This window comes from Sphingomonas sp. Leaf242 (assembly GCF_001422045.1).
Classification (GTDB): Bacteria; Pseudomonadota; Alphaproteobacteria; order Sphingomonadales; family Sphingomonadaceae; genus Sphingomonas.
Window position 1 is genome coordinate 223316 of the sequence record NZ_LMLW01000001.1, and the last position, 57671, is coordinate 280986.

51 protein-coding genes (2 of these 51 running past the window's edge) are annotated in these 57671 nt (G+C 66.0%); 26 read left to right on the top strand and 25 right to left on the bottom strand.

All coding sequences use genetic code 11. The features are described from left to right. Both ASF09_RS01080 and ASF09_RS01085 read right to left on the bottom strand, forming a co-directional pair. Positions 1–313, bottom strand: partial view of a DUF2141 domain-containing protein gene (locus ASF09_RS01080; protein ID WP_060523975.1) — the 5' portion only. The gene continues 131 nt to the left of window position 1, outside the view; 313 of the gene's 444 nt are visible here — the first part of the coding sequence; its start codon is at positions 311–313; the stop codon falls past the left edge of the window. Between the two features lie 149 nt (positions 314–462). Next, positions 463–1827: a lipopolysaccharide biosynthesis protein gene (locus ASF09_RS01085; RefSeq protein WP_082443977.1), complete on the bottom strand. Its 1365-nt coding sequence runs from the start codon at positions 1825–1827 to the stop codon at positions 463–465. 140 nt (positions 1828–1967) lie between these two features. On the opposite strand from ASF09_RS01085, the gene asnB reads away from it, so the two are divergent. After that, positions 1968–3917: an asparagine synthase (glutamine-hydrolyzing) gene (gene asnB, locus ASF09_RS01090; protein WP_235529488.1), complete on the top strand. Its 1950-nt coding sequence runs from the start codon at positions 1968–1970 to the stop codon at positions 3915–3917. A gap of 180 nt (positions 3918–4097) precedes the next feature. Here the strand turns inward: asnB and ASF09_RS01095 are convergent, their stop codons facing one another. The 3 genes from ASF09_RS01095 to ASF09_RS01105 all read right to left on the bottom strand — a co-directional run bounded on the left by ASF09_RS01095 (position 4098) and on the right by ASF09_RS01105 (position 7235). Then, positions 4098–5222 carry a CDP-alcohol phosphatidyltransferase family protein gene (locus tag ASF09_RS01095; protein WP_060523976.1) on the bottom strand — a complete coding sequence of 375 codons (1125 nt, stop codon included), beginning with the start codon at positions 5220–5222 and terminating at the stop codon, positions 4098–4100. Between the two features lie 151 nt (positions 5223–5373). After that, positions 5374–6486: a hypothetical protein gene (locus tag ASF09_RS01100; protein ID WP_060523978.1), complete on the bottom strand. Its 1113-nt coding sequence runs from the start codon at positions 6484–6486 to the stop codon at positions 5374–5376. Then, positions 6483–7235 carry a phosphocholine cytidylyltransferase family protein gene (locus ASF09_RS01105; protein ID WP_060523980.1) on the bottom strand — a complete coding sequence of 251 codons (753 nt, stop codon included), beginning with the start codon at positions 7233–7235 and terminating at the stop codon, positions 6483–6485. Before ASF09_RS01105 ends, ASF09_RS01100 begins: the two co-directional genes overlap by 4 nt. A 106-nt stretch (positions 7236–7341) precedes the next feature. Here ASF09_RS01105 and ASF09_RS01110 point away from each other — a divergent pair, with 106 nt between their 5' ends. After that, positions 7342–8421, top strand: coding sequence for a mechanosensitive ion channel family protein (locus ASF09_RS01110; protein WP_060523982.1), 1080 nt, complete (start codon positions 7342–7344; stop codon positions 8419–8421). A gap of 153 nt (positions 8422–8574) precedes the next feature. Here the strand turns inward: ASF09_RS01110 and ASF09_RS01115 are convergent, their stop codons facing one another. Genes ASF09_RS01115 through otsB form a run of 3 tightly spaced genes read right to left on the bottom strand, consistent with a single transcriptional unit; the run spans position 8575 to position 12532 of the window. Then, positions 8575–9963: an alpha,alpha-trehalose-phosphate synthase (UDP-forming) gene (locus ASF09_RS01115; RefSeq protein ID WP_060523984.1), complete on the bottom strand. Its 1389-nt coding sequence runs from the start codon at positions 9961–9963 to the stop codon at positions 8575–8577. Then, a complete protein-coding gene (locus ASF09_RS01120; protein WP_056060739.1) occupies positions 9960–11756 on the bottom strand; it encodes a glycoside hydrolase family 15 protein in 1797 nt (598 codons plus the stop codon). The genes ASF09_RS01115 and ASF09_RS01120 overlap by 4 nt, the downstream gene beginning before the upstream one ends. Then, on the bottom strand, positions 11753–12532 hold the full coding sequence (gene otsB, locus ASF09_RS01125) for a trehalose-phosphatase (protein ID WP_060523986.1): 780 nt from the start codon (positions 12530–12532) through the stop codon (positions 11753–11755). The genes ASF09_RS01120 and otsB overlap by 4 nt, the downstream gene beginning before the upstream one ends. Positions 12533–13261: 729 nt before the next feature. Here otsB and ASF09_RS01130 point away from each other — a divergent pair. From ASF09_RS01130 to ASF09_RS01145, 4 genes are all read left to right on the top strand, one after another. Beyond that, positions 13262–14743 carry an efflux transporter outer membrane subunit gene (locus ASF09_RS01130; protein WP_060523987.1) on the top strand — a complete coding sequence of 494 codons (1482 nt, stop codon included), beginning with the start codon at positions 13262–13264 and terminating at the stop codon, positions 14741–14743. Beyond that, positions 14743–16125 carry an efflux RND transporter periplasmic adaptor subunit gene (locus tag ASF09_RS01135; RefSeq protein WP_060523989.1) on the top strand — a complete coding sequence of 461 codons (1383 nt, stop codon included), beginning with the start codon at positions 14743–14745 and terminating at the stop codon, positions 16123–16125. Before ASF09_RS01130 ends, ASF09_RS01135 begins: the two co-directional genes overlap by 1 nt. A 58-nt stretch (positions 16126–16183) precedes the next feature. Then, positions 16184–16840, top strand: coding sequence for an ABC transporter ATP-binding protein (locus tag ASF09_RS01140; RefSeq protein WP_082444038.1), 657 nt, complete (start codon positions 16184–16186; stop codon positions 16838–16840). 163 nt (positions 16841–17003) lie between these two features. Continuing rightward, positions 17004–18212: an ABC transporter permease gene (locus ASF09_RS01145; protein ID WP_060523991.1), complete on the top strand. Its 1209-nt coding sequence runs from the start codon at positions 17004–17006 to the stop codon at positions 18210–18212. On the opposite strand, the gene ASF09_RS01150 is transcribed toward ASF09_RS01145, so the two are convergent. The 6 genes from ASF09_RS01150 to ASF09_RS01175 all read right to left on the bottom strand — a co-directional run bounded on the left by ASF09_RS01150 (position 18187) and on the right by ASF09_RS01175 (position 26001). Further along, the gene (locus ASF09_RS01150) at positions 18187–18804 is read right to left on the bottom strand and encodes a nucleotidyltransferase family protein (RefSeq protein ID WP_060523993.1); all 618 of its coding nucleotides are present in this window, start codon (positions 18802–18804) and stop codon (positions 18187–18189) included. The two genes, ASF09_RS01145 and ASF09_RS01150, sit on opposite strands and share 26 nt — an antisense overlap. Next, entirely contained in the window at positions 18791–19714 is a 924-nt protein-coding gene (locus ASF09_RS01155; protein ID WP_060523995.1) for an XdhC family protein, read from the bottom strand. The genes ASF09_RS01150 and ASF09_RS01155 overlap by 14 nt, the downstream gene beginning before the upstream one ends. Before the next feature lie 101 nt (positions 19715–19815). Next, a complete protein-coding gene (locus ASF09_RS01160; RefSeq protein WP_060523997.1) occupies positions 19816–22020 on the bottom strand; it encodes a xanthine dehydrogenase family protein molybdopterin-binding subunit in 2205 nt (734 codons plus the stop codon). 206 nt (positions 22021–22226) lie between these two features. After that, positions 22227–24458, bottom strand: a complete 2232-nt coding sequence (locus ASF09_RS01165; protein WP_060523998.1) for a xanthine dehydrogenase family protein molybdopterin-binding subunit — start codon at positions 24456–24458, stop codon at positions 22227–22229. A gap of 2 nt (positions 24459–24460) precedes the next feature. Next, a complete protein-coding gene (locus ASF09_RS01170; protein WP_060524000.1) occupies positions 24461–25441 on the bottom strand; it encodes an FAD binding domain-containing protein in 981 nt (326 codons plus the stop codon). Then, positions 25438–26001 carry a 2Fe-2S iron-sulfur cluster-binding protein gene (locus ASF09_RS01175; protein ID WP_082441359.1) on the bottom strand — a complete coding sequence of 188 codons (564 nt, stop codon included), beginning with the start codon at positions 25999–26001 and terminating at the stop codon, positions 25438–25440. Before ASF09_RS01175 ends, ASF09_RS01170 begins: the two co-directional genes overlap by 4 nt. A 141-nt stretch (positions 26002–26142) precedes the next feature. Between ASF09_RS01175 and ASF09_RS01180 the strand changes: the two genes are divergently transcribed. Together ASF09_RS01180 and ASF09_RS01185 are read left to right on the top strand one after the other, a co-directional pair. Continuing rightward, complete coding sequence (locus ASF09_RS01180; RefSeq protein WP_060524002.1) at positions 26143–27159, top strand: glycerophosphodiester phosphodiesterase; 1017 nt, start codon at positions 26143–26145, stop codon at positions 27157–27159. Further along, positions 27160–27438: a hypothetical protein gene (locus ASF09_RS01185; RefSeq protein WP_056060708.1), complete on the top strand. Its 279-nt coding sequence runs from the start codon at positions 27160–27162 to the stop codon at positions 27436–27438. It begins immediately after the preceding gene. A gap of 257 nt (positions 27439–27695) precedes the next feature. Here the strand turns inward: ASF09_RS01185 and ASF09_RS01190 are convergent, their stop codons facing one another. Continuing rightward, the gene (locus ASF09_RS01190) at positions 27696–28361 is read right to left on the bottom strand and encodes a TIGR02117 family protein (RefSeq protein WP_060524004.1); all 666 of its coding nucleotides are present in this window, start codon (positions 28359–28361) and stop codon (positions 27696–27698) included. 22 nt (positions 28362–28383) lie between these two features. Between ASF09_RS01190 and phhA the strand changes: the two genes are divergently transcribed. Beyond that, entirely contained in the window at positions 28384–29262 is an 879-nt protein-coding gene (phhA, locus tag ASF09_RS01195) for a phenylalanine 4-monooxygenase (RefSeq protein ID WP_060524011.1), read from the top strand. Positions 29263–29493: 231 nt separating this feature from the next. Here the strand turns inward: phhA and ASF09_RS01200 are convergent, their stop codons facing one another. The 4 genes from ASF09_RS01200 to ASF09_RS01215 all read right to left on the bottom strand — a co-directional run bounded on the left by ASF09_RS01200 (position 29494) and on the right by ASF09_RS01215 (position 34053). Next, positions 29494–30429, bottom strand: coding sequence for a 50S ribosomal protein L11 methyltransferase (locus ASF09_RS01200; RefSeq protein ID WP_060524013.1), 936 nt, complete (start codon positions 30427–30429; stop codon positions 29494–29496). Next, positions 30419–31108 (bottom strand): SDR family NAD(P)-dependent oxidoreductase, encoded by a 690-nt coding sequence (locus ASF09_RS01205; protein WP_060524015.1) that lies wholly within the window; start codon positions 31106–31108, stop codon positions 30419–30421. Before ASF09_RS01205 ends, ASF09_RS01200 begins: the two co-directional genes overlap by 11 nt. Before the next feature lie 204 nt (positions 31109–31312). After that, positions 31313–32701 carry a methyl-accepting chemotaxis protein gene (locus tag ASF09_RS01210; RefSeq protein WP_060524017.1) on the bottom strand — a complete coding sequence of 463 codons (1389 nt, stop codon included), beginning with the start codon at positions 32699–32701 and terminating at the stop codon, positions 31313–31315. Between the two features lie 8 nt (positions 32702–32709). After that, positions 32710–34053 (bottom strand): methyl-accepting chemotaxis protein, encoded by a 1344-nt coding sequence (locus tag ASF09_RS01215; RefSeq protein WP_060524019.1) that lies wholly within the window; start codon positions 34051–34053, stop codon positions 32710–32712. Positions 34054–34329: 276 nt separating this feature from the next. Between ASF09_RS01215 and sdhC the strand changes: the two genes are divergently transcribed. Genes sdhC through ASF09_RS01235 form a run of 4 tightly spaced genes read left to right on the top strand, consistent with a single transcriptional unit; the run spans position 34330 to position 37200 of the window. After that, the gene (sdhC, locus tag ASF09_RS20825; protein ID WP_060524021.1) at positions 34330–34740 is read left to right on the top strand and encodes a succinate dehydrogenase, cytochrome b556 subunit; all 411 of its coding nucleotides are present in this window, start codon (positions 34330–34332) and stop codon (positions 34738–34740) included. Further along, on the top strand, positions 34740–35126 hold the full coding sequence (gene sdhD, locus ASF09_RS01225) for a succinate dehydrogenase, hydrophobic membrane anchor protein (RefSeq protein ID WP_060524023.1): 387 nt from the start codon (positions 34740–34742) through the stop codon (positions 35124–35126). The genes sdhC and sdhD overlap by 1 nt, the downstream gene beginning before the upstream one ends. Then, entirely contained in the window at positions 35126–36928 is a 1803-nt protein-coding gene (gene sdhA, locus ASF09_RS01230) for a succinate dehydrogenase flavoprotein subunit (protein WP_056047438.1), read from the top strand. The genes sdhD and sdhA overlap by 1 nt, the downstream gene beginning before the upstream one ends. Then, positions 36928–37200: a hypothetical protein gene (locus ASF09_RS01235; RefSeq protein WP_060524025.1), complete on the top strand. Its 273-nt coding sequence runs from the start codon at positions 36928–36930 to the stop codon at positions 37198–37200. Before sdhA ends, ASF09_RS01235 begins: the two co-directional genes overlap by 1 nt. A gap of 121 nt (positions 37201–37321) precedes the next feature. Here ASF09_RS01235 and ASF09_RS01240 read toward each other — a convergent pair whose 3' ends face one another. Together ASF09_RS01240 and ASF09_RS01245 are read right to left on the bottom strand one after the other, a co-directional pair. Continuing rightward, entirely contained in the window at positions 37322–37639 is a 318-nt protein-coding gene (locus ASF09_RS01240) for a type II toxin-antitoxin system PemK/MazF family toxin (protein WP_060524026.1), read from the bottom strand. 7 nt (positions 37640–37646) lie between these two features. Then, complete coding sequence (locus ASF09_RS01245) at positions 37647–37898, bottom strand: AbrB/MazE/SpoVT family DNA-binding domain-containing protein (RefSeq protein ID WP_060524028.1); 252 nt, start codon at positions 37896–37898, stop codon at positions 37647–37649. A gap of 128 nt (positions 37899–38026) precedes the next feature. On the opposite strand from ASF09_RS01245, the gene ASF09_RS01250 reads away from it, so the two are divergent. From ASF09_RS01250 to ASF09_RS01305, 12 genes are all read left to right on the top strand, one after another. Then, positions 38027–38608 (top strand): ClpP family protease, encoded by a 582-nt coding sequence (locus ASF09_RS01250; protein ID WP_060524030.1) that lies wholly within the window; start codon positions 38027–38029, stop codon positions 38606–38608. A gap of 133 nt (positions 38609–38741) precedes the next feature. After that, positions 38742–39536 carry a succinate dehydrogenase iron-sulfur subunit gene (locus tag ASF09_RS01255; protein WP_060524032.1) on the top strand — a complete coding sequence of 265 codons (795 nt, stop codon included), beginning with the start codon at positions 38742–38744 and terminating at the stop codon, positions 39534–39536. 147 nt (positions 39537–39683) lie between these two features. Then, complete coding sequence (locus tag ASF09_RS01260; protein ID WP_060524034.1) at positions 39684–40175, top strand: PaaI family thioesterase; 492 nt, start codon at positions 39684–39686, stop codon at positions 40173–40175. Between the two features lie 122 nt (positions 40176–40297). Further along, on the top strand, positions 40298–41389 hold the full coding sequence (gene zapE / locus ASF09_RS01265) for a cell division protein ZapE (RefSeq protein WP_060524036.1): 1092 nt from the start codon (positions 40298–40300) through the stop codon (positions 41387–41389). Between the two features lie 231 nt (positions 41390–41620). Continuing rightward, on the top strand, positions 41621–42583 hold the full coding sequence (gene mdh / locus ASF09_RS01270) for a malate dehydrogenase (protein ID WP_060524038.1): 963 nt from the start codon (positions 41621–41623) through the stop codon (positions 42581–42583). Between the two features lie 72 nt (positions 42584–42655). Further along, the gene (locus ASF09_RS01275) at positions 42656–42952 is read left to right on the top strand and encodes a GIY-YIG nuclease family protein (protein WP_060524040.1); all 297 of its coding nucleotides are present in this window, start codon (positions 42656–42658) and stop codon (positions 42950–42952) included. 56 nt (positions 42953–43008) lie between these two features. Beyond that, positions 43009–43893, top strand: a complete 885-nt coding sequence (sucD, locus tag ASF09_RS01280) for a succinate--CoA ligase subunit alpha (protein ID WP_056047458.1) — start codon at positions 43009–43011, stop codon at positions 43891–43893. Between the two features lie 159 nt (positions 43894–44052). After that, entirely contained in the window at positions 44053–46986 is a 2934-nt protein-coding gene (locus ASF09_RS01285) for a 2-oxoglutarate dehydrogenase E1 component (RefSeq protein ID WP_060524042.1), read from the top strand. Positions 46987–47112: 126 nt separating this feature from the next. Beyond that, the gene (odhB, locus tag ASF09_RS01290) at positions 47113–48363 is read left to right on the top strand and encodes a 2-oxoglutarate dehydrogenase complex dihydrolipoyllysine-residue succinyltransferase (RefSeq protein ID WP_060524044.1); all 1251 of its coding nucleotides are present in this window, start codon (positions 47113–47115) and stop codon (positions 48361–48363) included. 94 nt (positions 48364–48457) lie between these two features. Next, entirely contained in the window at positions 48458–48745 is a 288-nt protein-coding gene (locus tag ASF09_RS01295; RefSeq protein WP_259467544.1) for a GIY-YIG nuclease family protein, read from the top strand. A gap of 97 nt (positions 48746–48842) precedes the next feature. Then, positions 48843–50237, top strand: coding sequence for a dihydrolipoyl dehydrogenase (gene lpdA / locus ASF09_RS01300; protein ID WP_060524045.1), 1395 nt, complete (start codon positions 48843–48845; stop codon positions 50235–50237). Positions 50238–51064: 827 nt separating this feature from the next. Continuing rightward, on the top strand, positions 51065–52291 hold the full coding sequence (locus ASF09_RS01305; RefSeq protein WP_156359123.1) for a GGDEF domain-containing protein: 1227 nt from the start codon (positions 51065–51067) through the stop codon (positions 52289–52291). A gap of 51 nt (positions 52292–52342) precedes the next feature. Here ASF09_RS01305 and ASF09_RS19965 read toward each other — a convergent pair whose 3' ends face one another. Next, positions 52343–52933: a hypothetical protein gene (locus tag ASF09_RS19965; RefSeq protein ID WP_060524049.1), complete on the bottom strand. Its 591-nt coding sequence runs from the start codon at positions 52931–52933 to the stop codon at positions 52343–52345. A gap of 102 nt (positions 52934–53035) precedes the next feature. Further along, positions 53036–53410 carry an energy transducer TonB gene (locus ASF09_RS01315; protein ID WP_060524050.1) on the bottom strand — a complete coding sequence of 125 codons (375 nt, stop codon included), beginning with the start codon at positions 53408–53410 and terminating at the stop codon, positions 53036–53038. 125 nt (positions 53411–53535) lie between these two features. On the opposite strand from ASF09_RS01315, the gene uvrA reads away from it, so the two are divergent. Continuing rightward, complete coding sequence (uvrA, locus tag ASF09_RS01320) at positions 53536–56436, top strand: excinuclease ABC subunit UvrA (RefSeq protein ID WP_060524052.1); 2901 nt, start codon at positions 53536–53538, stop codon at positions 56434–56436. 230 nt (positions 56437–56666) lie between these two features. Here uvrA and ASF09_RS01325 read toward each other — a convergent pair whose 3' ends face one another. Beyond that, entirely contained in the window at positions 56667–57167 is a 501-nt protein-coding gene (locus ASF09_RS01325) for a hypothetical protein (RefSeq protein WP_060524054.1), read from the bottom strand. Positions 57168–57186: 19 nt separating this feature from the next. Beyond that, positions 57187–57671, bottom strand: the 3' portion of a protein-coding gene (locus ASF09_RS19970; protein ID WP_156359124.1) for a hypothetical protein. The gene runs 406 nt beyond the window's last position; 485 of the gene's 891 nt are visible here — the last part of the coding sequence; its start codon lies beyond the right edge, outside the window; the stop codon is at positions 57187–57189.

Genomic DNA, 57671 nt, shown 5'->3' on the forward strand with positions numbered 1-57671 from the left:
CGAACAGCGTCCGGTTGAAATCATGATCGCTGTTTTCGTCGTGATATTGCGCGATCGCGTAATAGCCGGGCTTCAGCCAGAAACAGGCGCGCGGGCTGGCGGCGGATACGCGCGCCCGGACGAGCTTGCCGCCCTTCGCCAGAAACCGTTTCTTGTCATCGGGATACACGGTGAAGGCGACCTCGCCGACGGCGTTGTGCATCGTCGTCGCTTCCAGGATCAGCTTGGCGTTGCCATTGCCCGGCGTACCTTGGCAGCTCTCGGCCGCCTGCGCCTGGATCGGCGCGAGCACCGCCGCCGCGCCCAGGATCATAAGGAATAAAGGGTTCATCGACAGACTAAGACCGGGTAAAAGTGGCGATAGAGCGGCGCGCAGATGACATTTACGCCGTGAACGCAGCCTTTATCGCCGTCTTTGTCGCAGCATGGGGTGCAACGGCATGCGCCGTCACGCCCGGCTGATTACGCCGCTTCCGCCTCGACGCGCGGCGTGCGGGTCATTCGCGCGGCGGCAAATCCGAGCAGGATCGCGACCGCCACCGAGCCGACGCCGACCGCCGCGGCGATTCCCGTCGAACCGTAGGTCGGCATCAGCGCGAACGCCGCCGCGAACAGCAGCAGCACGCCGACCGCGCGGATCGCGAAGACGGTGCCGGCACGGTGGAGCGCGGTCATCACCGTATCGAGGCTGACGGTGGCGAGGTCGAAACAGCCCGCCGCCGCCAGCCATAGCAGCACCGGATAGGCATGACCGAACGACTTGCCGCCGACGAGCTTGAGGATCGGCTCGCCGACCAGCGCGACGATAGCCAGGATCACCAATGCCGCAGCGGTGCTCGCCAGCATCGTCCGGATAAGAATACGGCGCAGGCGCGACGGCTCGGCAGTCCGCACCGCGCGGACGATCTCGGGGAAGGCGGCGCGCGACAGCATCTGCGACAGTTTCGCGAGCGCCTGCGCCAGCTGAGTCGCGAGCCGGAACGCACCCGCCGCGGCGGGGCCGATCGATGCGCCGACCAGCAGCAGCGGGATCTGCTTGCTCGACAGGCCCAGTGTCGCGCTCGCGTTGGTGCTGAGCGAGAAGCGGACGATGCCGGGATTGTCGTCGCGCACCTGCCGCCACGGGCCCCGGCCGCTCGCGAGCAGGCGCAGGTCGCCGCTTTTCGCGACCATGATCCAATAGGTCGCGGCGGTGACGATCTCGGCGAGCGCCCAGGCGAGCATGAACCCGCGGATCGTCGGTTCGAAGATCATCGCCGCGCCGGCGCCGACGAAACGCATGATCGGCGTCATGCTGTCCGCCACCGCCGACAGCGAGAATTTGTCACGCAGCCGCAGGATGCCGAGCGGGGTCGAGCGGATCGTGATCAGCTGCACCACCGCGAACATCAGCGTGTCGCGCATCAGGTCGGGCGGGATGCCGAACCCGTCGCTCCACGCGAACAGGATCGCGACGGTCAGTCCGGCGCCGACCAGCGCGCTGCACATGTCGAGGATCGCCGACAGGCGGAGCAGCCGTGCGAGCCGGGGCGTGTCGCCGTGCTGGATCGGCTCGACGCCGTATTGGACGATGATCTGCCAGGTCTGGAAGCCGACGAAGGTCGCCAGCGCCTGCGCGGCACCGGTGATCAACGCGAACCGGCCGAAATCGACGACGCCCAGCGTGCGCGTCGCAAAGCCGAGATAGAAGAGCGACAGGATGGCAAGAACGCTGCGGCTTGCGAGCAGCCAGCCGAGATTGCGCGCCGCCGCCCGGAATATCCCGGTCGTGCCGGCGCGCGCCGACGCATCCGCCGGGGCCGGAGAAGGAGCGGGGTCCTGAACCATCTGCGACCGGCCCCTAGAGTGCGGCGACGACTGCGGCAAGATGCGCGGGGGCGGAGTGCGCAGCCGCGGGCGGGGCGCGCAGCGGGGGCGGAGGTGACAAAGCGGCGGGCGGCTCCTAGACCGCGCGCGATCGGGCGGCGGTGCCGCCGTCATGCGAGGGATCGTTCGTCATCTGCGGAATTGCCGGCCTTTACGCGCGAGGTAGCGCTGCCGTCTCGCCCCGCCTCGTCACCGCGCCTCTGATAACCGCGCAGTGCGACGCGATCCTCCACCGCGGGCCGGACGACCAGGGCGTGATGACCGATGGCGATTTCGGCTTCGGCATGCGCCGGCTGAGCATCATCGACATCGAGGGCGGGCATCAGCCGTTCCATTCGCCCGACCACCGTTATGCACTCGTCTTCAACGGCGAGATCTACAATTTCCGCGAATTGCGCCGCGAGTTGCAAGCGCTCGGCCGCGTGTTCGAGAGCGCGGGCGATACCGAGGTGATTCTCGCCGGCTACGAGCGCTGGGGCGACGACGTCTGGGCGAGGCTCGACGGCATGTTCGCGGTCGCGGTGTGGGATACGCACGCCCGTCGGCTGACGCTGGCGCGCGATCCGATCGGGATCAAGCCGCTTTACTACACCGATCAGGCCGCGGGGTTCGCGTTCGGCTCCGAACTGAAGACGCTGACGCTGCTGCCGGGCATGGCGTTCGACGTCGACCGCCGCGCGCTCCACGATTATTTCAGCTTCGGCCACGTCCGCACCCAGCGCTCGATCTACGCGCAGGTCCGCACGCTGCCGCCGGGCCATGTGATGACCGTTGATGCGAGCGGCACGCCGACGATGCGCGCCTACTGGACGCCCGCCTATCATCCCGCCGAGCCGCGCTCCGAGGCGGAGTGGATCGAGCGTTTCCGCGACGAATGGCTCGACACGATCGGCAAGCAGATGGTCGCGGACGTCGATGTCGGCGCGTTCTTGTCCGGCGGTGTCGACTCGTCCGCGGTGGTCGCAGCGATGGCGCAGGTCTCGGATCGCCCCGTCCGCACCTTCACGATCGGCTTTCCCGACCCCCGCTTCGACGAATCGCCGCATGCCGAGGCGATCGCGCGGCATCTCGGCTGCCACCATGTCACGCGCACCTTGGAACTGGCGGACGCGCAGGCGATGCTGCCCGAGGTCCAGCATTGCTATGACGAGCCGTTCGCCGATCCCTCCGCGGTGCCGACCTGGTACGTCAGCCAGATCGCCGCGCAGGAGGTCAAAGTCGCGCTGTCGGGCGATGGCGGCGACGAGCTGTTCTTCGGGTACAAGCGCCACGCGACGGAAAGGCGGATCGGGGCGTTGCCGGCGCCGCTGCGTCGTTTGGCGCGAGCGCTCGATGCGGTGCCGACCTTGCCGTCGCGGCATGCGAATGCGGTGTTGCAGCGCTGGCGGAAAACCACCGCCAGCGCCGCGCTCCCGAACGGCATCGCGCGGTTCTTTGCCAAGACGCAGATCACCAACGAAGCCTTCCGCCGTGAGATATTCTCGGCGGAGTTTATCGCCGAGGAAGAGGGCGGGATCGCCGCGCTGGTCGCGGAATATTTCCCCAATCCCGACGCGATCTCGACCGACACGCTCGAGCAGTTCGGTCTCGCCGACCTCGCGCTCAACCTCCCCGGCGCGATGCTGACCAAGGTCGACCGCGCGAGCATGGCGCATTCGTTGGAGGTACGCGTCCCGATGCTGGGGCAGGGCATGGTCGACCTCGCACTGTCGATGCCTGCCGACATGAAGCTCAACGGCAAGATCGGCAAATACGTCATCCGCCAAGCCATCGCGCCGTGGTTGCCGGAAGGGATCCTCGATCGGCGGAAACAGGGTTTCCAGATGCCGCTGGCGGCGTGGTTCGCCGGCGATTTCGGTGCGTATGCGGAGCAGCTCTGGCGCGACAGCGGCGTCCGCGAGCAAGGCATCTGGCGCACCGGCGCGGTCGACAAGGTGTTCGCCGATCACCGCGCGGGCAAGCGGGATTACAGCCGCTTCCTGTACGCGCTGGCGATCTACTGCCTGTGGTGGATCGGACGACCCACCCCTCTTTCCGTTCGTGCTGAGTAGCGACCGAGTAGCTTCGTCAGAAGCGTATCGAGGGCGCGTATCGAAGCATGGGTTCCGCGCGCCAACCTGTCCTTCGATACGCCCTCTCGATACGCTGCAAGAGGAGCTACTCGATGGCTACTCAGGACGAACGGAAGGGAGTGACGTCGGCGCTAGCAGGTATGCGACCTCGCGAAGCCCTCAAGCCAGCCAACTCACCAGCGTCTCACCCTTGGCCTTGCGCAGCATCGCCCGCACCAGCCGCACCAGATGCACCACCAGCGAGATCGCGGTCCACGCGGCGACCCCGATGATCCCCCAGTCCGGCCGCGTCACCACCAGCCCCACAAACAAAATCACCATGTTGGGATTGCGCCGCGCGGTAATCAGCCGGAACCAGCTGTCGAACCGCTCCCACACATGGATGTGCATCCCGAACCGGACGATGAACGCCCCCTCGATCAGCCGCTGCGCGACATAGCCGAACAGCATCGTCCCGATCACCGCCCAGAACACGCCGTCCTCGAGCGGCCGCCCGTACGGCGCGCACCCCGCCGCCCAGGCCCACCACCAGAACGGCGGATGCACCAGGTCCACCCCGTGATCCCAGGCATTCCCCAGCTTCGACGAGGTGATCGTGCACCGCGCCAGCTTCCCGTCGACGGTGTCGAGCACCATGAAGACCAGACCCGTAGCCAGCCCGGTCCAGAACCAGCCATACCAGAACGCCACAGTCGCGACGATGCACAGCACCGAACCGAGCGCAGTCACCTGGTTCGGCGTTATCCCGGCGCGCGCGCAGACCCGCGTGATCGCCAGCGCCCATTCGGGCCACAGATACTTGGTCAGCAGGTCGGTGACGCCCTTGTACGCGCCGACATAGCTCGCGCGCTCGATCGCCGGCACCGCGGCGGGGGTCAGCAGTTCGGCGAACGGGCGTTCGCGCTTGCGCAACGCCTCGTTGAAGATGCCTTCCTCGGCCTCGGCGGCGATCACCGTCAGCCCGGGCACCAGCGGTGCCTCGCCGAGCATCGCCGCGGTCATCCGCGCGCGCTCGTCGGCATCCCGGACATGCGCGAGCACGGGCACGCCGGTGCGAGTCACGACGGTGCCGGGCCGCGTCTTCAGATACGCGATCCACATCGGGTCGAACGCATAGGCGAGGTTGGCGAGGATCACCGGCCCGGTGTCGCCGTCGCCATCGGTGGCCAGACCCTGCGCGACGCCGATCCGCCGGATCCGCTCGGCATTGGTCATGCCCCAGAGCAGCGTGTCGTTCGCCCGGACGGTCCGGAGCGCTGGCGTGGGGGCTGTCGAATCTACCATGCCGCACCCGTTACCCGATCTGATCGTGAAAGCGAGAGGGGCTCACGGTTGCCGATCGTATCTAGTTCCCCCGCGAAGGCGGGGGCCCAGGATCAAGCAGCGCTGCGGTTGGTACCCTGGACCCCCGCCTCCGCGGGGGAACAACTGCTTACTAGACCGACGTGGCTTCCAGTAGCCGAAGGACTTCTCCCGCCGCTTTCGCCGCGCCACCCTCGACCGCCCCCAGCGACCGCCCGGCAAACTCCGCCTGAACCGCCGCATACTCCACATGCCTCAGCGCCGAGCGGTCCACCGCCGCCACGACATCCGCCACGTCCTCAACCACCTCACCGCAAACCCACATTGCGTAATTCGGATCGCCCTCCCAGGCGGCCCCCCCCGCATTGAGAAACACGCAAGGCCGCGGCCGCATCAGGAACTCGATTACCTGGCTCGACGTATCGCCGAGATACACGTCCGCAACGCCAGTGTAGCTGCCATCGACCATCGCGAACCCATCGATGTCGCAGTGAACATGCGGCAAATCGCCTATCTCGCGCATCAAGTCCGCCACCTCGGGCGCGCGCTCGACCAGTCGCTGGTGCGGCGCGAAGATCAGATTGTAGCGCCCGTCCGCGACGATCCGCCGCACCACCTCCGCCCCCCAGCGCCACCACGACGAGCGATGCTGCTGCCAATGCGGCGTATACAGGACGACCGGCCGCGTATCCGCGAACGGCGGCGCGGCGTGCGTCCGGTGCGTGAAGTCGGCCTTCACATAGCCGGTCGCGACGAACCGCTCGGGCGCGAACCCGCGGTCGAGATACGTCTGCCGCTCCAGTTCGCTCGGCACCAGAGTCAACGCCGCCGCCCGCCGCCGCGGATCATCGCGCGCGCTCATCGAGCCAACCCCGTGCGACGTCTTCACGAACTTCGCGCGCATCGGAAACAGCCGCGGCAGCCACAGGCTCGTCTGCTCGGCACACACCACGACGCGTGCACTGCGTAGATACGGCAGCAGCCGCAGCAGCATCGGCATCTTCGCTGGCAGCACCGGATTGCGCCCGCTGCCGTCGTCAGTAACGACGCGAAATCCGGGCGCACGTCGGATGCGGACGGTCGGGAAGGCGGCGGTCCAGCGCGTCAGCAACGTCTCGTGCGCCGATGTGCTGACCCAGAGTTCGATCGGCACGTCCGACCTCGCGGCCAGCGCCTCGACGATCGGATACAGATGCGGGATCAGCAGCGTCTCGCCGAGAAACAGGAACGCGACCTTCCGTGTCATGAACCCGAAACGCCGCCCGCAGGCGCGTCATGATCGTGCTGCCACAGCGCGATGTCCTCCGGTCGGTCGATCTCCTGCCAGTGGACATTCCCTGCGATCCGCACCGCGCGGACGCCGACGGTCTCCGCGACCCGGCGGACGACGGCGTGATGATAAGCGTGGATGCCATCCTCCTCGCCGATCACCGCGCGCAACGCCTCGGCATACGCGCCGCCGCCGGTCGACACGATCAGCCCGAGCGATCGGTCCGTCGCCTGGTGCCCGACCAGATGCTTGCCCACCGCGACGACGGTTTCGCCATTCGCTTCGACCAGCATGTCGTCGAGCCCCGGCGTCACCAGCGGCTCGATGACCAGCTTCACGCCCGATCCCGGATCGACGCCCCGATCGGCCAATGCGGCGCGCAAAATCGCCGCGTCGAACAACGTGTCGCCATTCATTAGCGTGAACGGTCCTTCGAGATAGGCCCGCGACGCCCATACGCTGCCGATGCTGTTGGCGGCGGACCAGAACGGATTGAACACGAACTCGGTCGGCAGGTCGGACACGCGCGCCGCCAGATGCGCCGCGACCTGCTCGATCCGGTAGCCGCCGACGATCACCGCACCATCGAACCCGGCGTCCGCGACCGCGTCGAGCTGATGATCGAGGATCGCACGACCGCCGACCTGCACGAGGCATTTCGGCGTCGTCAGCGTCAACGGCAGCAGCCGCGATCCGTGACCGGCAGCAAGGATGATGGCCTTCATGGGCACGGACTTACGCACGAAGTGTGGCAGGAAAAAAGCTGCCCCGTATCGCAACACCATGCTGCACTGCAGCGGAACATCCGCGGCCACGCACCGTTGCGCCTACATGCGCATATTCAGATCGCTTCACATACCCCATGAATGGGTCTGGCTGGAGAGCGTCGCCGTCGTCGCGGCGGCCGTCCTCGTCGCGTTGATCGCGCATTGGCTGACGATGCGGATCGGCGGCCACGCCCAGCGCCGCTCGACCGCCAAGACCGATGGCCTCGTCCTCGCCCGCGTCCGCCGCCCGTTGCGTGCGGTGTTCGTCTCGGTCGCGGTCGCGTTCGTCGCGCGGATCCTGCCGATGGACAACGATGTCGAGGATTTGTGGAAGCAGTTGCTTGGCTTCCTCGTCCCGGCCTTGCTCGGCTGGCTCGCCGTCGCGGCGCTGCGCGCGTTCCAGGACGTCATCGAGATCCGCGCCGACATCTCGGTCGAGGACAATCTCCGCGCCAGGCGGAAACGCACCCGTGCGGCGATCCTCGGGCGGATTGGGACGTTCTTCATCGTCTTCATCAGCGTCTGCCTGATGCTGCTGAGCGTCCCCGGCATCCGCTCGATCGGCGTCACGCTGATGGCGTCGGCGGGCATCGCCGGCCTCGTCGTCGGTGCCGCCGCGCAGCCCGCGCTCAAGAACCTGATCGCCGGCGTGCAGATGGCGTTCACCGAGCCTATCCGGATCGACGACGTGCTGATCGTCGACGGCGAATGGGGGCGGGTCGAGCAGATCAACCTGACGTTCGTGGTCATCAAGATCTGGGACGAACGCCGCCTCGTCGTGCCCGTGTCGAAGTTTCTCGAGCAGAGCTTCCAGAACTGGACGCGCGAGACGAGCCAGCTGATGGGGTCGGTGTTCTGGTATCTCGATCCGTCCGCGGACGTGCCGCGCCTGCGCGAGAAGCTGGGCGAGATCGTCACGTCGAACCCGCGCTGGGACAAGAGGTTCTACAACCTCCAGGTGACCGACGTGAAGACGGACTGCATCGAGTTGCGCGGGCTGATGACCGCCAAGGACGCTGCGATCGCGTTCGATCTGCGCTGCGATGTGCGGGAAGCGTTGTTGAAGTATATCCGCGAGGAAATGCCCGAAGCGATCCCGCGCAACCGCCTGCTTATGGCGCCCGACCCGGTGGCGCGCCCCTAACTCCCCCCTCCCTGGAAGGGAGGGGCCGGGGGTGGGTCGGCTTCCGCATAGCCCAGGGCGTATTGACACAAACTGGCCAACCCACCCCCAACCCCTCCCTTCCAGGGAGGGGGGCAAGAAGTTACGCTCTCTACTATTCAAAGGGCCAAGAAGTCAGGCCTCAACGTGCTCCGGCACCGCCTCGAGCGCCGTAATAAACAACTCGCACCACCACATCACGTCCTCCTTGCGGACGTTGTCGATCAGCTTCTCCCAGCGTTCCTTCCGCTCGGCCAGCGGCATCTTCAGCGCCCGGTCGATCGCGTCGGACATTTCCTCGGGGCTGTACGGATTGACCAGCACCGCATCCTTCAGCTGCGTCGCAGCGCCCGCGAAGTGCGACAGCACCAGCACGCCCGGATCCTCGGGATCCTGCGCCGCGACATATTCCTTCGCGACCAGGTTCATCCCGTCGCGCAACGGCGTCACCAACCCAACGCGAGCGGCGCGGTAGATCCCCGCCAACACGTCGCGCGGGAACCCCTGGTTGACGTAGCGGATCGGCGTCCAGTCGATGTCCGAATATTCGCCGTTGATCCGCCCCGACATCGAATCGAGGTTCGCACGAATCTCCTGATACGTGTCGACCTTCTCGCGCGAAGGCGGCGCGATCTGGAGCATGTAGACCAGCCCACGCCGATCCGGATGCGACCCGAGAAAGCGCTCGTAGCCGGCAAACCGCTCGGCGAGGCCCTTCGAATAATCGAGCCGGTCGACCCCGACGATCAGGCTGCGACCGGTCGCGGACATGTACATCCGCTCCTTGGCATGCCGCGCCGCGTCGCTGTTCGCCGACTTCTCGAAGTCCGCGGTCTCGATCCCGATCGGGGTCGTGATCGCCTTGATCGTGCGGTCGCCGACCGTCACCCAGCCATCCTCGCCGACGATACCGTCGAGCTGGCTCGTCACGTAATGCAGGAAGCTGTCGAGCCAGTCCTGCGTCTGGAAGCCGATGACATCGTACGCGAACATCGATTCGACCAGCGCACGGTGGCTCGGCAGCGACAGCAGCATCGCCATCGGCGGCCACGGGATGTGGAGGAAGAACCCGATCTTGTTCTCGACGCCGAGCTTCCGAAGTTCCTGCCCAAGCGGGACGTGATGATAGTCGTGGACCCACACCAGATCCTCGGGCTCGATCAACGGCAGCACCGTCTCGGCAAAGCGCTTGTTGACGCGCGCGTAACCGCTCGAGAAATCGCGTTCGAACTCGGTCAGGTCGATCCGGTAATGGAACAGCGGCCACAAGGTGCGGTTCGCATAGCCATTATAATATTCGTCGAAATCCTGCTCTTCGAGGTCGATCGTCGCGGTGGTGACGCCCTTGCCCTGCTGGAAATTGATGTGCCCGGTGAAGGTCTCGGTGGTCGATCCCGACCAGCCGAACCATACACCGCCCTTTTCGCGGAGCGCGGCGAGCAAGGCGACCGCGAGGCCGCCTTGGTTGCCCGAGGGGGCGTCAACCGACTGGACGCGGTTCGAGATGACGACGAGGCGGCTCATCGGACGGCACTCCACGGCTTGCTGAGCAGGACCGCGCAATTGATCAGCCCCACCAGCGAATAGGTTTGCGGATAATTGCCCCACAGCTCGCCAGTATTCGGGTCGATATCTTCCGACAGCAGCCCGGCCGGCGTCCGCCGCGCAACCATCTCGCAGAACAGCGCGCGTGCGTCGGCAGTTCGACCGGTCGCGTGAAGCGCCTCGATCAGCCAGAAGGTGCAGACGTTGAACGCGGTGTGCGGCAGGCCGAAATCATCCTCGGTCGCGTAACGCAGCATGTGGCTCCCGCGCCGCAGACCCTCCTCGACCGCCTTGAGCGTCGACTGGAACCGCGGATCGTCGGGCGCGAAGAAGCGCAGGTCGAGCAGCTGGATCAGGCTCGCGTCGAGATCGTCGCCACCGAACGTCGCCGAGATACGCTGCGTATCCTCGCGCCATGCCGATTGCTCGATCGTGGTGCGAATGGTGTTGGCGCGCTCCTCCCAGAACGTCCGGCGATCCTCGAGCCCGAGAACCTCCGCCGCGTTCGCAAGCCGGTCGCACGCCGCCCAACACATCGCCGCCGAATAGGTGTGGACGTGCGCCTTGGTGCGCAGCTCCCACAGGCCAGCGTCGGGCTTGTCGTACGTCTCCCAAGCGCGGTCGCCGACCAGTTCGAGGCTCTTGAAATCCTCCTCGCTCGACATCCGGAACAGCCGCTTGTCGAAGAACGCCTGGACGTCGGACAGGATGATCTGGCCGTACGCATCATGCTGGATCTGCTCGTACGCCTGGTTGCCGACGCGGACCGGGCCCATGCCGCGATAGCCGGGCAGGTCGCTCTCGATCCGCTCGATCAGCGTCGCCTCGCCGCCGACGCCGTAGAGCGGCTGGACATGGCCGCCCTTAGACGCATCGACTATGTTGCGCAGATATTCGAGATACCCTTCGAGCACGTCAAGCGCACCCAGCCGGTTCAGCGCCTGCACGGTATAATAGGCGTCGCGGATCCAGCAGTAGCGATAGTCCCAGTTGCGCTCCGACCCCTCATGCTCGGGGATCGAGGTGGTGAGCGCGGCGACGATCGCGCCGGTCTCCTCGTGCTGGCACAGTTTCAGCGTGATCGCCGCGCGGATGACGACGTCCTGCCACTCGACCGGCGTCGCGAGGCCGCGCACCCAGTGGCGCCACTCGTCCTTGGTCCGCGACAGCATCGCTTCGGCCGCCTCGTGCAACACGCCCGCGAAGCTCTCGTCGGGACCGAGGAACAGGTGCATCTGGCGCTCGAGCCGGAACCAGTTCTCGCCGACGATATGCCCGACCGGCGCATCGGTGGTCAGCCGCAGCGTCTGGTCGTCCATCAGGAAACGGATGTGGTTCGAACCCTGCGTGTGCTCGGTCGGCTTCCCCCAGTTGGTCGCGACCCGCATCCGAACGCGAATGCGCGGCGAGCCGGCTACCGGTTTGACGATCCGCACGAAGCTGGTCGGGCGATAGGTGCGGCCTTCGCGCACGAAGCGCGGGCAGAAATCGATCACCTCGACTGCGTTGCCCGCCTCGTCCTCATGACGCGTGACCAGGATCGGCGTGTTGCGGATATAGGCCTGCGTGGTTTTCGCACCGCCCTCCAGTTCGATCGCCCAGAACCCGGTCTTGGGCGCATCGCCGCCGAGCAGCGCGCAGAACGCGGGGTCGCCGTCTACGCGAGGCACGCAGCCCCAGACGAACGTGCCGGTCTTGTCGATCAGCGCGGAGACCTGGCAATTGCCGATCGGCCAGAGGTTCATGTCGGCTTTTTGGGTAGGTGCGGTCATCGTGTTTCCAACGTGGGTGTTTCCAATATGGCAGCAATCCAGTCTCGAAGTGCGGCAACGTCGTTCAGGCGGTAGGTGGCGGCGGTAGGCCGTTGCTCGCCGATCAGCACGCCCGCCCCGCCAAGGTCGCGCGCGGCCTCGAACCCGTCCTCGTCGGTGACGTCGTCGCCGAAGAAATACGGCACGCTCCCCGCCATCGCCGGCGCCGCGATCAGGTTGCGGAGCGCTGCACCCTTGTCGCCGGGGGTGCGCAGCTCGACCATCATCTTGCCGCGCTGAAGCGTGAGGCCGTGGGTGACGGCGAGGTCTTCGGCAAGGCGGACCGCGGCGGGTTCGAAGTCCGGCGCCATCCGGTAATGCAGCCCCGCGCCGAGGCTCTTGGCTTCGTAGACGAGTCCGTTGGCGTCGGCGAAGTCGCGGAACGCATCCGCGGCGGCTTCGAGCGAGGCGGGGCGCTCAGCCGCGATATGGCCGTCGTCGGGCGTCCGCGTCTCGGCCCCGTGGCTGCCCGCGACCGCGAACAGATGCGCGTGGCGCCCGAGCATCGCGTCGAGCTGCGCGATCGAGCGCCCACTGATGATCGCGACGCGACCGGGGAAGCGCTCGGCGAGCGTATCGAGCGTATCGAGCAGGATCTGGTCGACGACGACCGCATCGGGCGTCGCGGCAAGATCGACGAGCGTCCCGTCGAAATCGAAGAACAGGCTCACGGCGTCGGGCACGGCAAGGGGCGGCGCGAGGACATCAGTCGCGGGCTGGCGTTCGGCTAGCATCATCCCTGAACCCATAGCGCTGCCGCAACGTTCCGCTGCACTGCAAAATTGGAACGGGTGCGGTTCGAATTTTGGGGCGGGGGAGGGGGCAAGCGCGACCACCCTTCCTGTTCTCCCGCGAACGCGGGAGCCCAGGACCCAGCAGCGCATCGCCCGTAACCCTGGCCCCCCGCCTCCGCGGGGGAACAAGAAAGGGAGAAGCAGGCATGAACGCTAAGACGTGGCACATTTTCACCACTCACATCGCCGCACCTACCACCACCCCGGCGAAGGCCGGGGCCCAATTGGAAAGGCAGTTGTAATAGTCCACAGTCATTTATTAGCCCGGTCCGCCCAATTGGGCCCCGGCCTTCGCCGGGGTGGTGTGGATACGAGACATCTCTTCGTCATGCCGGGCCCGTTCCGGCATCCACCGTTCCGCACCCTCAGGACCTAGAGAGAATGCGGCCCTGTGGACCCCGGAACAAGTCCGGGGTGACGGAGGCCAGCAAACCTTGTTTCCCCGCGAAGGCGGGGACCCAGACTGGGCTCCCGCCTTCGCGGGAGAACAAAGCAGCGGGGAGTGGTCCACGTCAAACAGCGGATCAAAGTCCCATTGGGATAGAGCCGAGCAAGTCCGCGGTGCCGGCGCTCGTTGAAGCCCCCCACGCCCCGCCAATCCAACCCACCTGCGACACCTCGCGACACAAAACCGCTGGACTAGCCCCAGCCGCTTGGTCATGCCTGCCGCCCATGTCCCGCGTCCGCGCCCTCCTCATCGCACCCGTCTCCGCGGCTGCCCTGCTAGCCGGCTGCACCGTCGGCCCGGACTACCACCCCAAGGCCGCCGCCGAGCTGGGCGTCCCCGACGCCTATTCGGTCACGCCCGAAACCAAGCCCGAAGATCTCACCCGCTGGTGGCAGAAGTTCGACGACCCCGTCCTCGGTCAGCTCGTCGAGCAGGCCGCCGCCGCCAATCTCGACATCGCACAGTCCGTCGCCCGCCTCCGCCAGGCGCGAGAAAGCCTGCTCCAGAACCGCGCGTCGCTGCTCCCGACGGTCAGCGGCTCGGCCGGGTACCAGCGCAACGAGAACGTCCGCGGTGGCGGCCGCTCGTTTACGCTACCCGACGGCACCGTCGTCGATACCGGCGGCGGCGGCGCCAACAGCTTTACGCTCGGCGCCAGCGCCAGCTACCAGGTCGGCGTGTTCGGCGAGATCCGCCGCACCGTCGAGGCCAGCCGCGCGGATTACGCCGCGTCCGGCTACGACTACGCCACCGTGCTGATCTCGGTCGAAAGCGAGGTCGCGCGCAACTACGTCCTCGCGCGGCTCTACCAGCAGCAACTCGCCAACGCCCGCGCTTCGCTCGCGATCCAGGACGACAATCTCGAGATCGCCGGCTTCCGCGTCCAGGCAGGGCTCGTCTCCAGCGTCGACGCCGAACAGGCGCGGGCCCAGCGCGCGCAGACCGCCGCGACGATCCCTAGCCTCGACCAGCAATATGCCGCCGCCGTGGCGCGGATCGGCGTGCTGACCGCGCAGGCGCCCGGCGCGCTCCGGACGATGATGGCGCCCGTGAAGGCGATCCCAACCGGCCCCGCCGCGGTCGGCGTCGGTATCCCCGCCGACACGCTGCGCCAGCGCCCCGACATTCGTTCCGCCGAGCGCGCACTGGCGGCGGCGACCGCACGGATCGGCGTGGCGAAGGCGCAGCTCTATCCCGCGCTCGCGATCACCGGCAACCTCAACACCAACGCGACCTCGATCGGCAGCATCGGCGATGCGATCACCGGCAGCCTGTTCGCCGGGCTGACCCAGGCGATCTTCAACGGCGGGCGGTTGCGAAGCCAGGTCCGCACCAGCGAAGCCGCCGCCGACGGTGCGTTCGCGCTCTACAAGTCGACCGTGCTGACGTCGCTCGAAGACGTCGAGAACGCGGTCGTCGCGCTTCAGGCCGCGCAGGAACGCGAACGCCAGTTCGCGATCGCGCTCGACGCATCGAACAATTCCGCGATCCTCAGCCGCAGCCAGTACCGCACCGGCCTCACCGATTTCACCACGCTCAACCAGCAGGAAACCGCGCTTCTGTCCGCCCGCAACGGCGCGACGCAGGCGCGCGCCGATGCCGCCACCGCGCTGATCGCGCTGTATGCGGCGCTCGGCGGCGGCTGGGATTCGACCGTCATTCCCGAAGCGCCACCGCGTGCGCAGAACACTTCAGAGGCACGCTGATGGCCGACGCATCGATCGACGATTTCCTCGGCGTGAAGCCGCAGGCCCCCTGGAGGCGCTATGTAAAGTGGGTCGCGATCGCGGTCGGCGTAGTCGTGCTGTGCTTGCTGCTCGCGAAGTGCTTCGGCGCGAAAGAACAGACGCAATATTCGAGCACACCGGCGCAGCGCGGCAATTTGACCGTCACGGTGTCCGCCACCGGCAAGCTCGCCCCGACCACGCAGGTCACGGTCGGCTCGCAGCTGTCGGGTCTCGTCACCAAGGTCGTCGTCGACGTCAACGACCGCGTCACCGCAGGCCAACCGCTCGCGCTGATCGATCCCGAACAGCTCGACGACCAGATCCGCCAGACCAGCGCGCAGCTCGCGGCGAACCAGGCGCAGGTCGCGCAGGCGCAGGCGACCGTCGCCGAATCGCGCGCGCAGCTGACCCGTCTCGAAGAGGTCTCGCGCCTGTCGGGTGGTCGCGTGCCGTCGAAGACCGAGCTCCAGACCGGCCGCGCCGATTACGCACGCGCCGTCGCCGCACAGAAGGTCGCCGAAGCCAACGTCGTCGCCAGCCGCGCGCTCCTCGCGCAGAACCAGACTCAGCGCGCGCGCGCGATCATCCGCTCGCCTGTGACGGGCGTCGTGCTCGCGCGCCAGATCGATCCCGGCCAGACCGTCGCCTCGTCGTTCAACACCCCGACGCTGTTCGTGATCGCCGAAGACCTCACCAAGATGAAGCTCGAGGTCGCGATCGACGAAGCCGACGTCGGCGAGGTCAAGGTCGGCCAGAAGGCCAGCTTCACGGTGGATGCGTTCCCCGGCCAGACCTTCCCCGCGACGATCACGCGCGTCGATCTCGGCTCGAACCTGACGGTCAGCTCGGCGACCTCGTCGACGACGACCACAGCGACGACCTCCACCGGCCAGGTCGTGTCCTACGCCGCCGACCTCACCGTCGCGAACCCGTCGCTGACGCTCCGCCCGGGCATGACCGCAACCGCGGACATCGTCACCTCGGACAAGCGCAACGTCATGCTCGTCCCCAACGCGGCGTTGCGCTTCAAGCCGAGCGCGGATGGCGCGAAGGATCAGGGCGGCGGCATCGCCGGCTCGCTGACCTTCCGGCCACGGCGCGGCGCCGGCGGCAACGCGCGGACCGCCAAGCTCGATCGCGGCTCGCAGCAGACGATCTACGTCAAGGGCGCCGACGGCACGCCGCAGCCGGTGCAGATCACGACGGGCGACACCAACGGGACGATGACCGAAGTGCTGTCGGGCAATCTCCAGCCCGGCGCGCAGATCATCATCGGCCAGCTCGCCACCGGCACCGACACGACGAAAACTCCCGCGCGCCGGTCGGGCGGCGCCAGCAAGGGTGCGGGCGGTGGCCAGTAACCCGCCCCCGCTGATCTCCTTGCGTGGCGTCACCAAGACGTACGGCACCGGCGCGACGATGTTCCAGGCGCTCAAGGGCGTCGACCTCGACATCGCGGCGGGTGATTTCGTCGCGGTGATGGGGCCGTCGGGGTCGGGCAAGTCGACGACGATGAACATCCTCGGCTGCCTCGACGTGCCGAGCGCGGGGACGTTCACGTTCCAGGGCCACCATGTTGAAACGCTCGACCGCGACCAGCGCGCGCTGCTCCGCCGCAACCACCTCGGCTTCGTCTTCCAGGGCTTCAACCTCCTCTCGCGCACCTCCGCGCTGGAGAATGTCGAACTCCCCTTGCTCTACCGCGGCGACGAAAAGCGCGCGCGACGGGATGCGGCGATGGCGAGCCTCGACACCGTTGGCCTCGCGGACTGGTGGGATCACACTCCGGCGGAACTGTCCGGCGGCCAGCAACAGCGCGTCGCGATCGCGCGTGCGCTGGTGACGAGCCCCGACGTGCTGCTCGCCGACGAACCTACCGGCAACCTAGACAGCGAACGCTCGATCGAGATCATGCAGCTGCTCACGCGGTTGAATGCGGAGAAGAACATCACGGTGTTGATGGTCACGCACGAACCCGACATGGCGGCATTCGCGAGGACGGTGGTCCACTTCAAGGACGGCCTGGTGGAACGTATCGAAAGCCAGCACCGCCAAGGCGAAAGCGTGGACTCGTGAGTGGCGTCCGCGAAGCATTCCCCTCCCGCTTGCGGGAGGGGCTAGGGGAGGGCGTGACGTACGTACTGGCGTCCGGTCTGTTTGATCAGCCCCTCCCCCGACCCCTCCCGCAGGCGGGAGGGGAGCAGCAAACCAGCGTCCTCGATACCGGGGCGACACGATAATGTTCGGAACAACCCTCGTCCTCGCGCTCCGCTCGATCCGCCGCCACATGCTACGGTCGTTCCTCACCATCCTCGGCATCGTCATCGGCGTCGGCGCAGTCGTCACGATGGTCACGCTCGGCAAGGCGACCACCGCCGCCGTCCAGCAGTCGATCTCGTCGCTCGGCACCAACATCCTTCAGATCCGTCCCGGCCAGGGCTTTGGCCGCGGTGGTGGCGGGCCGCCGCCGCCGCCGCTCAAGATGGACGACATCGACCCGATCGCGCGGCAGATCGCCGGAGTCACTGCGGTCGCCCCGACCGAACAGCGCAGCGCCACCGCGATCTACAACGGCGCCAACTGGAGCACCACGATCAACGGCACCACCGGCGCCTATTTCGAGGTCCAGCCCTGGCCGCTCGCCGGCGGTCGCCTCTTCACCGCGCAGGAGGAAGCCTCGGGCAAGGCGGTCTGCATCCTCGGCAATACCGTCATCCAGAACCTGTTCCGCGGCGCCGATCCGATCGGCCAGCGAATCCGCCTCAACGACATCTCGTGTGACGTGATCGGCACGCTCAGCACGCGCGGGCAGGCGGGCTTCGGCGGCGACCAGGACGATGTCGTGGTCATGCCGATCAAGACCGTCCAGCGCCGCTTCACCGGCAACCAGAACGTTGCGGCGATCCTCGTCGGTGTCGATCAGGGCTATGACACGCAACAGGTCCAGGCATCGTTGACCGACCTGCTGCGCGAGCGTCGCCACCTCGCTGCGGGGCAGGACAACAACTTCAACATCTTCGATACCAAGCAGATTTCGGACACGCTGACCGGCACGACGACCCTGCTCACCGGCATCGTCGCCGCGGTCGCCGGGATCAGCCTGGTGGTCGGCGGGATCGGCATCATGAACATCATGCTGGTGTCGGTTACCGAGCGCACGCGCGAGATCGGCATCCGCTTGGCCATCGGCGCGGTCGCGCGCGAGGTGCTGTTGCAGTTCCTCGTCGAGGCGATCGCGCTGTCGTGCCTCGGCGGCGTCATCGGACTGATCGTCGCGCAGGCCGCGATCGCGATCATCGCACCGCTGATCAAGGTTCAGTGGCTGTTCGTGCCCGAGATCAACATCTTCGCGTTTGCGATCTCCGCGGTGATCGGGGTCGTCTTCGGCTATTTCCCGGCACGACGCGCGGCGGCGATGAACCCTATCGACGCGTTAAGGCACGAGTGATCGCGGCCTTGGGATCGCGGACCAGCGCCTGCAGCCGGTCCAGATCCTCGGGCGTGTCGATATCGATCAGTTCGGCAGGCGCAGTCACGACATGCCGCCCCGCCTTCACCAGATCGCGCGCGCCCGCATCGCCGTCCAGCGTCAGCAGGAAATCGAACCGCTCGCGCCCGAACAGGGCAGGGGGGCTCGGCTTCTCGCCATCGCTCGACGCAACGACGGCATCGGCGCTGTCGGCGGCGTCCAGCATCCGGTAGATATGCGCCGCGGTGACACGCGGCATGTCGGCCAGCGCGATCAGCACCGCCTCAGCGCCCTCGTCCTTGGCGCACTGTACGCCGAGCTTCACCGACTGCGACATCCCCGACGACGGATCGTCGTTATGCACCACCTCGAAATGATGGCTGATGAAGTCGAGCTTGCAGCCGTCGGTGACGACCAGCCGGCGCTTGAAGGGGATGTTCTCGAACGCGGTGACGACGTGCATGCCCAGCGGCTTGTTGAGGAACGGCACCTCTAGCTTGTTGGGAATGCCGAACCGCCCCGAGCGCCCGGCCGCGAGGAGGATGAGGAAGACGTTTTCAGCGGCGATCATTGAACGCTCCTATCATCGCTGCCGCGACCGACAGCGCGATTTCCGAAGGTCCGATCGCGCCGATGTCGAGCCCGACCGGCGCATCGATCCGGTCGATGTTCTCGGGCGAAACGCCCTCCGAGGCAAGCCGCTCGCGCCGCGCCGCATGGCTCTTGCGGCTGCCGAGCGCGCCGACATACGCGGCATCGGACGCGAGCGCCGCGATCAGCGCAGGATCGTCGATCTTGATGTCGTGGCTCAGCGTCACGACCGCGGTCGAAGGGCCGGGGCGGAGCGCGGCGATCGCCTCGTCCGGCCAGCGATCGTCGAGCGTCACGCCCGGAAACCGCTCCTCGGTCAGGAAGCGCGCGCGCGGATCGATCACCACCGTCTCGATCCCGAGTTCGCGTGCCAGCCCCGCCAAGGCCTGCGCGATCTGGACCGCGCCGACGATCAGCAGCCGGCGGGGCGGATCGTAGCGGTTGACGAACACCTCGCCCGTCTCCAGCGGCCGCGCATCGCTGTGCCCGGTCGCGAGGTCGGTCGTCACGGTCAGCGCATCGCCCTGGTCGCGCGCATCGGCGATCCGGTCGAACAGCTCTGGATCGAACCCCTCGGCGGACACCGGCTGCACCATCACCGCGATCTCGCCGCCGCACGGCAGCCCGACTTCCCACGCCGCCGCATCCGCGACGCCGTAGTTGCGCACCTGGAACGGCGCCCCGGCGATCACCTCGGCGGCGGTGGCGAGGATATCACTCTCGACGCACCCGCCGGACACCGATCCCTCGAACCGGCCATCGGCATGGACGAGCATGTGGCTCCCCTTGGGCCGCGGCGCGGATCCCCAGGTCGAGACGACCGTGGCGATCGCCATCCTCTCGCCCTTCCAGGTCTTCGCAGCAGCGAGCACGCTATCGTTTTCGGCCATGTTGTCTCTCTTCTCGTTCTCCCGCGAAGGCGGGAGCCCAGGAGCCACGAACGCTCCGTTTGGTATCCTGACCCCCCCCCGCCTGCGCGGGGGAACAGCTCTTAAATGGAGGGTAGTCCTGCCAGCAATTTGTCGAGCGTCACCGGAAAGTCCCGAACCCTCACGCCCGTCGCATTGTAGATCGCATTCGCCACCGCAGCCCCCGCGCCGGAAATCCCGAGCTCCCCAACGCCCTTCGCCCCAACCGGGTTCGCGGAGTCGTCGATCTCCTCGATGAAATGCACCTCCAGTTGCGGAATGTCGGCGTTCACCGCGACATGATACTCGCCGAAATCCGGGTTCACGAACGCTCCGGTCCGCGTGTCGACGATGCCTTCCTCGCTCAGTGCATAGGCGATCCCCCACGCCATCCCGCCGGTGATCTGGCTCGTCGCGGTCTTGCGATTGAGCACACGCCCGACATCGAACACGCCCAGCATCCGCCGCACGCGCGTCTCGCCCGTCACCGCGTTCACCGCGACCTCGACGAAGTGCGCGCCGTGGCTCGCCTGGCTGGTGCGCTTGCTCTCCGCACCCGGCCCGGTCTTCCCCATCGCCACGATCGGTTCGCCGCGGACCAGATCGGCAAGCTTCACCGATCGCCCGCCAGCACTCACGCAGCCATCGTGCAGGCTCAGATCCTCCGGCGCCGCATTCATCCTGAGCGCCAGCTCGCCAAGGATATCCTCGCACGCCAGCACCACCGCCGAACACGCGCTGCCAGCGCCGAACGATCCGCCCGACCCCGCGCTCGGGGGGAAATCGGTATCGCCGAGCCGCACGTTCACCTCGGCGACCGGCAGCCCGAGCATCTCGCCCGCGGTCTGCGCGAGGATGGTGTACGTCCCAGTACCAATGTCGGTCATGTCGCACTCGACCGTCGCGCGGCCATCCGCCTCCAGCCGTACGCGCGCCTGCGCCTCGACGGTGAAGTTGCCGCGCAGGCTCGCCGCCATGCCGATCCCGACCAGCCACTCGCCCTCGCGCACCGACCCCGGCGCGGGCACCGTATCCGGCCAGCCGAACCGCTCGGCACCTTGCGTATAGCAATCGAGCATCCGCCGCGTGGAGAACAGCTTGCCGCTCACCGGATCGGTCTCGGGCTCGTTGCGCCGCCGCAGTTCGATCGGATCGATCCCGAGCTGCTTGGCCAGTTCGTCCATCGCGCACTCGACCCCGAACGTGCCCACAGCCTCGCCCGGCGCGCGCACCGCACCGCTCGCGGGCAGGTCGACGCGCACCAAGTCGGTCTTGAACCGCCGCGCATCGCCCCGGTACAGCGGCAGCGTCCCGAACGGCACCGGCTCCAAAAACTCGCCATCGTCGTTCTGCGCGACGACACTCTCATGCCCCATGCCGAGGATCACGCCGTTCGCGTCGGCGGCGATCCGGATCCGCTGCGTCGTGTGCGAGCGGTGGTGGACCATATACGCAGTCTGGCGGCGGGGCAGCGCGACCTTCACCGGCCGCCCGACGACCTCCGCCGCGATCGCCGCGAGGATCGCCTCGGGACCCACGCCGGTCTTGCCCCCGAACCCGCCGCCGACATACGGCGCGAGCACGCGCACCTTGTCCGCATCGATCTTCAGCGCCTTCGCGATCGTCTTGCGCGCGCCGCCGATCACCTGGTTGCTCGACCGCACGGTGAGCTTGTCGCCGTCCCACCAAGCGGTGGTCGCATGCGGCTCCAGCGCGGCGGGGAAATGCACGGGGGTCGTGTAGGTCCGGTCGAACGTCACCGCCGCGTCCGCCATCACCGCGTCGAGATCGCCATTGTCGATCGGCGGCAGGAAGCCGATTTTCGGCGCGGTGTCGACCGGCTGTGCCTCGACGTCGAACCGATCCTCGCCCGCCTCGGTGCGGACCACGACCAGCGCGGCGGCATCGCGCGCGATCGCCTGGTCCTCCGCGACGACGATCGCGACCGGCTGGCCAAGGTGAAGGATGACGTCGGTATCGAACAGCGGCATCGCGCGCGAATTGGACTCGCCAGCCGGCATGCGCGCGTCGTTATGGATGATAGCAATGACACCTGGCAAAGCTTCGGCGGCGCTCACGTCGATGCCAAGGATGCGCCCGCTGCCAACTGGCGTACCGACGATCGCGGCATAGGCAATGCCATCGGGCGTGCCCTCATACGCATAGTCCGCCACGCCGGTGACCTTAGCCGGCCCCTCGATCCGGTCGAGCCCGAGCCCGAGAACGCCCTGCTTAGCGCGGTCGAGACCACCCGGCCGAAACGCCGCATCCATCACGTGTTCGTTCATTCTGCGGTCCTCGGGTGGAGCGAAGGATATGGGTAGGAGAGGGGCGTTTGACGAGGGCGCTACGCATTCCCCCAGCACCACCCCGGCGAAGGCCGGGGCCCAGTTGGAAAGGTCTTGATAACCGAGGACGATCCTTCGTTATCTTCGTCCCCCAACTGGGCCCCGGCCTTCGCCGGGGTGGTACCTGTTTATGGTATCGTCAGCCCTCAAACAGCCGGCAACTGATCCAGCAGCTTGTCGAGCGTAATCGGGAACTCGCGCACCCTAATCCCCGTCGCATTATACACCGCGTTCGCCACCGCAGCACCAGCGCCCGAGATCCCCAGCTCGCCGATCCCCTTCGCGTGAATGGGATTCGCATGGATGTCGCGCTCGTCGACGAAGTGGACGTCCATCTGCGGCACGTCCGCATTGGCCGGCACGTGATATTCGCCGAGATCGTGGTTCACCAGCTTGCCGGTCCGCGTGTCGTGGATCAGGTCCTCGGTCAGCGCGGTGCCGATCCCGAAGGTCATCCCGCCCAGGCACTGCGACCGCGCGGTCTTCGCGTTGAGCACACGCCCCGCCGCGAACGACCCGAGCATCCGCCGCACCCGCGTCTCGCCGGTGATCACGTTGACCGCGACCTCAGCGAAATGCGCGCCGAACCCGGCCTGCGACGTCTCCTTCTCCTGCTTGCCCGGCTTGATATGCCCGGTAGCCTCGAGACCCTTGCCAACCAGCTCGCCGATCGGCGTCGAGCGGTTGTCGCCGATCGCCTTGCCGTCCTTCAGCGTCAGGCCGTCCTCGTCGACGTCCATCGCCTTGGCGAGCTTCCCGCGCAGCATCTCGCACGCGAGGTATACGGCAGTACCCGAAGACGCCGCACCCCACGAACCACCCGAACCCGCCGCCGGAGGATCGTTGGTATCGCCGAGCGACATCGTGATGTTCTCGACCGGGATTCCCAGGATCTCCGACGCGATCTGCGCCAGGATCGTGTAGCTGCCCGTGCCGATATCGGTCATCGCCGACGACACCGTCGCCGAGCCGTCCGGATGGATCTCGACCTTGGCGGACGATTCCATCATCATGTTGCCGCGCACCGCCGAGGCGACGCCCATGCCGATCAGCCACTCGCCCTCACGCCGCGTGCCGGCCTTCTGCCGCTTGTCCCACCCAAACTTCTTCGCACCCTCGTCGAGCGCACGCGACAGATTGCGCGACGAATAGGGCACGTCCTTCTCGGGGTCGATCTTCGGATCGTTGCGCTTGCGCAGCTCGATCGGATCCATCTGGAGCTTCTCGGCCAGCTCGTCCATCGCGCCCTCCAGCGCCAGCATCCCGACCGCCTCGCCCGGCGCACGCATCGAGCCCGACAGCACGAAGTTCACATCGACCACCTCATGCGTGATCAACCGGTTCTCACCACCGTACAGCAGATGCGTCCCGATACCCGCAGGCTCGAAATAATCCTCGGTCGGCTGGTTCGACGTCAGCGTCTCATGACCGATCGCCGACAGCTTGCCGTCCGCATCTGCCGCCAGCCGCACGCGCTGCTCGGTATTCGACCGCCGCACCGTCGCCTCGAACACCTGCGGCCGCGACATTACCGCCTTGACCGGACGGCCAAGCTGCTTCGCCGCAATCGCCGCCGCGACGCTCTCGGGCGCGATGCCGAGCTTCGATCCGAACCCGCCGCCGATATAGCGCGCGATGATCCGCACCTTCTTCTCGGACAAGCCCAGCGACTTCGCCAGCTGCTGCGCGTCCGAGGTCGGCATCTGGTAGGCGCCGTACAGCGACAGCGAGCCATCCTCTTCCCACACCGCGGTCGAGGCATGCGGCTCCATCGCCGCCGAGTTCTGGCTTGGCGTGACATAGGTCGAATCGATCGTCACAGCCGCCTCGGCCATCGCCTTGTCGACGTTGCCTTGCTTGAAGTGCGCGGGCGTCGCGTCGTCCGGCGGGGTCCGGGTCTCGTCGCGGTGCGCGGTGAAGTCGTACTGACCCTCGGCCTCGTCATACTCGATCGGCAGGCGTGCCGCCGCATCCCGCGCGACCTCGAAGCTCTCGGCGAGCACGATCGCGACGATCTGGCCGAAGAACGCGATGTCCTTCACGCCCTGCGTCGGTGCATCGGTCGCGCCGCCCTGCGCCGAGACGCGGATGAACTGGTCGAAGTCGGTGACGACGTCGATCACGCCGGGGATCGCCTTGACCGCGTCGACGTCGATCGAAACGACCTTGCCCGCCGAGATCTTCGTCCCGACCAGCACGCCGTACGCCATGTTCGCGAACTGATATTCCGCAGCATAGGTCGCCGTGCCCGTGACCTTCAGCGGACCGTCGATCCGGTCGAGCGGCTTGCCGATGACGCCCTGGACGCCCGTATCCAGAAGACTGTCCGGATGCGGCTTGTCCATCGTCAGGCTATTCGTAGTGCCAAGACCAAACATGCTTATGCTCCCGTGACGTTGCGCAGCGTCGCGATCAGCGTGCGACGGGCGAGGGGGATCTTGAAGTCATTCGAGCCATAGCCCTTGGCATCGGCCAGCAGCGCCGTCGCCGCAGCCTCGAACACGGCATCGGACGGCGCCTTGCCGACCAGAGCCGCCTCGACCGCCGGATTGCGCCACGGCATCGGGCCGAGCCCACCGAACGCGAGCGAGGCCGACGCGATCACGCCGTCCTGCACGTCGACGATCGCCGCTACCGAGACGAGCGCGAAGGCATACGATGCACGGTCACGAACCTTGCGGTATTCCTGCTTGCCCTTGACCGGCGCCGGCAACTCGATGTGCGTGATCAGCTCACCCGCTTCGAGCGCGTTCTCGATCTGCGGCGTATCGCCCGGTAAACGGTAGAAGTCGTGGATCGAGATCCGCCGACGATCGCCGTCCGCCTTCAGCGTCACGATCGTCGCGTCGAGCGCCCGCATCGCCACCGCCATGTCGCTCGGGTGCGTCGCGATGCAATGCTCGCTCGTCCCCAGCACGGCCAAGATGCGGTTGAAGCCGCCGATCGCCGAACAGCCGCTGCCCGGCTCGCGCTTGTTGCACGCCGCTGCGGTGTCGTAGAAGTAATAGCACCGCGTCCGTTGAAGCAAATTGCCCCCGGTCGACGCCTTGTTGCGCAACTGCCCCGAGGCACCCGCCAGCAACGCGCGGCTCAGTACCTCGTACTTGGCAACGACGCGGCGGTCGGCAGCGAGATCGCTGTTCGGCACCAATGCACCGATCGTCAGCCCGCCATCCTCGCGCTCTTCGATCTTCGCGAGATCGAGCCGCGAGATGTCGACCAGCTTGTCCGGCGTCTCGACCTGCAACTTCATCAGGTCGAGCAAATTGGTGCCGCCCGCGATGAACTTGGCGCCGCTCGTATCAATATCCTTGACCGCAGCCTCGGGCGTCGCGGCCTTCTCGTACGTGAAGGTCTTCATGCCACCAGCTCCCCACGCGCGTTGGCTTCCATCGCGGCGTCCTTCTCGTCCGCGGTCCGGCCTGCGGGCTCGGCACCACCGACTTCGCGGATCGCATCGACGATGTTCGGATACGCGGCGCAACGGCACAGATTGCCGCTCATCCGCTCGGAAATCTCGGCATCGTCGAACTTCGGATCGGTCAGGTCGCCCGACGCATGGCTGGCCCAGCCCTTCTTGACCTCATCGAGCATGCCGACCGCCGAACAGATCTGCCCCGGCGTGCAATAGCCGCACTGATACCCGTCATGCCGCACGAACGCGTCCTGCAACGCGTGGAGGTTGCCCGGCTGGCCAATGCCCTCGATCGTCGTGATCTCGTCGTCCTGATGCATCACCGCGAGCGTCAGGCAGGAATTGACCCGGCGCCCGTTGATCAGCACCGTGCACGCCCCGCACTGGCCATGGTCGCAACCCTTTTTCGAGCCCGTCAGCCCGAGATGCTCGCGGCACAGGTCGAGCACCGACGTGCGAATATCGGGCTCGGCGTCATATGATTGACCATTGATCGTGAAATGCATGGCGGTGCCCCTGGTTGAATGTGCCGGGAATGTACGGATTTCGAGGACTCAACGCCGATGCGACCAATCGTTTCCTATTGCGACAGGCTCTCATACATAGTTGCGCTGGCACTGGCGGCGGCGAGCGGGCAAGCTGTTGCGATGACGCCAGCTTCTCCCCGATTGTCGCCCCCGATCGTCATCGCGCACCGTGGTGCGAGCGGTCTCCGCCCCGAGCATACGCTGGCGGCGTATTCGCTCGCGATCGACCAGGGTGCAGACTTCATCGAGCCCGATCTGGTGCCGACCAAGGACGACGTCCTCGTCGCGCGGCACGAGAACAACATCGCCGAGACGACCAACGTCGCCGACCATCCCGAGTTCGCTGGCCGGAAAACCACCAAGACGATCGACGGCCAGACCATGACCGGCTGGTTCGTCGAGGACTTCACGCTCGCCGAACTGAAGACGCTGCGCGCGAAGGAACGCCTGCCCAAGCTGCGCCCCGCGAACACCGCCTATGACGGCCAATTCGCAATCCCGACGCTCGCCGAGATCATCGCGCTCGCCAAGCGCCGCACGACCGAGACGGGCCGGACGATCGGCATCTATCCCGAGACCAAGCATCCGACCTATTTCGCGAAGATCGGCCACCCGACCGACGCGAAACTGGTCGCCGAACTGCGCGAGGCCGGCTGGGATTCGGCCAAAGCGCCGGTCTTCATCCAGTCGTTCGAGGTCGCCAACCTCCAGCGCCTCCACAAGATGACGAAAGTCCGCCTGATCCAGCTCATGGACGGCGAGGGCGGTCCCGCCGATGGCGCCCAGCCGAGCTACAAGGCGATGATCACGCCCGAAGGCCTCAAGGCGGTCGCCGCCTACGCCTACGGCATCGGCCCGAACAAGAGCATGCTCTGGACCGACGCGACCCCCACCACGCTGGTCGCCGACGCGCACACCGCGGGGCTACGCGTCCACCCCTGGACCTACCGCGCCGAAAACTATTTCGAACCGACCCGCTTCCGCCGCGGCACCGACCCCGCAGCCCACGGCGACATCGCCGCGGAGATCGACGCCGGCCTTGCACAAGGTATCGACGGTTTCTTCACCGACTTTCCGCTATACGGAGCCCAAGCGCGCGACCGAGCCCAGGGAACCGCGCGTGCAGGAGTAAAGTAAATGCGTAAGGTTCTTCCCGTACTCGCGGTGCTGCCGTTCCTCGTAAGTGGCTGCATCAGCACCGCAACTTCGATCGTGAAGGCGCCGTTCCAGGTCGCCGGCAAAGCGGTCGACTGGACCACCACAAGTCAGGAAGAATCGGACCGCAACTACGGCAAGAAGATGCGCAAGCAGGAGGCCGAAGAGGGCAAGCAGCGCAAGGAACTCGCGAAGCGCTGCAAGCGCGATCCGCAGCGCTCGGAATGCGGCCAGTACCAAGGTTATCGCGCGGGAAACTGAGCGGCTTCCTAATACCACCAAACTAAGCCCCACCCCGGCGAAGGCCGGGGCCCAGTTGGGGGACGTCGCTAACGACGGACTGCGCGCTGTTACCGCTGCCTTCCAACTGGGCCCCGGCCTCCGCCGGGGTGGTGGCTAAAACCAGACCCTCTGCACCCTCCTTGTTCTCCCGCGAAGGCGGGAGCCCAGTCTGGACTCCCGCCTTCGCGGGAGAACAAGGAAGCGGGAGAACAAGCTGTGGCGTTCGCGACAGCCCCTCAAAACCACCCCATCACGCTAACCGGAAACGGCGTCCACCAACCAACCCGAACCCCAGCAAACCGCAGCGCATCCCCCGTCCACGCATTACACGTCCGCACCGCGCTATAACGCCCGTTAGCCTCATAAAACGCATCATACCCCGCATACCCCCGATACCGCGCACCCCCATCCCGAAAGCTAGCCCGGATATACGCCGCCAACCGCCGATACTGCGCCGGCGTGACCACGATCTCTCGAGCCCCATCGCCCGCGCGCGGCCTCGGCAGATGATCGACATGCATCAACGTCCGATCACTCCCGACCGCCGAAGCAACCACGGTCCGCAGCTTCACGTCCGCCCAGGTCGGCGTCTCCAGGTAAAACGTCTTCTCCCCCCACCCGAACGCCACATGATTGAACGCGCCATAACGAGGGTCACGCAGATCCTCCGCACGAGCCACCCCGCGCCAGTCCACCCCGGCGGCCACCTTCGGCACGATGATTCCGGTATGCACGCCGTTGCTCTCGACGAAGATATGAACGCCCTCGGCCGGCGCCCGCCAGTCGCGATTGCTCGGGATCGACCCGCCGACCAACCCCGCGACCGCATAGCTCGCAACCACCCCGAACACCGCCGCGATCGCTCGTAAAATCCACTTAACCCAGCGCGTTTCCGTCTTCATTCCGTCATGCTAGACCAGCCGCATGGCCAATGACACACACGTACTGAGCACCCCGCCCGAAGGCGCGCCCGACTGGACGATCCCGCAGAACTGGGCGGATTACACCGCGGAGGATCACGCGACCTGGGACACGCTGTTCGCGCGCCAGTCGAAGCTGCTTCCCGGCCGCGCCTCGAACGCCTGGCTGCGCGGGCTCGACGTGCTGAAGCTGTCGAAACCCGGCATCCCCGATTTCGAGGAACTGTCCGAACGCCTGACCAAGCTCACCGGCTGGTCGGTCGTCGCGGTCCCCGGCCTCGTCCCCGACGACGTGTTCTTCGATCACATGGCCAATCGTCGCTTCGTGGCGGGCAACTTCATCCGCCGCCCCGACCAGCTCGATTATCTGCAGGAACCCGACGTCTTCCACGACGTGTTCGGCCATGTGCCGATGCTCGCCGACCCGGTGTTCGCCGACTACCTCGCCGCCTACGGCCGCGGCGGCCAGCGTGCGCTGGGGCTCGACGCGCTGAAATACTTGGGACGGCTCTACTGGTACACGGTCGAGTTCGGCCTGATCGCCGAACCCGAAGGCCTGCGCATCTACGGCTCGGGCATCGTCTCCAGTTACGCGGAAACCCGGTTCGCGCTCGACGATCCGAGCCCCAACCGGATCGCGCTCGATCTCGCCCGGGTGATGCGCACCGAGTACCGGATCGACGATTTCCAGCAGAACTATTTCGTCATTCCGAGCTTCGAGGAGTTGCTGCGGTTGACGGTCGAGACCGACTTCGCGCCGCTGTACGAGGAGCTGAAGGCGCTCCCGGATATCCCGGTCGCGCGGATCGAGCTGGGGGACGTGGTGATTACCGAGGGCACGCAGGATTACGCGAACGCAAAGCTGGCCGCCGAGACCGCCTAAAAGCACCTCTCACAGAGGCCACCACCCCGGCGAAGGCCGGGGCCCAGTTGGGATAGCGGTGCGGTTCTATCGCAAGGGTTCACCCAACTGGGCCCCGGCCTCCGCCGGGGTGGCGGCGGCAGTGGGTGAGTGCAACGCTTCCCAACTTGTTCCCCCGCGAAGGCGGGGGCCCAGACTGGACCCCCGCCTTCGCGGGGGGAACAACCTTCTTGGGGGGAGGCCTACGCTACCTCAAATATCCAGCGCCCACCCATCACGCCCCTTGGGATCGAACGGCCCCTCCGCCACGAACCTCTCCGCCCCAGCGCGCAACCGAAGCACACTCCAATCCCCCCGCCGGTCGACCGCCTCGAGCGAACACCCGCAAGCCTCATACGCCGCCACGACCCCAGCCCGCTGCGTCTCCAGCAACCCGGCCAGCACGATCGTAGCCCCCACATCCGAAATAGACGCGATCTCTGGCGCCATAGACACCAGCGGCCCCGCCAGAATGTTCGCAATCACCAGATCATACGGCGCCCGAACCACGATCGCATCGTCAAGCGTACCATCCGCCACAACCAGATCGATCCCCCCGACCCCATTGAGCGCAGCATTCTCAGCCGTAACATCGATCGAGACCGGATCGATATCCGTCCCCATCACCTTGGCCTCAGGCCAAAGATGCGCGGCCGCAAACGCCAGCAACCCCGTCCCCGTCCCGATATCGATCACGTTCGCAAACGAGGCCTCCGCCAACCCGTCGAGCATCGCCAGACACCCGCTGGTCGTCTCGTGATGCCCCGTCCCGAACGCCCGGCTCGCCTCGATCAGGAACGCCCGCTGGTCCGCCGGCACCGCGCCCGCATGCGCGCCGGTATGCACAAAGAACCGCCCGACCGACAAAGGCTCGAGCCCCGCCTGGCTCATCGTCACCCAGTCCGCGTCGCCCAGCCGCTCGACCGCGATCTCGGCCCCCGCCGCACTCGGCACCAGCGCCCGCACCGCCGCGACCGTGTCGGCGGCCGGCTCATGCTCGAAATACGCGTCGAGCCTCCACGACTCGACGTCGTCCTCGATCTCCTCGGTGGTCATCAACACGCCGTCGATCGTCAGGTCGTCGCTCGCATCGATCGCCTCCGCCTCCGCCCGCGTGCAGGGGAGCGTGAGCTTCCAACTATCGGACATAGCTCGCCCCATTCACGTCGATCACCGACCCCGTCATCGAAGCCGGCGCTTCCAGCGCGAGAAACTTCGCCGCAGCCGCAATCTCTTCCGGTGCAGCAACCCGCCCGAGCGGAATATCCGCCAGCAACGCATCGCCGCCACGGCTCGACAGATAATCCTCCGCCATCCCGGTCATCGTGAACCCGGGGCACACCGCAAACGCGAGGATGCCCTCCCGAGCATACCCCCGGGCAATCGTTTTGGTCATCGCCACCATCCCCGCCTTCGACGCGGCGTAATGCCAGTGCGCCGGCGAATCCCCGCGATAGGCGGCCCGGCTCGCGATATTGACGATCCGACCACCGACACCCCGAGCCTGCCAGTGCAGCACCGCCAATCGGCACAGCTCGGCAGACGCGGTCAGGTTGATCCGCATCGTCCGCTCCCACTGCGCGGTCCAGTCGCCGTCGGCGAGCGGTGCCGCCTCGAACACCCCCGCATTGTTGATCAGCACATCGATCGCGCCGCCCGCCTGCTCGAGTGCAGCGTTCCACAACGCAGTCGGCCCTGCAGGATCGCTGAAGTCGGCTGGGATACCGCTAGCGGTCCCGTGTCCGATGACGGACGCGCCCGCATCGGTCAGCGCCGCATGAATAGCCGCGCCGATACCGCGACTGGAGCCGGTAAGAAGAATGGTCATCCCCGCGCTCTAGCGCCGCAGGCCGTATCCGTCACCAAGCCGAAGAAGGAATGGTTCACGCGGAGACGCGGAGGCGCGGAGAGGGGGCGGTCAGGCGAGACGCGTAACAACGAGAGTTTTGAAGAACCTCCGGCTCCGCCAGACCCTCCGCGTCTCTGCGTCTCCGCGTCTCCGCGTGAACCCACTACTCTCTTCCGGTGCCCCTCAAGCCACGCTAGCCGAAAACCCATCCGCCGCGCCGCGCAGCTCGCCCAGCTTGTCGTCGACCTCGCCGAACTGCCGCCCTAGTCCGTCGATCTCGGTAGCCACGCTCTCGGTATCCTCGCGGATCGCGGCGATCGTGGTCGACATCGAATCCGCCGCCAGCGCGGTTTCGTCGACCGCGGCGGTGATCGCGCACACGGTCTGCGCCTGCGCTTCCATCGCATAGCGGATGCGGCCGGCGGACTCCTGCACGTCGGCGACCGTCGACTTGATGATCGCATTGGTCTCGACGGTCGCGCGCGTCGCCGCCTGGATGGCAGCGATCTTCGCGGCGATGTCGTCGGTCGCGCGCGCGGTCTGGCTCGCAAGCGATTTCACCTCCTGCGCGACGACCGCAAAGCCGCGCCCCGCATCGCCCGCGCGCGCGGCCTCGATCGTCGCGTTCAGCGCCAGCAGATTGGTCTGCCCGGCAATGTTCCGGATCAACCCGAGGATCGAATCGATCGATTTGGCATGCTCGCTCAGCGCGTCCGAGGTCCCGACCGCGAGATCGGCCTGGACCGAGGCACGGTCGGCGATCCGCGCGGCGGACTCGACCTCGACGCGCGCGTCCTCGATCGCGCGGATCAGGCCGGCGGCGACCTGGGCTGCTTCGCGCATCGCGACCGCGGATTGCTCGGCGGCGGCGGCGACTTCGCTCGCCTTGCCCAGGACGCTGCGGGTCGACGACGATGCGCCTTCCGCCTGGATCCGGATGCGCGCGCCGAGGGCCGCGGTATCCTCGATCGACGCGGCGATCGACTCGCGAAAATCCGCCGCCCGTGCGCCGCGCTCGCCCCGTGCCTGTGCGGCATCGGTGGCACCGAGATGCGATGCCATCAAATCCGCCTCGATCAGCGCGAGGCGCTGGACGATATCGCCCAGCCTCTGCATCTGCGCGGTATCGGTGCCCATCCGGTCCGCCACCAGGCTCAGCGTCACGCTATGCGCGAACGCCAGCGACGACAGCAGAGCGGGCAGGGGAATGCCGGATTTGCGCGAATCGTCGGCATGGCCGATCGCGATCGCCTTCCAGGCCTCGTCATAGGGCGACTGGTATTTCAGCCGCGCGTACTCGGCACTGGCCGTGATACGGCGCGCCAGTCGCTCGGGCGTGAAATACGCCACGACGTGACTCACCGCCTCCAGCGACAGATAACGCTGCCAGAACGTCTCGGCGATCCGGCGATGGTCGTCTTCGTCCAGCAGCGCGGTCAAGGTCGCGCAGGTCGGCGCGATCAGCCCGTCCCAGTCGTAGTCGCGCACGCGGTCGCGCAGCGATCGACTGTCGCTGTCCCAGGCCGCGGGAAGTAGGGGGCGGGGCGACGCGCTGGCGGGTGTTGCAGTCATCGGGGTTCCTATGCAGCGACCTTGGCCACGAAATCGCCCGCGCTGTTCTTGAGATGGCCGAGCCGTCCGTCGAGCACGTCGAAGCCCCGACCGACGCTGTCGATCTCGCGCGCGACGGTTTCGGTGTCCTCGCGGATCGTGGCGATCGTGGTCGACATCGAATCCGCGGCCAGTGCTGTCTCGTCGACCGCGGCGGTAATTGCGGTCACGGTCTGTGCCTGCGCTTCCATCGCGTAGCGGATGCGGTCGGCGCTCTCCTGCACTTCGGCGACGGTCGACTTGATGCTGGCGTTGGTCTCGACCGTCCCCCGCGTCGCCGACTGGATCGCGGCGATCTTGGCGGCGATGTCGTCGGTCGCGCGCGCGGTCTGGTTGGCGAGGCTCTTTACCTCCTGCGCCACCACCGCGAACCCGCGCCCGGCATCGCCTGCGCGCGCCGCCTCGATCGTCGCGTTCAGCGCGAGCAGGTTGGTCTGCCCGGCGATATCGCGGATCAGGCCGAGGATCGATTCGATCGACTTGGCATGGTCGCTCAGCGCCTCGGACATGCCGACCGCCTGGCCCGCCTGCACCGAAGCCCGGTTGGCGATCTCCGCTGCGGCCTCGACTTCGGTCCGCGCATCCTCGATCGCGCGGATCAGGCCCGCCGCGGTCTGTGCGGCCTCGCGCATCGCCACCGCGGACTGTTCGGCGGCGGCGGCGACTTCGCTCGCCTTGCCCAGCACCGCGCGGGTCGAGGCCGAACTGCGCACCGTTTGTTCGCGCAACGTATGACCCTCGTGCGTCGCGGTCTCGACCATCGCCGCAATACCGTCGCGGAACTCGGTGGCCAGCTTGTCGCGCGCGTCCTGCGCCGAATGCGCGCGATACGCGGTATAGATCGCGACCGTGATCTCGCCTTCGAGCGCCGACAGCCGCATGAGCGTGTCGATATACACCGGCAACGTCTCGCTGCTGCGATCGACCTGGCGCATCAGCACGTCCAGCGCGGCGCGATCGCTCGCGCTGATCATCGACAACAGCGCCATCGGCGACACGTCGGCGGCGTAGGCCGCTGCGACCGACCGTTCGATCGACTCGACCCAGCCGCGACCCGCGGTGTCGAGGAAGCGGTTGCGCAGGAACGTGCACCCGATCGCGATCATTTCCTCGGTCTTGTGCGCCGCCCAGACCCGTTCATCGGAGAAACAGCGCTGCCACTGCTCCCAATACGCCTTGGAGACGATTGCGATCTCGGGTTCGATCGCGTCCCACACCGCGCGGCTCGCAGCAGTCAGCGAGCCGTCGAAGTCGAACGCCCGCAGCCGCGCCGGAAGGTCGATGGTGGCAGCGATCGCGCCGATCATCGGCATGTCTGTGGTCAAAGCGGTAGACTCCGGAAACGGGTTTTGCCCGTCGAGCGCTAAGGCCTATTGATTAAAAGCTGGTTAGGGATGGACAGTAACGGCGGCGACGGTTTCGCGTGCATGTTCCCGGGTGGCCAGGACGTGTCCAGCTATTGCCTTGGGTTATCGGAACCCGAGCGATGGGTTGCATCGCAGCACGCGGTGGCTAATAGGTCGCCCAATCTATATATTCTGGACCAAGCTGTTCTTGGTTCGTCATCTTCTGGTTCGAGGACTCCGCCCTTGGCATCGCGCAATCCGGCACGCCCGCTTTCTCCCCATCTGCAGGTCTATAAATGGGGCCCGCACATGCTGGTCTCGATCCTGCACCGCGTGACCGGCAGCGGGATGGCGACCGTCGGCAGCCTGCTGCTCGTCTGGTGGCTCGCGGCGATCGCCGCCGGCGATCAGGCCTATGCGACCTTCGTCGACGTGTTCACCACCGAGACGGGCCGGCTCAACATCCTCGGCTATGTCGTCGCGGTCGGGCTGACGCTGTCGCTGTTCCAGCACATGATGACCGGCATCCGCCACTTCGTGCTCGACACCGGCGCGGGCTACGAACTGAAGCGGAACAAGATGGGCGCGCTCGCGACGATGGTCGCCTCGGTCGCGCTGACGGTCGTGTTCTGGCTCTACATGGGGATCAAGTAATGGGTTCGGGTACGGCAATCGGTCGCGTCCGCGGCCTGGGCAGCGCGAAACACGGCGCGCATCACTGGTGGCAGCAGCGCCTGACGGCGGGCGCCAACCTGTTCCTCATGCTCTGGCTGATGATCTCGGTCGCGCGGATGCCCGGCTATGATTACGCGGCGGTCCACCTCTGGCTGCAGTCGGCCTGGGTCGCGGTGCCGATGGCGCTGCTGATCCTGTCTGTCTTCTATCACTTCCGTCTCGGTCTGCAGGTCGTGATCGAGGATTACATGCACGACGAAAGCCGTGTCGTGACGATGATCCTCCTCAACCTGTTCACCTTCACGCTGGGCGGCATCGCCCTGTTCGCGATCCTGAAGGTCGCCTTCTCCGGAGCCCCTGCGTAATGTCAGCTGCCTACAAGATCATCGATCATACCTATGATGCGGTCGTCGTCGGTGCCGGCGGCTCCGGCCTGCGCGCGACGATGGGCATCGCCGAGAGCGGCCTGAAGACCGCGTGCATCACCAAGGTCTTCCCGACCCGGTCGCATACCGTTGCAGCCCAAGGCGGCATCGCCGCCAGCCTTGGCAACAACTCGCCGGATCACTGGACCTGGCACATGTTCGATACCGTCAAGGGTTCCGACTGGCTCGGCGACCAGGACGCGATCGAGTATCTCTGCCGCGAGGCCCCGCAGGCGGTCTACGAGCTCGAACATGCCGGCATGCCGTTCAGCCGTAACGAGAACGGCACGATCTATCAGCGTCCGTTCGGCGGCCACATGCAGAACATGGGCGAGGGGCCGCCGGTCCAGCGCACCGCCGCCGCCGCCGACCGCACCGGCCACGCGATGCTCCACGCGCTGTATCAGCAGAGCCTGAAGTACAACACGGACTTCTTCGTCGAGTATTTCGCGCTCGACCTGATCATGGAGAACGGCGTCTGCCGCGGCGTTATCGCGCTGTGCATGGAAGACGGCTCGATCCACCGCTTCCGCAGCCACCAGACCGTGCTGGCGACGGGCGGCTACGGCCGCGTCTATTTCTCGGCGACCTCGGCGCACACCTGCACCGGCGACGGCAACGCAATGGTGCTCCGCGCCGGCCTGCCGCTGCAGGACATGGAGTTCGTCCAGTTCCACCCGACCGGCATCTACGGCGCGGGCGTGCTCATCACCGAGGGCGCACGCGGTGAGGGCGGTTACCTGACCAACTCCGAGGGCGAGCGCTTCATGGAGCGCTATGCCCCGTCGGCGAAGGACCTCGCCTCGCGCGACGTCGTCAGCCGCTCGATGGCGCTCGAAATGCGCGAAGGCCGCGGCGTCGGCAAGAACGGCGACCACATCTTCCTGCATCTCGATCATATCGATCCCAAGGTGCTCGCCGAGCGCCTGCCGGGCATCACCGAGACGGGCAAGGTCTTCGCCGGCGTCGATCTCACGCGCCAGCCGCTGCCCGTCACGCCGACCGTGCACTACAACATGGGCGGCATCCCGACCAACTTCCACGGCGAGGTCGTCAACCTCGTCGACGGCAACCCCGACGCGGTCGTCCCCGGCCTGTTCGCGGTCGGCGAGGCAGCGTGCGTCTCGGTCCACGGCGCCAACCGTCTGGGCTCGAACAGCCTGATCGATCTCGTGGTGTTCGGCCGCGCGACCGGCCTGCGGATCAAGGACACGCTGAAGCCCGGCACCGCGCACGCGCCGCTGCCCAAGGGGTCGGAAGATCTCGCGCTGACGCGTCTCGACCATTTCCGCAATGCGTCGGGCGGTTCGCCGACCGCGCAGATTCGTCTCGACATGCAGCAGACCATGCAGAAGCATTGCGCCGTGTTCCGCGACACCGAACTGCTGAACCAGGGCGTCGAGAAGATGGCCGGGATCTACAGCCGGATGACCGACGTCGCCGTGAAGGATCGCAGCATGATCTGGAACACCGATCTGGTCGAGACGATGGAGCTCGACAATTTGATCGGCCAGGCGGTCGTGACGATGAACTCGGCAGCCAACCGCACCGAGTCGCGCGGCGCACACATGCACGAGGATTTCCCCGAGCGCGACGACGCGAACTGGATGAAGCACACCATCACCACCTTCAACGGCTGGGGCGGCAAGGGCGGCGAGACCAAGATCGATTTCCGCCCGGTCCACGACTACACGCTCACCGACGACATCGACTACATCAAGCCCAAGAAGCGGGTATACTGATGACCTGGGCCATCATCGCGATCGGGTTCCTCGTGCCCGTCGCGGTGGGGCTCCTGACGCGCTTCCAACCGATGATCGCCGGCTTCCTATGGCCGGTGGTCGTCGCGATCCTGACCGCGATCTACGTCTTCGCCATCGAACCCCGCGGTGTCGGCGAAGAACCCCAGAAGATAGCGATAACCTTCTACGCGCTCTTCTCGCTAGTAGGCGGCGTCCCCGGCGGCCTGGTAGGCTGGATCCTCCAGCACAAGCGCCTGACGCGAGACGCGTAACACCGTCTGCCCCTCTTTGTTCTCCCGCGAAGGCGGGAGCCCAGTCTGGATCCCCGCCTTCGCGGGGAAACAAGCTTCAGGCGTCCCCTAGGACAAGACCGTCGTCCATATACAGCTCGCGCTAAACCGCGAACATCTCCCCAAGCACCTCCAACACGGCGCGCAAAGTCTGCGCATCGATCCGCCCCATCCGCTTGATCAACCGCCCCCGGTCGATCGTCCGCATCTGATCCGGCAGCACTAACCCGCTGGTCCCCTTGAACGTCACCGCGACCCTAAACGGCGCCGGATGGCTCCCCGTCGTCAACGGCGCGACGATCGCGGTCCGCAGGTGATCGTTCATCTCGTCCGGTGAAACGACTAGGCAAGGCCGCGTCTTCTGAATCTCGCCCCCGACCGTAGGATCGAGCGCCGCCAGCCAGATCTCACCCCGCTTCACGCGCCGCTCACCACGTCAGCGCCGCGTCGCCGGTAACGCCCGCGCCAAGCCACTCTTGTTCCTCACCGGTCATGGCAAGCCCCGCCGCAGCCTCCGCCCAACCGTCGCGCGCAACCCGCTCGGCCGGAGTCGCGATCAGCTTCCCATCCTCTACGCGCAGATCCATTGCCGCGCCGGTGGTCACGCCGATCGCCCCCAGGATCGACCGCGGTACGATCATCCCCGTCGAATTGCCCATTTTCCGTAACGACGTCCGCATCGTACATCCTCTTCGCCACACCGATACCACCGATGATGTGTACTAACAATGTTACCACGAAACCGCGAATGTGCTGATATGCCGCAACCCTTCCGGAACCCACTCCCCCCGAAAAAGTTTGCCGCGGCATGACCGACACATCCCCCGCCTCGAACGCCCGCAACTACCCGCTGCTGGCCGCCCCCCACATCCATCTTCACGGCCCCGTCGACGACGCGATGTACGACACTTTCAAGTCGCAACTCGTCGCGGCCCCCACCGAAGGCCCGCTGGTCGTCTCGATCACCACGCTCGGCGGCGACCCCGAAGTCGCGCGCGCGATGGGCGACAACATCCGCCTGCTCCGCGAATACACCGGCCGCGAGACGCTCTTCCTCGGCAAGGTCGCGGTCTATTCCGCCGGCGCGACCTTCATGTCCGCCTTCCCGGTCGACAGCCGTTTTCTCACCCGCAACAGCCGCATCATGATCCACGAGCGCCAGATGCAGAGCACGATCGAGCTCAACGGCCCGCTCAACACGCTCTCCTACACGCTCAAGGCCAAGCTCCACGAGATCGAGGACTCGATCAACATCCAGGAGGAAGGCTTCCGCGCGATCGTCGAGGGTTCGAAGGTATCGCTCGAGGAATTGAAGAAGAAAGCCCCCTCCAACTGGTACATCGAAGCCGAGGAAGCCCGCGACCTCGGGCTTGTCCTCGACATCATCTGACCCGGCGCGCGCAGGTAACGCGACAGCGGGTGTGACGCATGTTGCACCCGCGAAGCTAAGGATTTGCGGGGAGGGCCCCTGTCATGTATCGGCTCTGGCAATCTATAATCATACCACGGACGGACCGCTCGCAATGGCCGAATTCTCGCTCCCGAAAAACAGCGTCGTCAAGAAGGGCGTCAAGCACGCCTCGACCAGCCAGGGTTCGGGGGACAGCAAGCGTCTGAAATCGTTCAAGGTCTATCGCTACGATCCCGACAGCGGTGAGAACCCGCGTTACGACACGTTCGCGCTCGATCTCGACGATACTGGCCCGATGGTGCTCGACGCGCTGATCAAGATGAAGAGCGAGCAGGATTCCTCGCTGACCTTCCGCCGGTCTTGCCGCGAGGGCATCTGTGGCTCGTGCTCGATGAACATCAACGGCAAGAACGGCCTCGCCTGCACCACCGCGATCGAAGATTGCAAGGGCGAGGTCCAGATCACGCCGCTGCCGCACATGGACGTGATCAAGGACCTGGTCCCCGACTTCACGCATTTCTACGCGCAATATTCGTCGATCAAGCCGTGGCTGCAGACCGTCACCCCGCCGCCCTCGGGCAAGGAACGCCTCCAGTCGCCAGAAGACCGCTCGAAGCTCGACGGTCTGTACGAGTGCATCCTGTGCGCGTGCTGCTCGACCTCGTGCCCGAGCTACTGGTGGAACGCCGACAAGTTCCTGGGGCCGGCGATCCTGTTGCAGGCCTATCGCTGGCTCGCCGACAGCCGCGACGAGATGACCGGCGAGCGTCTCGACGAGCTCGAGGATCCGTTCCGCCTGTACCGCTGCCACACCATCATGAACTGCGCGAACGCGTGCCCCAAGGGCCTCAACCCCGCCAAGGCGATCGCCGAAATCAAGAAGATGGAAGCCGAACGGGTCGTCTGATCCGGTCGGTTGGGGAGGGACCCTACCTTCCCCCACCCCGTTCGTCCCGAGTAGCCATCGAGCTTGTCGAGATGGCGTATCGAAGGACATGTACCTCGATACGAGCCCTCGACTTCGCTCGGTCTCTACTCGGCACGAACGGAAATTATGACGGATAAGCCTTCTCCCCAACCCCATTTCGTCGAAGCCGAAGACCCCGCCAACCCAGGTTGGCGCAGCTGGTCGCTCTCCGACCCCACCCGCTTCAACACCCTGCTCGGCCCCATGCTCTACCGCGTCGACGGCCACACCGTCCGCGTCCGCATCACCCCCGAGCACCGCCACTCGAACCTCCAGAACAACGTCCACGGCGGCGCGCTCCTCGCGTTCATCGACGTCGCCTTGTTCGCAGCCGCAAGAGGCTTCGGCCTGATTACCACCGGCACCGCAGTCACGCTCGATCTCAACGCGCAGTTCATTGGCGGCGGTCGCATCGGCGAACCGATCGAGGCGCAGGTCGAAGTGCTCAAGGAAACCGGCCGCCTCTTGTTCCTCCGGGGCCTCGTGGTGCAAGGGGACGACGAAACCAAGATCGCCGCCTTCTCGGCCACGATCCGCAAGCCGTCCGGCAAGCCTCCACGGGCTGACACCGCCGCCTAACACCACCCCGGCGAAGGCCGGGGCCCAATTGGGAAACGATCAGTGTTGAAGCGCTCCGCTCCGTTATCGAAACCTTTCCAACTGGGCCCCGGCCTCCGCCGGGGTGGTGCAGGGATGGGTAAGTGACCGTCCTCAAAGCCTACGAAGCACTCGTAGCCTCGGGCGAACTCCGCCCCGACCCGGAACAAGCCGCCGCCGCCGCGCGCCTCAACACCCTCGCGACCGAACTCGCCACCCCCAAATCCACCGGCTTCTTCGCCCGCTTCTCCAAAAAAGCCGACCCGCGTGGCGTCTACCTCTGGGGCGGGGTCGGTCGCGGCAAGTCGATGCTGATGGACCTGTTCTTCGCCAACGCGCCCGTCGAGAAGAAGCGCCGCGTCCACTTCGGCGAGTTCATGCTCGAGGTCCACGCGCGCATCGCCGCCGAACGTCGCAAGGAAGTCGGCGACCCGATCGTCCCCGTCGCCACCGCGATCGCCGACGAGACGCGGCTGCTCGCGTTCGACGAGATGATGGTCACCAACAGCCCCGACGCGATGATCCTGTCGCGGCTGGTGACCTCGCTGCTCGATTCCGGCGTGACGATCGTCACTACGTCCAACCGCCCGCCCGCCGACCTCTACAAGAACGGCCTCAACCGCGAGCATTTCCTGCCCTTCATCGCGACCATCGAGCACCGCCTCGACGTGCTCCCGCTCAACGGCCCGGTCGACTATCGCCGCGACCGTCTCGGCAGCCAGGACACCTGGCTCGTCCCCAACGGCCCCGAGGCCACCGCGCAACTCTCCGCCGCGTTCTTCCGCCTCACCGACTTCTCGACCGACGACAGCGAGCACGTCCCCGCCGAAGACCTCGTGGTGCAGGGCCGCACGCTCCGGGTGCCGAAATCGCTCAAGGGCGTGGCGGTGTTCAGCTTCAAGAAGCTGTGCGGAGAAGCCCGCGGCGTGGCCGACTACCTCGCCATCGCGCGGAAGTTCCACACCGTCATCCTGGTCGGCATCCCCAAGCTCGGCCCAGAGAACCGCAACGAGGCGGCGCGCTTCGTCGCGCTGATCGACGCGCTGTACGAGCACAAGGTCAAGCTCCTCGCCGCCGCCGATGCGCAACCCGGCGACCTCTACGAAAGCGGTGACGGGCGCTTCGAGTTTGACCGCACGATCAGCCGCCTCGAAGAGATGCGCTCCGAGAATTATCTTGCCGAGGGCCACCTCTAGCCGACCCCTCCCGTCATCCTGACGAAAGTCAGGATCCAGAGCCACAGGCGACGTCGTTCATTACTCTGGATCCTGACTTTCGTCAGGATGACGAAGCAAGCATAGCTTATTGCACATGCGAACCAGTTGCAATAACAACCCGCTTTTGTCCTTTTAGCAGTTGCCGTAGCGGGATAATGCGCGTAACCGGCGTCACCAATCACCCCGCACATCAGACGGAGACGGATTGGAATGGCTCGCAAGAAGATCGCGCTGATCGGCGCCGGTAACATCGGCGGTACGCTCGCGCACCTCGCAGCACTCAAGGGCCTCGGCGATATCGTCCTGTTCGACGTCGCCGAGGGCATCCCCCAGGGCAAGGCGCTCGACCTGTCGCAGTGCGGCCCGGTCGAAGGCTTCGACTCGCAGATCACCGGCTCGAACGATTACGCCGACATCGCCGGCGCGGACGTCATCATCGTCACCGCCGGTGTCGCCCGCAAGCCCGGCATGAGCCGCGACGACCTGCTCGGCATCAACCTGAAGGTTATGAAGGCGGTCGGCGAGGGCATCAAGGCCAACGCCCCCGACGCATTCGTGATCTGCATCACCAACCCGCTCGACGCCATGGTTTGGGCGCTCCGTGAGTTCTCCGGGCTGCCGCACCACATGGTCGTCGGCATGGCCGGCGTGCTCGATTCGTCGCGCTTCAGCCACTTCCTCGCCGACGAGTTCAAGGTCTCGGTCAAGGACGTCACCAGCTTCGTGCTCGGCGGCCACGGCGACACGATGGTCCCGGTCATCAGCTACTCGACCGTGTCGGGCATCCCGGTGCCGGATCTCATCGCGATGGGCATGTCGAGCCAGGAAAAGATCGACGCGATCGTCAAGCGCACGCGCGGCGGCGGCGGCGAGATCGTCGCACTGCTGAAGACCGGCTCGGCGTACTACGCGCCGGCGACCAGCGGCATCGCGATGGCGGAGGCGTATCTATACGATCAGAAGCGCGTGCTGCCGGCGGCGGCGTATGTGTCGGGCGAGTACGGCCTGACCGATCTGTACGTCGGCGTGCCGGTGGTGATCGGTGCTGGCGGCGTCGAGAAGATCGTCGAGATCAAGCTTGACGACGAAGCCAAGCAGAACCTCACCGTGTCGGTCGATGCGGTGAAGGAACTGATCGTGGCCTGCAAGGGTATCGACGGTTCGCTGAACTGATTTGAAGACGTTAGCTAAACCAATCTGCTGTTCCCCGGCGAAGGCCGGGGCCCAGTTGGGAGAACTCCCGAGATGGATACCGCCTTCTGCGTCTACATCATGGCCAGCAGGCGGAACGGGACTATCTATCTCGGCGTCACCAGCAATCTTCCCAAACGCGTATGGGAGCATCGCAACGGTGTCGTCGCAGGGTTCACGAAGAAACATGGTTGTCATCTGCTCGTCTGGTACGAGGTTTATGACGATCTGGACGCCGCCCGGCAGCGCGAGCTGCGGATGAAGGAATGGAAACGGGACTGGAAGGTGAAAGAGATCGAAGGGATGAACCCGAACTGGGATGATCTGTTCGATACGCTGACGCCAAACTGATCCGCCTTCCCAACTGGGCCCCGGCCTCCGCCGGGGAACAAGAGAGAGAAAATTAGATGAGCATCCTCGTCGACAAGAACACCAAGGTCATCACGCAAGGCATGACCGGCGAAACCGGCAGCTTCCACACCAAGATGGCGCTGGAATACGGCACGCAGATGGTTGGCGGCGTTACGCCCGGCAAAGGCGGTACGACCCACCTCGACCTCCCCGTCTACAACACCGTCGCCGAAGCCAAGGCGATGACCGGCGCGACCGCGTCGGTCATCTACGTGCCGCCCCCCTTCGCCGCCGATTCGATTCTCGAGGCGATCGACGCCGAGATCGAGCTGATCGTCGCGATCACCGAGGGCATTCCCGTGCTCGACATGGTCAAGGTCAAGCGCGCGCTGTCGGGCTCCAAGTCGCGGCTGATCGGCCCGAACTGCCCCGGCGTGCTGACCCCCGGCGAGTGCAAGATCGGCATCATGCCCGGCTCGATCTTCAAGAAGGGTTCGGTCGGCGTTGTCAGCCGTTCAGGCACGCTCACCTATGAGGCGGTGTTCCAGACGTCGAACGCAGGCCTTGGTCAGACGACCGCGGTCGGCATCGGTGGCGATCCGGTCAATGGCACGAACTTCATCGACGTGCTCGAGCTGTTCCTCGCCGACGACGAGACCCAGTCGATCATCATGATCGGCGAAATCGGCGGCGACGCCGAGGAGCAGGCGGCACAGTTCCTCCGCGACGAAGCCAAGCGCGGTCGGTCGAAGCCGATGGCAGGCTTCATCGCGGGCCGTACGGCACCTCCGGGCCGCCGCATGGGCCATGCCGGCGCGATCGTGTCGGGCGGCAAGGGCGACGCGGAGAGCAAGATCGCGGCGATGGAAGCTGCCGGGATCAAGGTCTCGGAGAGCCCCAGCCTGCTCGGCGAGACGCTGCTGAGCGTGCTGAAGGGCTGATCTACTACCCCTCTCCCGTTCGGGGAGAGGGAAGGAGCCGCTTCTTAGCGGCGGAAGGGTGAGGGCACGTGACCGCCCGTGCCCTCACCCTCCCACCCGCAAGTGCGGGCGGGCCCCTCCTTCTCCCCCGCGGGGAGAGGGACACTGAGGACGAGAACGATGGGCTACGAAGGCCAGGATTTCAGCGATATCGCAGCCGGCGTCAGCCCGGCGTTCGTGGAGACGCTCTACGCCAAGTTCAACGCGGACCCGGCCTCGGTCGAATCCGGTTGGCGCGCGTTCTTCGAGGGTCTCGAAGGCTCCGCGCAGGGCCCGAGCTGGGAGAGCGCCCGCTGGCCGCTCACCACCACGGACGACCTGACCTCGGCGCTCGATCCCACCCAGATGGAGCCCGCGCCCAAGCCCGCAAAGGGGAAACCAGCCCCCGCCGCAGCGGCGCCCGCCCCCGTCTCGAAGGAAGAGATCGCCAAGGCCGCGGCAGACGCGATCCGCGCGCAGCTGCTCGTCCGCACCTACCGCGTCCGCGGCCATCTCGCCGCGAACCTCGATCCGCTCGGCCTCTCGAAGCGCGAGATGCCCGAGGATCTGAAGACCGAATATCATGGCTTCTCCGACGCCGACATCGACCGGAAGGTCTATCTCGGCGGCACGATGGGCTTCGAATGGGTCTCGATCCGCGAGCTCGTCGACACGTTGCGCAAGAACTATTGCGGCAATGTCGGCCTCGAATACATGCACATCTCCGACGTCGAGGAGCGCCGCTTCCTTCAGGAGCGCATGGAGGGCCAGGACAAGGCGATCGAATTCTCCATCGACGGCAAGAAGGCGATCCTCACCAAGGTGATCGAGGCCGAGCAGTGGGAGAAATTCCTCGGCAAGAAGTATGTCGGCACGAAGCGCTTCGGGCTCGACGGCGGTGAATCGATGATCCCCGCGCTTGAAAGCGTCATTAAGTATGGCGGCCAGATGGGCGTGCGCGAGCTCGTCATCGGCATGGCGCATCGCGGTCGCCTCAACGTGCTCGCCAACGTGATGGCCAAGCCGTTGCGCGTGATCTTCCACGAATTCGCCGGCGGCTCGGCCAATCCCGACGACATCGGTGGTTCGGGCGACGTGAAGTATCACCTCGGCACCAGCACCGATCGCGAGTTCGACGGCCACAAGGTTCACATGAGCCTGGTCGCCAACCCGTCGCATCTTGAGGCGGCCGACCCGGTCGTGCTCGGCAAGACGCGTGCGATCCAGACGCTCACCAACGACCTTAAGGATCACACCGCGGCGTTGCCGGTGCTGATCCACGGCGACGCGGCGTTCGCAGGGCAGGGGATCGTCTGGGAGTGCCTCGGCTTCTCCGGCATCCGCGGCTACAACACCGGCGGCTGCGTCCACTTCATCATCAACAACCAGGTCGGCTTCACGACGTCGCCGCAGTTCGCGCGCTCGTCGCCTTACCCGTCGGACGTCGCCAAGGGCGTCCAGGCGCCGGTCTTTCACGTCAATGGTGACGATCCCGAGGCGGTCACCTTCGCGACCAAGATGGCGATGGAATTCCGCCAGAAGTTCCACCGCGACATCGTCATCGACATGTGGTGCTACCGCCGCTTCGGCCACAACGAGGGCGACGAGCCGTCCTTCACGCAGCCGCTGATGTACGACATCATCCGCAAGCACCCTGGCGTTTCCACGGTCTATGGCAACCGCCTGATCAAGGAAGGCGTTATCGACCAGCCTTGGATCGACGAGAACGTGAAGCAGTTCACGCTCCGTCTCGAGGGCGAGTTCGAAGCCGGGTCGTCGTACAAGCCCAACAAGGCCGACTGGTTCGGCGGTCGCTGGACCGGCCTCAGCGCGCCCACCGACGGCGCGTCGGCACGGCGCAATGTCGAGACCGGCCTCAGCACGAAGCTGTTCGATTCGCTCGGCCGCACGCTCACGACCGTCCCTGACAGCGTGAAGATTCACAAGACGCTGGCGCGCGTCATCGATGCCAAGCGCGAGATGTTCAAGTCGGGCAAGGGCTTCGACTGGGCGACCGGCGAAGCGCTCGCGTTCGGTGGCTTGCTCTCGGAAGGGTACGGCGTCCGCCTGTCCGGCCAGGATTCGGGTCGCGGCACCTTCTCGCAGCGCCATGCGGTCTGGGTCGACCAGACCGACGAGCACAAGTACGTGCCGCTGCAGGAGATCGAGCACGGCAATTTCGAGGTGCTCGATAGCCCGCTGTCCGAATACGGCGTGCTCGGGTTCGAGTATGGTTACGCGCTCGCCGACCCGAAGACGCTGGTCCTCTGGGAGGCGCAGTTCGGCGATTTCGTCAACGGCGCGCAGATCATGATCGATCAGTTCATCACGTCCGGCGAATCGAAGTGGCTCCGCGCCAACGGCCTCGTGATGCTGCTCCCGCATGGCTATGAAGGGCAGGGGCCTGAGCACAGCTCGGCGCGTCCCGAGCGCTTCCTCCAGTCGTGCGCCGACGACAACATCCAGGTCGCGAACTGCACCAGCCCGGCGAACTATTTCCACCTGCTTCGCCGCCAGATGCATCGCAACTTCCGCAAGCCGCTGATCGTGATGACGCCCAAGTCGTTGCTCCGTCACAAGCTGGCGGTTTCGAACGCGGAGGATTTCCAGGGCGACAGCCACTTCCGCCGCCTGTTGTCGGATACCAATCCGGCCGCCGACGTCGACACGAAGCGTCTGGTCCTGTGCACCGGCAAGGTCGCGTACGACCTGATCGAGGCACGCGACGCGGCGGGCGACACCGACACGCAGATCGTCCGCGTCGAACAGCTCTATCCCTTCCCCGGCAACCCGATCGCCGAGCGCGTCGCACGGATGCCGAACCTGGAAGAGATCGTCTGGGCGCAGGAAGAGCCGAAAAACAACGGCTATTGGTTCTTCGTCGAGCCGCTGATCGAGGAGGCGCTGGCAACGGTCGACTCCCGCGTGAAGCGCGCGCGCTACGCCGGGCGCAACGCCTCGGCCTCGCCCGCGACCGGCCTGATGAAGCGTCACCAGGCCGAACAGGGCGCGCTCGTCGCCGACGCGCTCGGCCACTCCGTCCGCGACGAAATCCGCCGCACCCGCGCAAACTAAGTTTTTCTACCACCCCGGCGTAGGCCGGGGCCCAGTTGGGATGGTAGATGTAATTGAGCGAAACGCCGGCCACTCAGCGTTTCGTAACTGGACCCCGGCCTACGCCGGGGTGGAGGAAACGAGAAAATGGCAACCGAAGTCACCGTCCCCGTCCTGGGTGAATCGATCACCGAAGCCACCCTCGGCGAGTGGCTGAAGCAGCCCGGCGATCCCGTCGCGGTCGACGAGCCGATCGCCAGCCTCGAGACCGACAAGGTCTCGGTCGAGGTCCCGTCGCCGGTCGCCGGCGTCATGGGCCAGCACGCGGTCGCCGTCGGCGACACCGTGCAGGTCGGCGCGATGCTCGCCACGATCGACTCCGGTGACGGCGCCGCCGCTGCTCCGGCCAAGGCGCCCGAGCCAGCCGCGACCGCAACGCCCGCGGCTCCCGCCAAGGACGAGTCCGGCGCAGGCTACGGCGACCAGCCCGGCGCCGGCACCAGCGACTCGCCCGCCGCACTCTCCCCGTCGGTCCGCCGTGCGGTGCTCGAGCACGGCGTCGACCCCGGCACCGTCAAGGGCACCGGCCGCGACGGTCGCATCACCAAGGAAGACGTGACCGCCGCCGCGTCGAGCAAGCCCGCGCCTGCTCCCGCCGCAGCGCCCGCCCCGGCCGCAGCCCCTGCCGCCGCTTCGGGTCGCGGCGAGGAGCGCGTCCGCATGACGCGTCTCCGCCAGACGATCGCCAAGCGCCTCAAGGAAGCGCAGAACACGGCGGCCATGCTGACGACGTTCAACGACGTCGATATGACCGCGGTGATCGAGGCACGCGCCAAGTACAAGGACCTGTTCGAGAAGAAGCACGGCGTTCGCCTCGGCTTCATGGGCTTCTTCGTGAAGGCCGCGACGATGGCGCTGCGCGACATCCCGTCGGTCAACGCGTCGATCGACGGCGACGACATCGTCTATCACGATTACGCCGACATCTCGGTCGCGGTCTCGTCGCCGGGCGGCCTTGTCGTCCCCGTCATCCGCGACGCCGACCAGATGTCGGTCGCGACGATCGAGAAGACGATCGGCGACTTCGGCAAGCGCGCCAAGGAAGGCGCGCTCAAGATGGACGAGATGAAGGGCGGTACCTTCACGATCTCCAACGGCGGCGTGTTCGGCTCGCTGATGTCGACCCCGATCATCAACCCGCCGCAGTCCGCCGTGCTCGGCCTCCACCGCATCGAGGAGCGCCCGGTCGTCGTCAACGGCCAGATCGTCATCCGCCCGATGATGTACCTCGCGCTCAGCTACGACCACCGCCTGATCGACGGCCGCGAAGCCGTGACGTTCCTGGTGGCGCTGAAAAATGCTATCGAGGATCCGACCCGTATCCTGATCGACCTCTGACCTTCGCCGCCGTCTCGTTCTCCTGCGAACGCAGGAGCCCAGGGTCACGGACACCACCCTCCGTAACCCTGGATTTCTGCGTACGTAGGAAAACATGAGGGCCGGTTTCGTCTACCTGATGGCGAGCAGCCGCAACGGAACGCTCTACCTCGGCGTCACCAGCGACCTGCTCGCCAGAGCCTACCAACACCGCAACCGCCTGATCGACGGCTTCTCCAAGGAGCATGGTTGCATCCTCCTTGTGTGGTTCGAGGCGAGTGACGACATACAATCTGCACGGCAACGCGAGTTGCAGATGAAGAAATGGAAGCGGGCCTGGAAGATCGACTTGATCGAACAGACCAACCCGCACTGGAAGGATTTGTACGAGACGCTCTTCTGACTGCTGTTTTCCTGCGAACGCAGGAACCCAGGGTCAAGAACGTCGCCCTTAATAACCCTGGATTCCTGCGTTCGCAGGAAAACACGTGGAGCATAACATGGCTGACTACGACTATGACGTCCTCGTGATCGGTGCGGGCCCCGGCGGTTACGTCGCGGCGATCCGTGCAGCGCAGCTCGGTCTGCGCACCGCTTGCGCCGAGTCCCGCGAGACGCTCGGCGGCACCTGCCTCAACGTCGGCTGCATTCCGTCCAAGGCGCTGCTCCACGCCTCCGAGATTTACGAGGAGGCCAAGGGCGGCCACATGACCAAGTTCGGCATCGACTTCCAAGGCGTCACGCTGAACCTCGACCAGATGCACGCCGAGAAGGCCAAGGCTGTCAAGGAACTGACCGGCGGCGTCGAATTCCTGTTCAAGAAGAACAAGGTCACCTGGCTCAAGGGCAAGGCCGCGTTCCAAGACGCGCATACCGTCGAGATCGCCGGCCAGAAGGTCACCGCGAAGAACATCGTCATCGCCACCGGTTCGAGCGTCATGCCGCTCCCCGGCGTCGAGGTCGACCAGAAGACCGTCGTCGACAGCACCGGCGCGCTCGAGATTCCCAAGGTCCCCGAGCACATGGTCGTCATCGGCGGCGGCGTGATCGGCCTCGAACTGGGCAGCGTCTGGCGTCGTCTCGGCGCGAAGGTCACGGTCGTCGAGTTCGTCGACCAGATCCTCCCCGGCTTCGACGGCGAAGTCCGTCGCGAGACCGCCAAGCTTTTCAAGAAGCAGGGCATGGAACTCAAGCTCTCGACCAAGGTCACCGGCGTGACCGTCGCTGACGGCGTCGCGACCGTCACCGTCGAGCCCGCCGCGGGTGGCGCGTCCGAGACGCTGACCGCCGACGCGGTGCTCGTCTCGATCGGCCGGAAAGCGAATGTCGATGGCCTCAACCTCGAAGCCATCGGCCTCGAGCTCAACAAGCGCGGCCAGATCGAAACCGACCACTCGTTCCGCACCAAGGTCGACGGCGTCTGGGCGATCGGCGACTGCATCCCCGGCCTGATGCTCGCGCACAAGGCCGAGGACGAGGGCGTCGCGGTCGCGGAAAACATCGCCGGCCAGACCGGCATCGTCAACGAGGACGTCATCCCGAGCGTCGTCTACACGATGCCCGAGATCGCCGGCGTCGGCCTGACCGAGGAAGCGGCGAAGGAAAAGACCGAGATCAAGGTCGGCAAGTTCCCCTTCGCGGCCAACAGCCGCGCCAAGACCAACCGCGACACCGACGGCTTCGTGAAGATCATCGCCGACGCCAAGACCGACCGCGTCCTCGGCGTCTGGATCGTCTCGTCGCTGGCGGGAACGCTGATCGCAGAAGCCGCCATCGCGATGGAATTCGGCGCGACCAGCGAAGACATCGCCTACACGTGTCATGCGCATCCCACGCACGCCGAGGCGATCAAGGAAGCGGCGATGGCGGTGCAGGGCAAGCCCATTCACATCTAGCAATAGCTAGATGTGAATCGAAAGGGCTTGCCCTGCCGACGGCGCTCCAGCGCCGTCCGACGACAGGGGCTTTGCCCCTGTCCGGCCAAGCAGGGCTTCGCACCTGCGACTGAAGCAAGTTTGAGAGGGCGTCGGTGACAATCCACCGGCGCCCTCTCTGCGTTTACGGGGAGAGATGCGAACGGCTTGGGTCGAGTGGGTAAGGGTAACGAGTGGCGAGCGGGGATGTGGGGGAGCGATACAACTGCACACCCTCCTCAAAACCCGTCCAACCACCACCTATCGGTCATCCCGAACGCTGGGGACTCACGGTTACGGGGGACCCGGCGATACCGCGCGATCATTACCCATTCCGCGACCATGGGTCCCGGCGTCCGCCGGGATGACGGGGGAAGGGGTAACGCGCTATAAAGTGGCAGCGCGAACCACGGGAAGCTCACGATCCGCAACGTCTATGGCGGCATCACGTACTCCAAGCCGAAAGCGCTGCACGCTTCTCAAACCCGCCCAGTCCACACCCCCCCCCATCCGTCATCCCGGCGAACGCCGGGACCCACGGTTACGGAGGACCCGGCGATATCGCGCCATCATTACCCGCCCCGCGACCATGGGTCCCGGCGTTCGCCGGGATGACGGGGCAAGGGGAACGCAATTACCGAGCGCGATCAGAGTGGCGCGCCCAACGCGTGGCAAGGCTGGTCAAGCCAAGTCAAACCCACACCGCAAACCCAACAAAAAGCAAATTTCCGTCCCCACGCCCCAACCGGAACCAATCCTTAGCAAAGCCGACCTATCAGCCCGCGTAACGAACGAACAAGCAGGTCTCCGTGGCGCTCGATCTCTCTACTCTCTACGTCGTCGCAGGCCTTGGCATGCTGGTCGCCGGGTTCATCCATCTCATCCCCCTCGCGACCGGCCGGTTCGGGTCATGGGCAGGCTTATGGGGCGCCGGCCACCTGATCGCCGGTTGCGGCGCGCTGATGGCGGTGCTGAACGATCGGATCGGCCTCCCCTGGGCGCCTAGTATCGGCAACCCCGCGGTGGTGATGGGCTATGCGCTGATCGCCGGCGCGGCGGTGAAATTCGATCGCCCGGACGCGCGCCTGAGGTCGCTGCTGGCGATCGCCGCCGTGCTGGGCCTGCCCTTGTGGTTCAGCCACGACCCGGCGCATTTTCACATCCGCGTCGCCTATCTCAGCGTCATCCGCGCCGGGTTCGACCTCGTCGTGGTCGTCGTCGCCGTCCGTTTCGCGCGGCGTGACTCGCTCCAGACCGGCTGGATCGTCGCCGCGCTGTTCGCGGTCACCGTACCGATGTTCCTCGGCCGCGCCTGGCTGGCCTATAGCGACCGGATCGGCACGCAGCTGACCGGGCGTCACGACGATCTCGGCGCCTGGCTCGCGGCAGGCCAGATCGCCTTCATCATCTTCCGCGCCTTCTCGCTGCTGATCCTCCAGGCCGAGCGCGGCCAGAACCTGCTGCTCGATCAGATGGAGCGCGACTGGCTCACCGGCGCGTTCAATCGCGCCGGCCTCGATCGCATCGTGCGGACGTTCGCCGGCTGCCATGCGCCGCGTATGCTGACGGTGATGATGCTCGATCTCGATCGCTTCAAGACGCTCAACGACACGTTCGGCCACGCCGCCGGCGACGCCGCGCTTCGCACCTTCGCGGAGATCGCCCACGAGGCTCTCGGCCGACAAGGCCACCTCGTCCGTTGGGGCGGCGACGAATTCGTCTGCGTGCTGCCCGACGTCTCGACAACGCAGGCCCGCGCGATCGGCACCAGCATCGCGACACGGTTCGCGCAGACCATGGCGCCGCGCATGGCGACGCATGGCACGCTCGGGGTCAGCTTCGGCATCGTCGAAGGCGAGCCCCAGATACCGATCGTCGACCTCATCGCCGACGCAGACCGCGCGATGTACCGCGCGAAAAGCGACCGCCGCCAACCCGCCGTCTGCATCCCTCCCGTATATATCCCGGACATCTACATCCCGGACATCTACATCCCGGACGTCTACCTCCCCGACGTCTACACCAAGGCCGCCTGAGCCGCCCCGACAGAACCGCAACGCCACGCGCGGCGTCGCGGTCCCGCACGGTCAAGCGGCCGGCGGGTCCTTCTTCCCGGTCGGCTTGCCGAACCCGACGAACAACCGCTCCAGCCCTACCGTCACCGAGTCCAGCACCTTGGCGAACTCGGGCGGCAACGCGGTCTTCTCGCTCCGCGGCGGCTCCGGCGTATCCCCGGCGAACGGACCATTGCCCTGCGGCTTGGCCGTCTCTGCCGCCACGTCCGGCTCCACGTTCGACGCACCAGGCTCAGCCTCTTGCGAGGGTGCGGCAGGCGAGGGCGGGGCAGGGGGCGTCGGCGGGGTCGGCGGCGTCGGTCGAGCATTCGCCTTCGCGTCGTGCTTCGAGATCGCCGTCGCCGCGGCCATCAGCCCGGCCGCGATCATCTGCCGCCCGACCGGCGTCCCCATCTGCCGTGCGATCGTCGCGGCGATCCCGGCGAACGGCGCCCCGCCCGCATGCTTGCCGCCATCCTGCTTTTCACCGTCGTGCTTGCCGTCGTCATGCTTGTGGCGCTTGTGCCCGCCGCCGTCCGGCTCACCCGCGTGATGCCCGCCCGCGCGCATGTCGATCTCAACTTCGCGCTCGCGCCGCTTACGCTCGTCCTTCTTCTTGCCCATGTCGTCCTCTGTGCCGTTCGCAATGTGTACGACAAAGATAATACACCGATTTAAGATCGCAACCCTGATGGCGCCGGTCGCCTGATTGCGACCCGAGCGCGCTTACTTGCCGGACCACGTCCCCGGCAGTCGCCACATCACCTTGCGCGAAGCATGGCTGATCATCGGCTGGCCGTCGAAGCCGAGCGCCGGGCTGTAGCGCCCCCGTGCGACGATCGCGTGGCACGCCGCCTTGTCGAGTTCGACCTCGCCGCTCGACACCACGGTTCGGCAATCGGCGACATGGCCATCCAGACCGATCGTCCACAGGATCGTCGTCGTGCCCTGCGCGCCCTTGCTGACGATCGACATCGGGTAGTCGCTGGTCGAGATCCAGTCTCCCGGAGAGTGTTTCGGCTCGGCAGCTTGGGCGATCCGCGATCGCTCGGTCGGATCGAGCCCCCACAGCTTGACCGTTGAATCGTTGCACTTGGCCAACGCCTCGATCGCTCGTCGCGCAATCCGTCGCGCAATCGATCATCGCCGATGAACTGGCACCCGGCCTCATGCATTCCTATCTCTCCCACTAGTCTCCCGATCAGAACAGAAGTAGAACCAGCCTCATGCTGACCAAGATTTCCATACGCGGCGCGCGCGAGCACAACCTCAAGGACGTCGACATCGACATCCCCCGCGACACGCTCACGGTGATCACCGGCCTCTCGGGCTCGGGTAAGTCGAGCCTCGCCTTCGACACGATCTACGCCGAGGGCCAGCGCCGCTATGTCGAGAGCCTCAGCGCCTATGCCCGCCAGTTCCTCGAGCTGATGCAGAAGCCCGACGTCGACCACATCGAGGGCCTCTCGCCGGCGATCTCGATCGAGCAGAAGACCACGTCGCGCAACCCGCGCTCGACCGTCGCCACCGTCACCGAAATCTACGATTACATGCGCCTGCTCTGGGCGCGCGTCGGCATCCCGTACTCGCCCGCCACCGGCGAGCCCATTGCCGCGCAGACCGTGTCGCAGATGGTCGACCGCGTCATGGCGCTCCCCGAGGGCACGCGCCTGTACCTGCTCGCTCCCGTCGTCCGCGGCCGCAAGGGCGAGTATCGCAAGGAACTCGCCGAGTGGCAGAAGGCCGGCTTCGCGCGCGTCCGTATCGACGGCACGATCCACGACATCGACGAAGCCCCCGCGCTCGACAAGAAGTACAAGCACGACATCGAAGTCGTCGTCGACCGCCTGGTGGTAGGCGGCGAGATCGCCACGCGCCTCGCGGAGTCGTTCGAAACTGCGCTGAAACTCGCCGACGGTCTCGCCTATGTCGACCCCGCCGACCCGGTAGAGCCGCACACGCCGAAATCGGAAATTCTCGGCAACAACGCCCCCGACGGCCGCATCGTTTTCTCCGAAAAGTTCGCCTGCCCGGTCAGCGGCTTCACCATTTCCGAGATCGAGCCACGGCTGTTTTCTTTCAACGCCCCGCAAGGCGCATGCCCGGCCTGCGACGGCCTCGGCGAGAAGCTGCTGTTCGACGAAGACCTCGTCGTCCCCAACCACATGCTCAGCATCAAGAAGGGCGCGGTCGTCCCCTGGGCGAAATCCAACCCGCCGTCGCCCTATTACATGCAGGTCCTCGGCAGCCTCGCACGCGAGTTCAAGTTCGACATCGAGACCCCCTGGTCCGACCTCCCGCCGGAGGTCCAGAGCACCATCCTGCACGGTTCGAAGGGCAAGCCCGTCACGCTCACCTTCATCGACGGCAAGAAGAAATACGACGTCAGCAAGCCGTTCGAGGGCGTCATCGGCAACCTCAACCGCCGCATGCTCCAGACCGATTCAGCCTGGATGCGCGAGGAACTGAGCAAGTACCAGTCCGCCGCCCCCTGCGAAGTCTGCGGCGGCGCGCGCCTGAAGCCGGAGGCGCTCGCGGTCAAGATCGCGATGAAGGACATCTCCTACGCCACGCATCTCTCGGTGGTCGACGCCCTCCAGTTCTTCACCGACATGCCGCAGCATCTCGGCGACCAGCAGAACGCGATCGCCGAACGCATCCTCAAGGAGATCGTCGAGCGCTTGGGCTTCCTCAACAACGTCGGCCTCGACTACCTCAACCTCGACCGCACCAGCGGCACGCTCAGCGGCGGCGAAAGCCAGCGCATCCGCCTCGCGTCGCAGATCGGCAGCGGCCTGTCCGGCGTGCTCTACGTCCTCGACGAGCCCTCGATCGGCCTGCACCAGCGCGACAACGACATGCTCCTCAAGACGCTGCGCCGTCTGCGCGATCTCGGCAACACCGTGCTCGTCGTCGAGCATGACGAGGACGCGATCCGCACCGCCGACTACATCATCGACATGGGCCCCGGCGCCGGCGTCCGCGGCGGCCAGGTCGTCGCGCAGGGCACGCTGAAGCAGATCCTCAAGTCGAAGGGCAGCATCACCGCCGACTATCTCAACGGCACGCGCGAGGTGCCGGTCCCAACCACGCGACGGAAAGGCAACGGCAAGAAGCTCACCGTCCACAACGCGGTCGCCAACAACCTGCGCGGCGTCACCGCCAGCCTGCCGCTCGGCACCTTCACCTGCATCACCGGCGTCTCCGGCTCGGGCAAGTCGAGCTTCACGATCGACACGCTCTACGCCGCCGCCGCGCGCGAACTGAACGGCGCGCGCATCGTGCAAGGGAAACACGACAAGATCACCGGCCTCCAGTATCTCGACAAGGTCATCGACATCGACCAGTCGCCGATCGGCCGCACCCCGCGCAGCAACCCCGCCACCTACACGGGCAGCTTCACGCAGATCCGCGACTGGTTCGCCGGCCTGCCGGAATCGCAGGCGCGCGGCTACAAGCCCGGCCGCTTCAGCTTCAACGTCAAGGGCGGCCGCTGCGAGGCGTGCCAGGGCGACGGCGTGCTCAAGATCGAGATGCACTTCCTCCCCGACGTCTACGTCACCTGCGACGTCTGCCACGGCGCGCGCTACAATCGCGAGACGCTCGAGGTGAAGTTCAAGGGCCATTCGATCGCCGACGTGCTCGACATGACGGTCGAGGACGCCGCCGAGTTCTTCAAGGCGGTCCCCCCGATCCGCGACAAGATGGCGATGCTGGTCGAGGTCGGCCTCGGCTACGTCAAGGTCGGCCAGCAGGCGACGACGCTCTCGGGCGGCGAAGCGCAACGCGTCAAGCTCGCCAAGGAACTCTCGCGCCGCGCCACCGGCAACACGCTCTACATCCTCGACGAACCCACCACCGGGCTCCACTTCGAAGACGTGCGCAAACTGCTCGAAGTCCTCCACGCGCTGGTCGAGCAAGGCAACACGGTCGTCGTGATCGAACACAATCTCGACGTCATCAAGACCGCCGACTGGGTCCTCGACCTGGGCCCCGAAGGCGGCGTCAAGGGCGGCGAGATCGTCGCGGAGGGTACGCCGGAGAAGGTCGCGAAGGCCAAGGGCAGCTTTACGGGGAAGTATCTGGCGCCGTTGCTGGAGAAGAGGGTGGCGAGCGCGGCTGGTTAGCACTGCCATACGGATGGATGGGACTGTCCGCAGTCATGGTAGGGATCTCGGTGTTCAGCGAAACTGCGTGACGACCAATCTCATTCACCGGTTGCGATCCCTCCGTGTTAAGTCGTCGCTCGCCTTCGCAATACCGATCGCCACTGAGTAGGGACGCTCGGCGAGTGCGGCGGGATCACGTTGGCGGAGCGACCGAAGCGGTACCGATTTCATTTCGGTATCATCAGTCTTTATAGCGGCTGCGAGTTGTCCGCGTTGGCGCGATCTTGGTGCTTGATCGAGCGCTGCCAATTCGAGGTCATATAGCCCGACACGCCATTTACTCGCTGCGTAGTAGCCGTATATCCACGTTCGGTCAGGATCTTCGTCGTCACCACGTGCAGCGCGACCCCGCAAATCGGGTAGAGCAGCATTCCAGCCAGCGCGATCAGTATGGCTATGAATGCGGGATTTCGCTCCTCGCCAGTTTTAGTCGTCAAAGGGCGGACGCCCGAGCCGTCAGGTTTCCTGGGCAAGAGTCCCATGGCACCGATAGCCATGACTGCGACACCTAGCGGTGGGAACGCGCTCATCGCCGTTTCAACGACAATCTCGGGGGCATACATCTTGATTTCCTTGCAGAGGGAAATAAAGACAATTGCTCCGTAAATGGCCATCGCTGCGCCGCCAGCGAACAGGCCGAAAAATGGTATGCGGTACCACGGCTTCCACTGGGGAATGTCTTCATTCATCGGATGCAGCGTCCGGTCGTCATAGAAAACCAGGAGTCCAGGTGACTCGCGATGCTTGATTGGCTATCCAATCGGACCATTCCCCTGCCTCTCTCGATAAATCCCGAACCACTTGTGATGACTCGATCCGACGCCAGGTTGCTTCACTCTCTGCAACTGCGGCCTTCAGGCGAGCCAAGCCTTCATCGCATAACTGCCCGAGTTTTCGCGTCAGGCCTAGGCGATTGTCAATCCAGTCGAGCGCTAGCGATACCCCGACTCCAATTACGAGGGCGGCGACTACGGGCCCAACGGCAATCACGGCCGTTCCCATCAAGGCAGCGGTACCAACGCCGACCGCATACGCTGCGGCCGTGGCAACTAGACATTTGGCGATGTCCATTCCTATGGCGCCAAAAAGAGATCCTAACGTAGCTCTGTCGTTGCTAACATAATCTACCACGTCGATTACCGTGCAAAACAGGATACCAAATATCACGCTGTCGCGTGCAGCGGCCTTCATGC

Coding starts and splice junctions, on each gene's coding strand:
- ASF09_RS01205 (WP_060524015.1), bottom strand. CDS start 31,108: ATGACCATTCTTCTTACCGGCTCCAGTCGCGGTATCGGCGCGGCTATT.
- ASF09_RS01250 (WP_060524030.1), top strand. CDS start 38,027: ATGACCGACACATCCCCCGCCTCGAACGCCCGCAACTACCCGCTGCTG.
- ASF09_RS01245 (WP_060524028.1), bottom strand. CDS start 37,898: ATGCGGACGTCGTTACGGAAAATGGGCAATTCGACGGGGATGATCGTA.
- odhB (WP_060524044.1), top strand. CDS start 47,113: ATGGCAACCGAAGTCACCGTCCCCGTCCTGGGTGAATCGATCACCGAA.
- ASF09_RS01120 (WP_056060739.1), bottom strand. CDS start 11,756: ATGACCGCACCTACCCAAAAAGCCGACATGAACCTCTGGCCGATCGGC.
- ASF09_RS01150 (WP_060523993.1), bottom strand. CDS start 18,804: ATGATCGCCGCTGAAAACGTCTTCCTCATCCTCCTCGCGGCCGGGCGC.
- sdhD (WP_060524023.1), top strand. CDS start 34,740: ATGGGTTCGGGTACGGCAATCGGTCGCGTCCGCGGCCTGGGCAGCGCG.
- ASF09_RS01140 (WP_082444038.1), top strand. CDS start 16,184: ATGTTCCAGGCGCTCAAGGGCGTCGACCTCGACATCGCGGCGGGTGAT.
- ASF09_RS01145 (WP_060523991.1), top strand. CDS start 17,004: ATGTTCGGAACAACCCTCGTCCTCGCGCTCCGCTCGATCCGCCGCCAC.
- ASF09_RS01295 (WP_259467544.1), top strand. CDS start 48,458: ATGAGGGCCGGTTTCGTCTACCTGATGGCGAGCAGCCGCAACGGAACG.
- otsB (WP_060523986.1), bottom strand. CDS start 12,532: ATGATGCTAGCCGAACGCCAGCCCGCGACTGATGTCCTCGCGCCGCCC.
- ASF09_RS01200 (WP_060524013.1), bottom strand. CDS start 30,429: ATGTCCGATAGTTGGAAGCTCACGCTCCCCTGCACGCGGGCGGAGGCG.
- sucD (WP_056047458.1), top strand. CDS start 43,009: ATGAGCATCCTCGTCGACAAGAACACCAAGGTCATCACGCAAGGCATG.
- phhA (WP_060524011.1), top strand. CDS start 28,384: ATGGCCAATGACACACACGTACTGAGCACCCCGCCCGAAGGCGCGCCC.
- ASF09_RS01285 (WP_060524042.1), top strand. CDS start 44,053: ATGGGCTACGAAGGCCAGGATTTCAGCGATATCGCAGCCGGCGTCAGC.
- ASF09_RS01275 (WP_060524040.1), top strand. CDS start 42,656: ATGGATACCGCCTTCTGCGTCTACATCATGGCCAGCAGGCGGAACGGG.
- ASF09_RS01215 (WP_060524019.1), bottom strand. CDS start 34,053: ATGCCGATGATCGGCGCGATCGCTGCCACCATCGACCTTCCGGCGCGG.
- lpdA (WP_060524045.1), top strand. CDS start 48,843: ATGGCTGACTACGACTATGACGTCCTCGTGATCGGTGCGGGCCCCGGC.
- ASF09_RS01135 (WP_060523989.1), top strand. CDS start 14,743: ATGGCCGACGCATCGATCGACGATTTCCTCGGCGTGAAGCCGCAGGCC.
- ASF09_RS01210 (WP_060524017.1), bottom strand. CDS start 32,701: ATGACTGCAACACCCGCCAGCGCGTCGCCCCGCCCCCTACTTCCCGCG.
- ASF09_RS01155 (WP_060523995.1), bottom strand. CDS start 19,714: ATGGCCGAAAACGATAGCGTGCTCGCTGCTGCGAAGACCTGGAAGGGC.
- ASF09_RS01185 (WP_056060708.1), top strand. CDS start 27,160: ATGCGTAAGGTTCTTCCCGTACTCGCGGTGCTGCCGTTCCTCGTAAGT.
- ASF09_RS01095 (WP_060523976.1), bottom strand. CDS start 5,222: ATGGTAGATTCGACAGCCCCCACGCCAGCGCTCCGGACCGTCCGGGCG.
- ASF09_RS01115 (WP_060523984.1), bottom strand. CDS start 9,963: ATGAGCCGCCTCGTCGTCATCTCGAACCGCGTCCAGTCGGTTGACGCC.
- ASF09_RS19965 (WP_060524049.1), bottom strand. CDS start 52,933: ATGGGCAAGAAGAAGGACGAGCGTAAGCGGCGCGAGCGCGAAGTTGAG.
- ASF09_RS01085 (WP_082443977.1), bottom strand. CDS start 1,827: ATGGTTCAGGACCCCGCTCCTTCTCCGGCCCCGGCGGATGCGTCGGCG.
- mdh (WP_060524038.1), top strand. CDS start 41,621: ATGGCTCGCAAGAAGATCGCGCTGATCGGCGCCGGTAACATCGGCGGT.
- uvrA (WP_060524052.1), top strand. CDS start 53,536: ATGCTGACCAAGATTTCCATACGCGGCGCGCGCGAGCACAACCTCAAG.
- ASF09_RS01260 (WP_060524034.1), top strand. CDS start 39,684: ATGACGGATAAGCCTTCTCCCCAACCCCATTTCGTCGAAGCCGAAGAC.
- ASF09_RS01180 (WP_060524002.1), top strand. CDS start 26,143: ATGACGCCAGCTTCTCCCCGATTGTCGCCCCCGATCGTCATCGCGCAC.
- sdhA (WP_056047438.1), top strand. CDS start 35,126: ATGTCAGCTGCCTACAAGATCATCGATCATACCTATGATGCGGTCGTC.
- ASF09_RS01110 (WP_060523982.1), top strand. CDS start 7,342: ATGCGCATATTCAGATCGCTTCACATACCCCATGAATGGGTCTGGCTG.
- ASF09_RS01105 (WP_060523980.1), bottom strand. CDS start 7,235: ATGAAGGCCATCATCCTTGCTGCCGGTCACGGATCGCGGCTGCTGCCG.
- ASF09_RS01190 (WP_060524004.1), bottom strand. CDS start 28,361: ATGAAGACGGAAACGCGCTGGGTTAAGTGGATTTTACGAGCGATCGCG.
- ASF09_RS01235 (WP_060524025.1), top strand. CDS start 36,928: ATGACCTGGGCCATCATCGCGATCGGGTTCCTCGTGCCCGTCGCGGTG.
- ASF09_RS01175 (WP_082441359.1), bottom strand. CDS start 26,001: ATGCATTTCACGATCAATGGTCAATCATATGACGCCGAGCCCGATATT.
- ASF09_RS01165 (WP_060523998.1), bottom strand. CDS start 24,458: ATGTTTGGTCTTGGCACTACGAATAGCCTGACGATGGACAAGCCGCAT.
- ASF09_RS01170 (WP_060524000.1), bottom strand. CDS start 25,441: ATGAAGACCTTCACGTACGAGAAGGCCGCGACGCCCGAGGCTGCGGTC.
- ASF09_RS01325 (WP_060524054.1), bottom strand. CDS start 57,167: ATGAATGAAGACATTCCCCAGTGGAAGCCGTGGTACCGCATACCATTT.
- ASF09_RS01255 (WP_060524032.1), top strand. CDS start 38,742: ATGGCCGAATTCTCGCTCCCGAAAAACAGCGTCGTCAAGAAGGGCGTC.
- ASF09_RS01100 (WP_060523978.1), bottom strand. CDS start 6,486: ATGACACGGAAGGTCGCGTTCCTGTTTCTCGGCGAGACGCTGCTGATC.
- ASF09_RS01160 (WP_060523997.1), bottom strand. CDS start 22,020: ATGAACGAACACGTGATGGATGCGGCGTTTCGGCCGGGTGGTCTCGAC.
- ASF09_RS01130 (WP_060523987.1), top strand. CDS start 13,262: ATGTCCCGCGTCCGCGCCCTCCTCATCGCACCCGTCTCCGCGGCTGCC.